51 protein-coding genes (1 of these 51 cut by a window edge) are annotated in these 57,671 nt (G+C 55.9%); 9 read left to right on the forward strand and 42 right to left on the reverse strand.

Features of this window, described 5'->3' with window-relative positions; all coding sequences use genetic code 11:
* Nucleotides 1–218 precede the first annotated feature (218 nt).
* The 6 genes from HRQ60_RS06635 to HRQ60_RS06660 form a co-directional block, all read right to left on the reverse strand.
* Nucleotides 219–1,571, reverse strand: coding sequence for an L-lactate MFS transporter (locus tag HRQ60_RS06635; protein WP_425501628.1), 1,353 nt, complete (start codon nucleotides 1,569–1,571; stop codon nucleotides 219–221).
* Nucleotides 1,572–1,704: 133 nt separating this feature from the next.
* Nucleotides 1,705–2,514 (reverse strand): LytR/AlgR family response regulator transcription factor, encoded by an 810-nt coding sequence (locus HRQ60_RS06640; RefSeq protein ID WP_172194924.1) that lies wholly within the window; start codon nucleotides 2,512–2,514, stop codon nucleotides 1,705–1,707.
* Nucleotides 2,515–2,516: 2 nt separating this feature from the next.
* A complete protein-coding gene (locus HRQ60_RS06645) occupies nucleotides 2,517–4,190 on the reverse strand; it encodes a sensor histidine kinase (RefSeq protein ID WP_172194856.1) in 1,674 nt (557 codons plus the stop codon).
* A 239-nt stretch (nucleotides 4,191–4,429) separates the two neighbouring features.
* Nucleotides 4,430–6,481 (reverse strand): ATP-dependent DNA helicase RecG, encoded by a 2,052-nt coding sequence (gene recG, locus HRQ60_RS06650; protein ID WP_172194857.1) that lies wholly within the window; start codon nucleotides 6,479–6,481, stop codon nucleotides 4,430–4,432.
* Nucleotides 6,482–6,492: 11 nt separating this feature from the next.
* The gene (locus HRQ60_RS06655) at nucleotides 6,493–7,356 is read right to left on the reverse strand and encodes a DegV family protein (protein WP_172194858.1); all 864 of its coding nucleotides are present in this window, start codon (nucleotides 7,354–7,356) and stop codon (nucleotides 6,493–6,495) included.
* Between the two features lie 66 nt (nucleotides 7,357–7,422).
* The gene (locus tag HRQ60_RS06660) at nucleotides 7,423–9,189 is read right to left on the reverse strand and encodes a DAK2 domain-containing protein (protein WP_172194859.1); all 1,767 of its coding nucleotides are present in this window, start codon (nucleotides 9,187–9,189) and stop codon (nucleotides 7,423–7,425) included.
* 428 nt (nucleotides 9,190–9,617) lie between these two features.
* Between HRQ60_RS06660 and rpmB the strand changes: the two genes are divergently transcribed.
* On the forward strand, nucleotides 9,618–9,806 hold the full coding sequence (gene rpmB / locus HRQ60_RS06665) for a 50S ribosomal protein L28 (protein WP_172194860.1): 189 nt from the start codon (nucleotides 9,618–9,620) through the stop codon (nucleotides 9,804–9,806).
* Between the two features lie 161 nt (nucleotides 9,807–9,967).
* On the opposite strand, the gene HRQ60_RS06670 is transcribed toward rpmB, so the two are convergent.
* From HRQ60_RS06670 to HRQ60_RS06740, 15 genes are all read right to left on the reverse strand, one after another.
* Nucleotides 9,968–10,219 (reverse strand): hypothetical protein, encoded by a 252-nt coding sequence (locus HRQ60_RS06670; RefSeq protein WP_172194861.1) that lies wholly within the window; start codon nucleotides 10,217–10,219, stop codon nucleotides 9,968–9,970.
* Entirely contained in the window at nucleotides 10,216–10,881 is a 666-nt protein-coding gene (gene rpe, locus HRQ60_RS06675; RefSeq protein ID WP_172194862.1) for a ribulose-phosphate 3-epimerase, read from the reverse strand. The genes HRQ60_RS06670 and rpe overlap by 4 nt, the downstream gene beginning before the upstream one ends.
* Nucleotides 10,882–10,884: 3 nt before the next feature.
* Complete coding sequence (rsgA, locus tag HRQ60_RS06680; RefSeq protein WP_172194863.1) at nucleotides 10,885–11,793, reverse strand: ribosome small subunit-dependent GTPase A; 909 nt, start codon at nucleotides 11,791–11,793, stop codon at nucleotides 10,885–10,887.
* A gap of 86 nt (nucleotides 11,794–11,879) precedes the next feature.
* A complete protein-coding gene (gene pknB, locus HRQ60_RS06685; protein ID WP_172194864.1) occupies nucleotides 11,880–14,174 on the reverse strand; it encodes a Stk1 family PASTA domain-containing Ser/Thr kinase in 2,295 nt (764 codons plus the stop codon).
* Entirely contained in the window at nucleotides 14,171–14,953 is a 783-nt protein-coding gene (locus tag HRQ60_RS06690; protein WP_425501629.1) for a Stp1/IreP family PP2C-type Ser/Thr phosphatase, read from the reverse strand. The genes pknB and HRQ60_RS06690 overlap by 4 nt, the downstream gene beginning before the upstream one ends.
* Nucleotides 14,954–14,959: 6 nt before the next feature.
* Nucleotides 14,960–16,018: a dual-specificity RNA methyltransferase RlmN gene (rlmN, locus tag HRQ60_RS06695; RefSeq protein ID WP_172194865.1), complete on the reverse strand. Its 1,059-nt coding sequence runs from the start codon at nucleotides 16,016–16,018 to the stop codon at nucleotides 14,960–14,962.
* A 275-nt stretch (nucleotides 16,019–16,293) separates the two neighbouring features.
* Nucleotides 16,294–17,631, reverse strand: coding sequence for a 16S rRNA (cytosine(967)-C(5))-methyltransferase RsmB (rsmB, locus tag HRQ60_RS06700; protein WP_246281196.1), 1,338 nt, complete (start codon nucleotides 17,629–17,631; stop codon nucleotides 16,294–16,296).
* Nucleotides 17,632–18,260: 629 nt separating this feature from the next.
* The gene (fmt, locus tag HRQ60_RS06705; RefSeq protein ID WP_172194866.1) at nucleotides 18,261–19,202 is read right to left on the reverse strand and encodes a methionyl-tRNA formyltransferase; all 942 of its coding nucleotides are present in this window, start codon (nucleotides 19,200–19,202) and stop codon (nucleotides 18,261–18,263) included.
* A 5-nt stretch (nucleotides 19,203–19,207) separates the two neighbouring features.
* Entirely contained in the window at nucleotides 19,208–19,690 is a 483-nt protein-coding gene (gene def / locus HRQ60_RS06710; protein ID WP_172194867.1) for a peptide deformylase, read from the reverse strand.
* Nucleotides 19,691–19,766: 76 nt separating this feature from the next.
* Entirely contained in the window at nucleotides 19,767–22,340 is a 2,574-nt protein-coding gene (gene priA, locus HRQ60_RS06715) for a primosomal protein N' (protein ID WP_172194868.1), read from the reverse strand.
* A complete protein-coding gene (gene coaBC, locus HRQ60_RS06720) occupies nucleotides 22,337–23,764 on the reverse strand; it encodes a bifunctional phosphopantothenoylcysteine decarboxylase/phosphopantothenate--cysteine ligase CoaBC (protein WP_172194869.1) in 1,428 nt (475 codons plus the stop codon). The genes priA and coaBC overlap by 4 nt, the downstream gene beginning before the upstream one ends.
* A gap of 118 nt (nucleotides 23,765–23,882) precedes the next feature.
* Nucleotides 23,883–24,122, reverse strand: coding sequence for a DNA-directed RNA polymerase subunit omega (rpoZ, locus tag HRQ60_RS06725; RefSeq protein WP_141446123.1), 240 nt, complete (start codon nucleotides 24,120–24,122; stop codon nucleotides 23,883–23,885).
* 93 nt (nucleotides 24,123–24,215) lie between these two features.
* Nucleotides 24,216–24,788 (reverse strand): guanylate kinase, encoded by a 573-nt coding sequence (gmk, locus tag HRQ60_RS06730; RefSeq protein ID WP_172194870.1) that lies wholly within the window; start codon nucleotides 24,786–24,788, stop codon nucleotides 24,216–24,218.
* A gap of 12 nt (nucleotides 24,789–24,800) precedes the next feature.
* Nucleotides 24,801–25,061 carry an extracellular matrix/biofilm regulator RemA gene (remA, locus tag HRQ60_RS06735; RefSeq protein ID WP_005548256.1) on the reverse strand — a complete coding sequence of 87 codons (261 nt, stop codon included), beginning with the start codon at nucleotides 25,059–25,061 and terminating at the stop codon, nucleotides 24,801–24,803.
* Between the two features lie 195 nt (nucleotides 25,062–25,256).
* The gene (locus tag HRQ60_RS06740; protein WP_172194871.1) at nucleotides 25,257–26,144 is read right to left on the reverse strand and encodes a YicC/YloC family endoribonuclease; all 888 of its coding nucleotides are present in this window, start codon (nucleotides 26,142–26,144) and stop codon (nucleotides 25,257–25,259) included.
* A 195-nt stretch (nucleotides 26,145–26,339) separates the two neighbouring features.
* Between HRQ60_RS06740 and HRQ60_RS06745 the strand changes: the two genes are divergently transcribed.
* Entirely contained in the window at nucleotides 26,340–27,305 is a 966-nt protein-coding gene (locus HRQ60_RS06745; protein ID WP_172194872.1) for a ring-cleaving dioxygenase, read from the forward strand.
* 210 nt (nucleotides 27,306–27,515) lie between these two features.
* On the opposite strand, the gene dapF is transcribed toward HRQ60_RS06745, so the two are convergent.
* The gene (gene dapF, locus HRQ60_RS06750) at nucleotides 27,516–28,352 is read right to left on the reverse strand and encodes a diaminopimelate epimerase (RefSeq protein ID WP_172194873.1); all 837 of its coding nucleotides are present in this window, start codon (nucleotides 28,350–28,352) and stop codon (nucleotides 27,516–27,518) included.
* Between the two features lie 246 nt (nucleotides 28,353–28,598).
* Between dapF and HRQ60_RS06755 the strand changes: the two genes are divergently transcribed.
* Entirely contained in the window at nucleotides 28,599–30,359 is a 1,761-nt protein-coding gene (locus HRQ60_RS06755) for an Rqc2 family fibronectin-binding protein (protein ID WP_172194874.1), read from the forward strand.
* A gap of 184 nt (nucleotides 30,360–30,543) precedes the next feature.
* Here the strand turns inward: HRQ60_RS06755 and HRQ60_RS06760 are convergent, their stop codons facing one another.
* From HRQ60_RS06760 to HRQ60_RS06785, 6 genes are all read right to left on the reverse strand, one after another.
* Nucleotides 30,544–31,419: a PHP domain-containing protein gene (locus tag HRQ60_RS06760; RefSeq protein ID WP_172194875.1), complete on the reverse strand. Its 876-nt coding sequence runs from the start codon at nucleotides 31,417–31,419 to the stop codon at nucleotides 30,544–30,546.
* Entirely contained in the window at nucleotides 31,406–32,347 is a 942-nt protein-coding gene (locus tag HRQ60_RS06765) for a selenium metabolism-associated LysR family transcriptional regulator (protein ID WP_172194876.1), read from the reverse strand. The genes HRQ60_RS06760 and HRQ60_RS06765 overlap by 14 nt, the downstream gene beginning before the upstream one ends.
* A gap of 103 nt (nucleotides 32,348–32,450) precedes the next feature.
* On the reverse strand, nucleotides 32,451–32,888 hold the full coding sequence (locus HRQ60_RS06770; RefSeq protein ID WP_172194877.1) for a hypothetical protein: 438 nt from the start codon (nucleotides 32,886–32,888) through the stop codon (nucleotides 32,451–32,453).
* 294 nt (nucleotides 32,889–33,182) lie between these two features.
* A complete protein-coding gene (locus HRQ60_RS06775; RefSeq protein WP_172194878.1) occupies nucleotides 33,183–33,467 on the reverse strand; it encodes a YlbG family protein in 285 nt (94 codons plus the stop codon).
* A gap of 39 nt (nucleotides 33,468–33,506) precedes the next feature.
* Nucleotides 33,507–33,944, reverse strand: a complete 438-nt coding sequence (locus tag HRQ60_RS06780; protein WP_172194879.1) for a YlbF/YmcA family competence regulator — start codon at nucleotides 33,942–33,944, stop codon at nucleotides 33,507–33,509.
* Nucleotides 33,945–34,097: 153 nt separating this feature from the next.
* The gene (locus tag HRQ60_RS06785) at nucleotides 34,098–35,267 is read right to left on the reverse strand and encodes a M20 family metallopeptidase (RefSeq protein WP_172194880.1); all 1,170 of its coding nucleotides are present in this window, start codon (nucleotides 35,265–35,267) and stop codon (nucleotides 34,098–34,100) included.
* A gap of 264 nt (nucleotides 35,268–35,531) precedes the next feature.
* Between HRQ60_RS06785 and ftsW the strand changes: the two genes are divergently transcribed.
* Nucleotides 35,532–36,815, forward strand: a complete 1,284-nt coding sequence (gene ftsW, locus HRQ60_RS06790) for a putative lipid II flippase FtsW (protein ID WP_172194881.1) — start codon at nucleotides 35,532–35,534, stop codon at nucleotides 36,813–36,815.
* 113 nt (nucleotides 36,816–36,928) lie between these two features.
* On the opposite strand, the gene HRQ60_RS06795 is transcribed toward ftsW, so the two are convergent.
* Nucleotides 36,929–37,315, reverse strand: coding sequence for an Asp23/Gls24 family envelope stress response protein (locus tag HRQ60_RS06795; RefSeq protein ID WP_172194882.1), 387 nt, complete (start codon nucleotides 37,313–37,315; stop codon nucleotides 36,929–36,931).
* Nucleotides 37,316–37,511: 196 nt separating this feature from the next.
* Between HRQ60_RS06795 and cax the strand changes: the two genes are divergently transcribed.
* A complete protein-coding gene (cax, locus tag HRQ60_RS06800) occupies nucleotides 37,512–38,663 on the forward strand; it encodes a calcium/proton exchanger (protein ID WP_172194883.1) in 1,152 nt (383 codons plus the stop codon).
* A gap of 92 nt (nucleotides 38,664–38,755) precedes the next feature.
* On the opposite strand, the gene HRQ60_RS06805 is transcribed toward cax, so the two are convergent.
* The 4 genes from HRQ60_RS06805 to HRQ60_RS06820 all read right to left on the reverse strand — a co-directional run bounded on the left by HRQ60_RS06805 (nucleotide 38,756) and on the right by HRQ60_RS06820 (nucleotide 42,847).
* Nucleotides 38,756–39,043 (reverse strand): Fpa/YlaN family protein, encoded by a 288-nt coding sequence (locus tag HRQ60_RS06805; RefSeq protein ID WP_037289645.1) that lies wholly within the window; start codon nucleotides 39,041–39,043, stop codon nucleotides 38,756–38,758.
* A gap of 163 nt (nucleotides 39,044–39,206) precedes the next feature.
* Entirely contained in the window at nucleotides 39,207–39,452 is a 246-nt protein-coding gene (locus HRQ60_RS06810) for an HPr family phosphocarrier protein (protein WP_172194884.1), read from the reverse strand.
* Between the two features lie 101 nt (nucleotides 39,453–39,553).
* On the reverse strand, nucleotides 39,554–40,669 hold the full coding sequence (locus tag HRQ60_RS06815; protein WP_172194885.1) for an aminopeptidase: 1,116 nt from the start codon (nucleotides 40,667–40,669) through the stop codon (nucleotides 39,554–39,556).
* Nucleotides 40,670–40,867: 198 nt separating this feature from the next.
* Nucleotides 40,868–42,847, reverse strand: a complete 1,980-nt coding sequence (locus HRQ60_RS06820; protein ID WP_172194886.1) for a sensor domain-containing diguanylate cyclase — start codon at nucleotides 42,845–42,847, stop codon at nucleotides 40,868–40,870.
* Nucleotides 42,848–43,339: 492 nt separating this feature from the next.
* Here HRQ60_RS06820 and rpsD point away from each other — a divergent pair, with 492 nt between their 5' ends.
* Together rpsD and HRQ60_RS06830 are read left to right on the forward strand one after the other, a co-directional pair.
* The gene (gene rpsD, locus HRQ60_RS06825) at nucleotides 43,340–43,939 is read left to right on the forward strand and encodes a 30S ribosomal protein S4 (RefSeq protein ID WP_172194887.1); all 600 of its coding nucleotides are present in this window, start codon (nucleotides 43,340–43,342) and stop codon (nucleotides 43,937–43,939) included.
* 193 nt (nucleotides 43,940–44,132) lie between these two features.
* Nucleotides 44,133–47,399, forward strand: a complete 3,267-nt coding sequence (locus HRQ60_RS06830) for a penicillin-binding protein 1A (RefSeq protein ID WP_172194888.1) — start codon at nucleotides 44,133–44,135, stop codon at nucleotides 47,397–47,399.
* 121 nt (nucleotides 47,400–47,520) lie between these two features.
* Here HRQ60_RS06830 and HRQ60_RS06835 read toward each other — a convergent pair whose 3' ends face one another.
* The 4 genes from HRQ60_RS06835 to HRQ60_RS06850 all read right to left on the reverse strand — a co-directional run bounded on the left by HRQ60_RS06835 (nucleotide 47,521) and on the right by HRQ60_RS06850 (nucleotide 50,304).
* Entirely contained in the window at nucleotides 47,521–48,225 is a 705-nt protein-coding gene (locus HRQ60_RS06835; RefSeq protein WP_172194889.1) for a 5'-methylthioadenosine/adenosylhomocysteine nucleosidase, read from the reverse strand.
* Nucleotides 48,226–48,241: 16 nt separating this feature from the next.
* Nucleotides 48,242–49,252: a catabolite control protein A gene (gene ccpA, locus HRQ60_RS06840; RefSeq protein ID WP_172194890.1), complete on the reverse strand. Its 1,011-nt coding sequence runs from the start codon at nucleotides 49,250–49,252 to the stop codon at nucleotides 48,242–48,244.
* A gap of 140 nt (nucleotides 49,253–49,392) precedes the next feature.
* Nucleotides 49,393–49,734: a bacillithiol system redox-active protein YtxJ gene (gene ytxJ / locus HRQ60_RS06845; RefSeq protein ID WP_172194891.1), complete on the reverse strand. Its 342-nt coding sequence runs from the start codon at nucleotides 49,732–49,734 to the stop codon at nucleotides 49,393–49,395.
* Between the two features lie 117 nt (nucleotides 49,735–49,851).
* Nucleotides 49,852–50,304: a hypothetical protein gene (locus HRQ60_RS06850; protein ID WP_172194892.1), complete on the reverse strand. Its 453-nt coding sequence runs from the start codon at nucleotides 50,302–50,304 to the stop codon at nucleotides 49,852–49,854.
* A gap of 271 nt (nucleotides 50,305–50,575) precedes the next feature.
* On the opposite strand from HRQ60_RS06850, the gene HRQ60_RS06855 reads away from it, so the two are divergent.
* Nucleotides 50,576–51,112 (forward strand): type 1 glutamine amidotransferase domain-containing protein, encoded by a 537-nt coding sequence (locus HRQ60_RS06855; protein WP_172194893.1) that lies wholly within the window; start codon nucleotides 50,576–50,578, stop codon nucleotides 51,110–51,112.
* 124 nt (nucleotides 51,113–51,236) lie between these two features.
* Here the strand turns inward: HRQ60_RS06855 and ptsP are convergent, their stop codons facing one another.
* From ptsP to aroA, 4 genes are all read right to left on the reverse strand, one after another.
* Nucleotides 51,237–52,967 (reverse strand): phosphoenolpyruvate--protein phosphotransferase, encoded by a 1,731-nt coding sequence (gene ptsP, locus HRQ60_RS06860; RefSeq protein WP_172194894.1) that lies wholly within the window; start codon nucleotides 52,965–52,967, stop codon nucleotides 51,237–51,239.
* Nucleotides 52,964–54,853, reverse strand: a complete 1,890-nt coding sequence (locus HRQ60_RS06865) for a glucose PTS transporter subunit IIA (protein ID WP_172194895.1) — start codon at nucleotides 54,851–54,853, stop codon at nucleotides 52,964–52,966. The genes ptsP and HRQ60_RS06865 overlap by 4 nt, the downstream gene beginning before the upstream one ends.
* 255 nt (nucleotides 54,854–55,108) lie before the next feature.
* Entirely contained in the window at nucleotides 55,109–55,543 is a 435-nt protein-coding gene (locus tag HRQ60_RS06870; RefSeq protein WP_172194896.1) for a CoA-binding protein, read from the reverse strand.
* A gap of 37 nt (nucleotides 55,544–55,580) precedes the next feature.
* Nucleotides 55,581–56,873, reverse strand: a complete 1,293-nt coding sequence (aroA, locus tag HRQ60_RS06875) for a 3-phosphoshikimate 1-carboxyvinyltransferase (RefSeq protein WP_172194897.1) — start codon at nucleotides 56,871–56,873, stop codon at nucleotides 55,581–55,583.
* A 93-nt stretch (nucleotides 56,874–56,966) separates the two neighbouring features.
* Here aroA and HRQ60_RS06880 point away from each other — a divergent pair, with 93 nt between their 5' ends.
* Nucleotides 56,967–57,269 carry a rhodanese-like domain-containing protein gene (locus HRQ60_RS06880; protein WP_172194898.1) on the forward strand — a complete coding sequence of 101 codons (303 nt, stop codon included), beginning with the start codon at nucleotides 56,967–56,969 and terminating at the stop codon, nucleotides 57,267–57,269.
* 280 nt (nucleotides 57,270–57,549) lie between these two features.
* Here the strand turns inward: HRQ60_RS06880 and gndA are convergent, their stop codons facing one another.
* Nucleotides 57,550–57,671: the 3' portion of an NADP-dependent phosphogluconate dehydrogenase gene (gene gndA, locus HRQ60_RS06885; RefSeq protein WP_172194899.1), read on the reverse strand. It continues 1,330 nt past the right edge of the window; the window shows 122 of its 1,452 coding nt (coding positions 1,331–1,452); the start codon falls outside the window, past its right edge; it ends in the stop codon at nucleotides 57,550–57,552.

A 57,671-nucleotide genomic window follows, 5' to 3' on the forward strand; every position in this document is an offset into this window, starting at 1 on the left:
CGCTTTCCCGTCTCTATTCGAATTTACGCTGTACCCGCCATTCTTCGCAATCATAGCCGAGCTTTCTTTATCAGTGGCGGATTCCTACGGAATTCTCGCTGATTCGTTTGCTCGAACATACCAAAAAGACTCCGACGAAAATACCGTCGAAGTCTTTTAATCCCAGAATTGAACGCCCTACGAACCCGTAGGTCCGGTGGCGGCCGCATGGCCCCGAATCAGATCCCTTTGGTCTGCGGATTGAGCCGCATGCCTTTGCCTTCTTTGCCAGGTGAACCTTTGCCCTGCGGACCTTCGGCCTGCGTTTCTTTGTCGGAAGAGGATGCTTCCGAAGCCGCTTCTTCCGCCGCACTCCGAACTTCTGCTTTCGGTGCTTTGACCAGTACCGCGATCAGGAACGAGATCACGCACAGGGCGCCGATCACGAGGAAAGTCGGTTTGAATCCGCCGAGCAGCGCCGCGATAAACGAAGCGGACAAAGCGCCGAGGCCGAAGCCCTGGTAGATCACGCCGTAATTCTTGCCCTGGTTCTTCAGGCCGAAGAAATCGCTGACGATCGCCGGGAACACGGTGATATTACCGCCGAAGCAGAAAGCAATCGCCGCTACGCTTGCGAAGAACAGCGGGTAGGTCAGCGTCGCGAAGCTGAGCACCATAACGGCCGCGAACGTAACCAGCAGCGCGCCGGAGACGACTCTCAGACGGCCGACCTTGTCGGACAGAGGACCGAGGATGAGGCGGCCCGCCGTGTTGAAGATCGCGATCATGGCGACGGCATTGGCTGCGGTGGCGACATCAAGACCGGCCAGGCGTACGCCGATATCCTTGACGCTGCCGATCAGGTACAGTCCGCTCATGCAGGCGGTGAAGAAGACGACGAACAGCAGATACGCCTGCTTGGTCTTGAGCATTTCCTTGACGGTGTAGTCTTTGGCACGCACGCCGGAAGCGGATACCGGCGATGCGGTGTTCGAAGCTTCGCGGACCAGCAGCGAGCCGAATACCACCATCACAAGTACGATGATTCCCCATATCAGGAAAGCCTGCGAGACGCCGCGCGATTCGATCATCGCCCCGTTGATATACTTGAAGATCAGGCTGCCTGTACCGTAAGCGCCGACCGAGACGCCGGACATGAGGCCTTTATGCTTCGGAAACCATTTGATCAGGTTGGACAGCGAGGTCATATAGGCCGTGCCGTCGGCGTAGCCGACGATAACGCCGGCCACCACATACAGCAGACCGAGCGACGTCACCTGCGAGGAGAGCATGAGCCCGATGCCGAGCAGGATACCGGAAGCGGCGATCAATCTGCGAATGCCGAACTTGTCCTGCAGTTTGCCGGAGAACAGCGTTGCGAACGCAAGCGCGAAGCTGGTGATCGAGAACGTCACCGCCGTGCTGCCCAGTTCCCAGCCAAATTTGTCGGCGAGCGGCTGATTGAACAAGCTCCATGTATAGATAGTACCGAGGCCCATCTGGACGATGATCGTACCGATCACGATCCACAGACGGTTCGCTTTCGGCAGGGTTTGATCGGATGCGCTTTTCATGTCGATTCCTTCTCTCATTCGTTTTCGTTTCCTTATGGCTTCAGTATAAGCATTTCAGCCTTTATGAAAGCGTTTTTGGAATGAGATGCCGCGAATACGGAATGAAATGCTCTTCTGGCTCCATGAGCGTTACGGATGCCGCAAAAATGTGCTAGATACGCATAAGCTGCCGGAATTCTTTCACTTTGCTGCGGCTGACCGGCACCTCGGCATCGATATCGCGCAGTCTGAGCAGATACGTATTATTGAACCAGGGCACAATCTCGCGGATCTTCGACAGATTGACCGTATACGAACGATGGCAGCGGAAAAACTGTTCCCCAGGAAGTCCCGCCTGAAAGTCGGAAATGCTCATCGGCATGGCGTACTCTTCTTTGCGCGTATAGACGAGCGTCGTTTTTTCCTGCGCCGAAGCGTAATAGATATCGTCCGCGTCGACCACAATAATCTTGTCGTCTTTGTGCAGATTGATTCGGCGGTTGACCGATCGGCCCTCCGGAGCAGCTCCCGGCGTTCCGCCGGATACCGCAGATGCGGATGCCCCCGGTGCATGTGGCGCTGCGGAATCTCCGGTGCCGCCGTTTTCCCGTTCTTTTTTGGCCGCAAACATGCTTTCGAGCTTGTTCAGCATCGCCGCGATCCGCGGTTCGTGATACGGCTTAAGGATATAATCGAACGCCTCGATCTCGAAAGCTTCCGCCGCATGCTCTTTGTACGCCGTCGTAAACACGATATACGGTTTGTTCGCGAATTTGCTGATACTTTTGGCGAGCAGCACCCCGTCGAGCGACGGAATATTGATATCGAGAAAAATAACATCCACATCGCTGCTCTGCAAAAATTTCAGCACATCGATCCCGTCCTCGAATTTGCCGACAATCTCGACGGAACTATTTTTACCGATCAAATAATCCAGTTCTTCCATCGCCAAAAACTCGTCTTCCACGATAATCCCTTTCATCTTCATGCCTGATCCTCCTTTCTGACCGTGAACGTAATCACCGTGCCTTTGGATGCCCTGCGAATATCGACGCCTTGTCCATAGATGAGCTTGAGCCGTTCATGCACATTCGACAGACCGATCTTGTTCGACGGCATAGCGCCGCTGCGGATGTTCTCGATGATCGATTCGTCGATGCCCGCTCCGGTATCGGCGATCTCGAACCGCACAAGGTCCCCTTCATTTTTGACGCGTATGCTTACGGTGCCTTTGCCTTTTTCCTTCAAAATACCGTGTACGATCGCATTCTCGACGAGCGGCTGGATAATCAGACTCGGAATCTTCACGTTGGTCTCGTCGTCGATATCGTATTCCACCTGCAGCCGGCTGCCGAAGCGCGCTTTCTCGATTTCGACGTAGTCTTTCACCTGCTGAAGTTCACGATGCACGTCGATCAGCTCGTCGTTGAGTTCCAGATTGTAGCGCAGATACCCGGACAGATTGATAATCAGCTCACGCGCTTTGTCGGGATTCAGGCGGATCGACGAAGCGATCGCGTTCAGCGCGTTGAACAGGAAATGCGGGCTGATCTTCGTCTGAAGCGCCTTGATCTCGGCTTTGTCCGCCATCGCCTTGATCTGTTCCACCCGCGACACTTCCATCAGCGTGGAGATAATCTGCGACAAGCCGACCGCCAGTTCCCGCAGCGAATACGTAATCTGGTGGGCGTGACGGTAGTAAATTTTGAGCGCGCCGGTGACGACTCCTTTTTCCTGCAGCGGAATAATAATCATCGATTTGATCCAGTCGTTGCGATGGTCGGCGTCGTTGTTGCGAATCGTAATATTTCCGCTGCGGATCGTTTCTTTCGTCTCCTCGGTCATGATCTCGTGCCCGATATTGTAACGCTCCTGTCCGAAGCCCGAATAGGCCAAAATATGGTTCGTATCCGTAATCGCCACCGCATCCGCCCCGATTTTCTTTTCGATAATCTCGCAGATGCGCAGCAGCGACACGCTGTCCACTTTGCGGAAATAAGGCAGCGTTTCGTTGGCGATGTCGAGCGCGAGCTTGGCCTGCTTGGCTGCAACGTTCTCTTTCTCGTCTTCGACGCTCTGCACCAGCATGACAATCAGACCGATCATCACCTGCGCGAGGATCATCGGCACGGCGATCTTGGAGACGATGTCCGCTCCCAGTGCATAAGGCTCCGCCAGCAGCAGAATCAGTCCCATCGTCAGCAGCTCGCACAGCATACCGGCCGCGATCCCGTAGAACCAGCGTTTGGTCTTGGGCACGCGCAGATGGATCATCCCCGAAACGATGCCCGCTACGATACTTGTAATCAGACACGGGATCGCCGTCACACCGCCGACATCGATCAGATACCGGTGAATCCCGGAGACCAATCCCGTCACGATGCCGACCCAGGGACCGAACAGCAGCCCGCCTGACATAATCGCCACGATTCTCACGTTCACGAGCGATCCTTCCACGCTGATGCCCATGTACGTACCGAAAATGGCGAACAGGCCGAAGATCACCGTAACGGTGACGAGATCCTGCGGCCGATATTCTTCTTTTTGAAATACGGTTTTGACACGCGGAATCCGGGTCAGCACGAACAGGCACATCAGCAGCAGCGAACCGCGTTCAAACAGCTGCAAAAAAATCGTCAGTGGATGTGAAGGGTTCATCGCTTCTTGTACTCCTTTCCCGTCATACGGTTACTTGTCAGGCTTATCCATTATCTGCAAAAAGAAAACCGCCGGCATAAGTGCCGACGGCCGGGCGATCTTCAAAGCCCGCTGTTCGTATCCAATCCGCGTACTAGTCCCTTGACCGATAATGATGTTAGGTTACGCCCCTTGAAAACCCGCTTGAACCATGCGTGTTTCCGATGAACGCAAGCCTTGGATTTAATTCGGTCAAGGGACTAGTCGATCAATTCGCCGCGGAACGTTTCTTCTTTTTCCAGGCCGCTGCGCAGACTCTCGTAGCTCGGCGAAGTCCAGAAGAACGGATCTTCGACCAGCTTCGCCGCGTCGTCGCGCGCCTGCTCCAGCACTTTGAAATCGGCGACCATATCCGCGACTTTGAACTCCGGCAGGCCGCTCTGCTTGGTACCGAAAAAGTCGCCCGGGCCCCGCAGCTCGAGATCCCGCCGGGACACTTCGAAGCCGTCGTTCGTATCGGTCATGACGCCCATGCGCTGACGGCCGAGCTCCGATTTGGGATCGGCGATCAGTACGCAGTACGAAGCATGTTCCCCCCGGCCGACGCGGCCGCGCAGCTGATGCAGCTGCGACAGACCGAAACGGTCCGCGTCCATAATCACCATGAGCGTGGCATTCGGCACATCGACGCCAACTTCGACGACGGTTGTCGATACGAGCAGATGCGTCTCGCCGGCATAGAACTGGCGCATCATCTCTTCTTTCTCCGCCGCAGTCATCCGTCCGTGCAGCAGCCCTACCTTATACTCAGGCAGCGCCTGGCTCATCTGCATATGCAGGTCGATCGCATTCTGCACGTCGAGCTTCTCGGATTCTTCGATCAGCGGACAGATCATGTAGGCCTGCCGGCCCTGACTCACCTCGCGGCGAATGAAGCCGAGCACTCGCTCCATCATCTCGTGCTTGACCCAATACGTTTCGATCGGCACGCGGCCTTTGGGGCGCTCGGCAATCGTCGATACATCCATATCGCCGAACGCCGTGATCGCAAGCGTACGCGGAATCGGCGTTGCGGTCATGGTCAGCACGTCCGGGTTATAGCCTTTGCGGCGCAGCACGCTGCGCTGATTGACGCCGAAGCGATGCTGCTCGTCGGTCACGACGAGGCCAAGCGAACGGAAATTGACTTCATCCTGGATAAGCGCGTGCGTGCCGACCAGAATGTCGATCAACCCCATCTGCAGGCCGGCCAGCAGGTCTTTGCGTTTGCGTCCGGTTACGCTGCTGGTCAGCAGCCCGACGGTAATGCCGAACGGCTCGAACATTTGGGTCAGCGAACGGGTATGCTGCTCTGCCAGAATTTCGGTCGGAACCATAAGCGCTCCCTGGAAGCCGGAACGTACGGTAGTAAACAGGGCAATCGCGGCGACGGCCGTTTTGCCCGAACCGACGTCGCCTTGAAGCAGACGGTTCATGCAGGCTTCCGAACGCATGTCTTTGAGAATCTCCAGTTCGACGTTCTTCTGCGCGTCGGTCAGCTCGAACGGCAGGCTGCGCACGAATTCCCGAATCACGGCGTTGGGCGTCGTATGCAGCACGCCGTCGCGCCGGTCGCGGTTCAGCGAACGGTAAGCCTGAAGCTTGAGCTGGAACAGGAACAGTTCTTCGTAGACCATGCGCTTGCGCGCTTCCTGACCCTCGGCCAGATCGCCGGGCTGGTGCAGCAGGCGGATCGCCTGCGGCCGGGGCATCAGGTCATACTTGGATACCAGGTCTTCCGGCAGCACTTCTTCCAGAGCGTCGCCGTATTGGTCGAGCGCGCTGGCGATCGCTTTGCGCAGCGAGTTCTGGGTCAGATCGCCGCCGACCGAGTAGACGGGCTGGAGCGATCCGCTGCGAATCGTGCCCCGATCCGGAAATTCGGACTGCGTGACATTCATCTGCAGACGGCGTCCGTCCCATTTGCCGGTCAGAATAATCTCGCGGTCCAGCTCCAACTGGTCTTTGAGGTAATTCCGATTGAACCACACGGCCGTAAACATCGAATAATCCGCCAGCACTTTGCAGCTCAGCTTCGTTTTCTTGCCGAACCGCTGCACGATAGGCATGCCGACGATCTTCGCCTGTACGGTCGCTTTGTCTCCGTCCTTGACGTCACCGAGCGGCTTCTGCCGGTAATCTTCATAGCGGAACGGGAAATATTCGATAAGATCCTTGACGGTAAAAACGCCAACGGCGTGAAGCTCCTCCACCTTGCGGGCGCCCACACCGTTGACTTCTTTTACCGGGATTTGATCCAGGCGGTTATTCATTGCGTTCTCCCTTATTTAACGGAAGGCCAGATATAAATCGCGTTGCAGCCGAGCCCGACATGCGTGCCGACCACGGAACCGATATGGGAGTAGACCACATCGACGACTTCGAAATGCTGGCGCAGCAGCGCCAGGATCTCGTCGGCCGATTCCGGTTGGACCGTATGTCCGATCGCCACATCGACCCGCCGCGTATCGCCCAGTTCCTGCTTAAACAGCTCCACGACGCGGGCCAGCGCTTTTTTGCGCCCTCTGGCCTTCTCTACGGCGTAAATGACGCCTTCCTTGTCAATGGACAGAATCGGCTTGATATTCAGCAGCGTGCCCAGCAGGGCTGCAGCACGGCCGATCCGGCCGCCTTTTTGCAAATACTCCAGCGTGTCGACGAGGAAATACAGCTTGCGTACCGATTTCAGCCTGTCCACTTCGGCTTCGATCTCGGCCGTCGAAGCGCCGGCCTGCGCCATCTCCGCGGCCCGTACGACCATAAAGCCGAAACCGTACGAAGCGGACAGCGAATCGATCAGCGTGATGTCCGCCGCTTCGTTCTCGAGCATGGACTTGCCGAGCGTCGCGGACTGGAACGTACCGCTCATGCCGGTCGAGATATGAATCGAAACGATCGGCGCTCCTGGATGTTCGTCTTGTATCCGCTGGTACTCGGCGGTAAAGTCCGCCGGTGAAGGCTGGGACGTAGTCGGCAGCTTGGCCGCACTGGACAGACGCCTGTAGAACTCCTGCGCCTTGATATCGACGCCGTCGAGCAGCGCTTCGCTGCCGAACATGACTTTAAGAGGAACCACGCGGATGCCGAGGCGTTCGGCCAATTCCTCGGGAATATCCGATGTGCTGTCGGTTACGATAATCGGGTTCATGCTGTCACCGTCCTTTGAGTTGGGAGAACCGGCCCTCTGCAGGCCGGCTTCGGGCAGGAAACAAGATCAGGCTTCGACTGAGAACAGATAATCGTAGACCGGCTGGCCGCCGGTGTGGAATTCCACTTCGGCATCCGGATACTCCGCAGCCAACCATTCGGCAAGTTCGGCGGTCTCCGTTTCCGAAGCGCCTTCCCCGGCGAGCAGCGTGATGATTTCGTCGCCGCTCTCGATCATGGCGGCCAGCAGATTGCGGCTGGTTGCCAACCGGTCTTCCGCCGTCGCTACGATCTTGGAATTGAAGATGCCGATATAATGGCCGGCCGTAATGTCCAGACCGTCGAAGTTCGTGTCGCGGACAGCATGGGTGACCTGACCGGTCTTGACTCTCTTGAGAGCTTCGTTCATCTGCGATTCGTTCGTTTCGGGACTCTCGTCTTCCTGGAAAGCGAGCGCGGCCGCGATTCCCTGCGGAATGCTCTTGCACGGAATGACCGTAACCCGGCGTTCGCCTTCGAGCAGATCGCGGGCTTGTTGCGCGGCGAGTACGATGTTCGAATTGTTCGGCAGCAAGAACACATGCTGGGCCGACAGCTGACCGATCGCATTGACGAAGTCTTCCGTGCTCGGATTCATCGTTTGTCCCCCGGACAATACGATATCCACGCCGAGGCTTTTGAAGATTTCTTCGATCCCCGAACCGCTGGCAATAGCGATGAATCCGTAAGGCGCCACTTCGTCGGCCGGAAGCGAAGCCAGTTCCTCCGGAACCGGAGCGGGAGTCGGAATATCGGCGAACAGCTCCGGAGGAGCGGTTCCGTCCATGCCGGCATGCAGCAGGTCGCGATGCTGCTCGCGCATATTCAGAATATGAATCTGCGTGATCTCTCCGTAGCGCAGCGCAAGCGTCATGACTTCGCCCGGCGTCTTGGAATGGACATGCACTTTTACAATATCCTCATCGGCAATGATGATAATCGAATCGCCGTTGACGGATAGCGCTTTCCGGAATGCTTCTTCGTTGAACGAATCTCTGCGGCCTTCGCCCAGTCCGAGATTGATGAAGAACTCCATATCGTACAGGAATTCGATATTTTCGGTTTCCAGCTGCGCCTGCGCGGAAGCTTGGATATTCGGTGCATGCACCGCTGCTGCCGGCTGCTTCTGCGGAGCGGGAGCGCCGATACGGAGCGAATTGCCGGCATCCGCGGCACTGCCGTTCTCCAGATAATCCAGGAAGCCTTCGTAAATATAGACAAGTCCCTGGCCGCCCGAATCGACGACTCCGACCTGTTTGAGGACGGGAAGCTGGTCCGGCGTGCGATCGAGCGCATACTGGGCTTTGGCGAGCACTTCACGCATCAGCTCGACGACATCCGTCGTCCGGCGCGAGTAGACGGCCGCATGTTTAGCCGCTTCCCGGGCCACGGTAAGAATCGTGCCTTCCACCGGTTTGACAACGGCTTTGTAGGCGGTCTCGACGCCGACCTGCAGAGCAGCCGCGAACTGGATCGCGTTCAGCTCGTCATGCGAAGCCGCATAACGGCCGAATCCCCGGAACAGCTGGGACAAAATAACGCCGGAGTTTCCGCGCGCGCCCATCAGCAGTCCTTTGGACAAGATTGTAGCCGTCTGGCCGAGCGAAACCGAACTGCGTTCCCGAAGCTCCGTCACTCCTGCCGTCATGGTCAAATTCATGTTCGTTCCCGTGTCGCCGTCCGGCACCGGGAATACGTTCAGCGCATTGACATGCTCCGCCTGAAGCGAAAGCCTCTCCGCTCCGGCCAATACCATGCCTGTAAAATCTGTTCCGTTAATCGAACGCCTGCTCAATGAAAATTCCCCTTCCTAACCTGCTGGATGCGCAAACGCCAACAATACGCGGCGTTCGCTCTATTCGATGTTGAGGCCCGTAAGTTCACTCGCTGTATGCTCGCTTGCCGCTTTGCCGATCATGCGCGCATCGGAAACCGGGTTCCCGTTCTCTGCGATAACGTACAGGCCGGTGGCGGCCGTCTCTGTCATCCGCTTCCCAATCTATACGGACGAACCGGCTTTTAGTCCCATACATCATGAGCCTCTTGCAAAATCCGGGCAAAGTTTCGAAGCAGATTTTGCAAAAGGCTCCATCTAATATTGTACTATAAGCGACCGTAGAAATAAATAAAGTTTTTAGAACCGTTGACGGAGCTTTTTTTGATGTGTTATGATGATCTGAGTGTTGCTTCTGTATGTTTTATCTAAGCAAGGAGGTGTCATTCATGGCTCGCAGATGTTTTGTAACGGGTAAAAAACCAAGCTCGGGTAACAACGTTTCCCATGCTAACAACCGCAACCGTCGTACTTGGGGAGTTAACGTCCAAAAGGTTCGCATCCTCGTAAACGGCAAACCGAAACGCGTATACGTCAGCACCCGGGCGCTCAAATCCGGTAAATTGACTCGCGTTTAATTCCGGATATACACGAGAAAACACCTTCTGTCGAAGGTGTTTTTTAGTTTTAAATGTTCATTCGGATCGCTGTACGCAAAAGCCGAAAGTCACTCCGGCAGGAGACGACTTTCGGCTTTTTTGACATGCTGGGCTTTGGGCGGCTCGGATTCGTCCCGGTCCTAGACCAGTCCCATCCGATAGCGGACGGCTGCAATAAGCACGGTAAAGAACAAGAAGTAGACGACCGTCCAGATGATGAACGCGATCCGGGCGCCCCGGCCTTCGATTTTGCGGAAGTACCAGATGACCAGTCCCGCCGTCAGCAGACCGACCAGCGCATTGAACGGAGTCGGCAGAAAAGCGAAAACGGCGACCAACAAACCGGTTACCGAAGAGACCAGCGCCAGCATTAAGGTCGATTTGAAATTCATACGCCGCGCTCCGCACTGTCGCGAATCGCGCGTATGGCCGCAGCACGGTCGCTCGCCCCGTAAACGGCGCTGCCGGCGACCAACACGTCGGCACCGGCCGCCGCGACTCTGCCCGCCGTATCGGCCGCGATACCGCCGTCGACTTCGATACGCAGATCGTTCATGCCAAGCGAATGGGCCAGCTCGCGCGTCTCGCGGATCTTGTGAAGGGTCCGTTCGATAAACGCCTGACCGCCGAAGCCCGGATTGACGGTCATAATCAGGACCAGATCCAGATCTTCCAGCACTTCGCGGATCGCGGACACCGGCGTCCCCGGGTTCAGGGCCACGCCCGCTTTTACGCCGTGTTCCTTGATCAAATGGACAACCCGGTGCAGATGCACGCAGGCTTCGGCATGCACCGTAATGACGGAAGCGCCCGCCTTGGCGAATTCCGGGATGTAATTCTCCGGATTCTCGATCATCAGATGCACATCGAGCGGGAGCTTCGTCAGCGGAGCGATCGAGCGCATGATCGGCGCACCAAAAGAAATATTCGGCACAAAATGCCCGTCCATCACATCAATATGCAGCCAATCCGCTCCGCCTTGTTCCACTTCGGCGACGTCGGCTCCAAGCTTCGAGAAATCCGCGGACAATATCGAAGGAGCAATCCATACCATAGTTCAGTACCTCCGTTTTTTATCTTTCATTTCCTGATAAAACGCTTTGTAATGCTTGTAGCGGCTCTCGGCGATCTCTCCGCGTTCCAGTGCTTCGCGCACTTTGCAGTGCGGCTCATGGAGATGGGTGCAGCCGCGGAATTTGCAGCCGTCGGCCAGCGCCGCGAATTCCCGGAAACAACCCGGCAGTTCTTCAATTTCCATTTCGATGAAGTCCAGCTGGCTGAATCCCGGCGTATCGGCAATATAACCGCCGCTGCCGAGATCGACCAGTTCCACGTGACGCGTCGTATGCCGTCCGCGGCCCAGGCGAAGACTGATCTCGCTCGTAAGCAGATCAAGATCGGAGAACATCGCGTTGAGCAGCGACGACTTGCCGACGCCCGATTGGCCGGAGAATACGCTGATTTCGCCCGCCAGGCGCTCGCGCAGCCGATCGGCTCCGAGCCCCTGCGGCGAACTCGTCTCCAGCACCTCGTATCCGATCGACGTATACAGCGCCCGCGCGTTTTCCACTTCTTCGCGGGTCTGTACATCGTCTTCTTTGATCAGATCCATCTTTGTCAAACAGATCAGCGCTTCGAGTCCTTCGTTCTCGATATGTACCAGGAACTTGTCCAGCAGATTCAGGCTCAAGTCGGGTTCTTTGACCGAGAACACCAGAACGGCCAAATTGACGTTGGCAACCTGCGGACGAATCAATTCGGACGTTCGCGGCTTGAGTTCGGTGACGGTGCCTTCTCCGTTTTCGGTGAGTTCATAGACGACGCGGTCTCCGACGAGCGGCGGTTTGCCTTTGAGGCGGAATATGCCCCGGGCCCGGCACTGGATCGCTGTGTCTCCGGGTGCGGCTTCGCTGTCCTTGACGTAATAATACCCGCTTAACGCTTTGACGATGAGTCCTTCTGGCATGCTTCACCTTCCTTTGTCCGTAACGGGAGAGGGCCGGACTTGCGTCCGGCCGCTTTTCTGCCCTTTATTTTTGATGCCGATTTTCTTTATCTTCCGTTTCCGTTCCCATTTCCTTTTCCATTGCCGTTATTGCCGCCGCCGTTTCCCTGGTTTCCGCGGCCCGCTTTTTCGAGAGATACTTCCTTGCCGGGCGGAACGAAAGCGGAAGGATCCCCTTCCGTTTCGGTGCCCGTGCCGCCTTCGGCCGGTTCTTCCTGGCCTTCTTCCGGCGCCTCTTCGGCTGCGTTCGGATCGGCAGGGTCCGTATTCTCGACGTCCGCGCCGTTATCCGCTTCGCCGTCCGCGGCTCCGTTATCGGCCGGAGGATCGGCCGACGGTTCTTCTGCCGGCACTTCCGGCTGCTCCGGTTCTTTCTTCGGAACTTCGGGCTGCTGGAACGTGCCCCGGCTGGCTTCGGTATAATCGACCGGATACGAAATGATCAGCTCATCGTCCCGGTAGACCATAACCGCTCCGTTGAGATTCGGAGCCAGCACCAGCGACACCGGGAAAATCCGGAGCGAAGAAATCGTGTCGCGTCCCCACTCGATCCGTTCGCCGCGTGCGTCGCTGTACAGGATGCGGACTTTGGTCGCTACCCCTTCCTGCGAAGGCTCTACCGGTACTTGAACGGTGAAGTCGAGCGCTTCGGGCGGTTTACCCGAGCTGACGACGAACTTGACGGTTTCGCCGGGCTTGAGTTCGGTATCGGCCTGTGGATCCTGACTGATGACTTTGCCCGCTTCGACCGTAAAGCTCGGCTCTTCCGCCGACGAAGGCGCAAGCGCCTGGCCGTTGATCGCGTCGAGCGCTTCCTGCCGCGTTTTGCCGACGATTTCCGGAACTTTCTTGTTTTCGACCCCTTTGCTGACGATGAGGGTAATGGAATCCTGATCCGGGTCGAAATCTTTGCCCGCCTGAGGCGTCTGATCGATGACCGTATCTACGGCAGCTTCGCTGAACTGTTCTTCCCGCTTGATCCGGTCTTCGGTGACTCCAAGCGCCGTCAGATCCCGGCTCGCTTCGTCATAACCCAACTCGGTCAGTACCGGCATCTCGGTCAGCGGTTTTTTGGAACCTACCGTCAGAATCAGGGAAGCCCCTTCTTTGACGCTGAGCCCTTCAAGTTTGCTCTGCCTGAAGACCCTTCCCGCTTCCGTGGCCGGATCGTACTCGTACTTGACGCCTTCGACTTCGAGTTTGCGGGCGGCAAGCGTAGTCCGGGCATCGTTTTCGGTCATCCCGATCACGTTCGGCACGGTGGTTTCCGGTACGACAAACTGCTTGCTCCACAGCATGACCGAGATAAAAGCGATCGTCAGCACAAGCAGGGTCGCACCGATAATAATCGCCGGCTTTTTCCAATTCTTTTTGCCCGAAGGACCGGTTTTGCTCTTGCCCGACGCGTCTCCGCGCTGCAAATCCGCCGCAGGCGAAACATACGAGGAGCGAATTGCTGGCACGACCAAGGTACGATCCGCGTCATCCATTTCGTCGAACAGCACTTTTTGTTCGTCCCGGCGCGAAGGCAGCAGACAGGTATCCAGATCGCTCTGCATATCGGCCGCCGACTTGTAACGCTCGGACGGATTTTTGCGCATGGCCCGTACGATGATATTCTCTACGCTCTGCGGAATTACCGGATTGAGTTTGCGCGGTTCTTCGAAATCGTCCTGAAGATGCTTGAGCGCGACGCTGATCGGACTTTCGCCTTCGAAAGGCAGTGCTCCGGTCAGCATCTGGTACATCACGATCCCAAGCGAATACAGGTCCGACTTCTCGCCGGCGTTGACGCCTTTGGCATGTTCGGGAGAAAAATAATGAACCGAACCCACGACCGAACCGGTTTGGGTGATCGTCGTGGACGTTACGGCCCGGGCAATTCCGAAGTCCGTTACTTTGACGCGGCCGTTACGGCCGATCAGAATATTGTGCGGTTTGATATCCCGGTGAATAATCTGATTGGTATGCGCATGATCGAGCGCTTCGCAGATCTGCGAAGCGATTCGGACCGCTTCGTCGACCGGAAGCGGCGCACGTTCTTTGATGAGCTCGTCCAGATCGCGGCCTTCGATATATTCCATGACGATGTACTGGACTTCGCCTTCCTGACCGACATCGTAAATACTGACGACGTTCGGATGGGACAGCGACGCCGCAGACTGGGCTTCCCTGCGGAAACGTCGGATGAACTCCTCGTCGTGCACGAACTGCTGGCGCAGCACTTTGACCGCAACAAAGCGGTTCAGCAGCAGATCAAGCGCTTTGTATACAAGCGCCATTCCGCCGCCGCCGACACGCTCCATGATTTCGTAGCGGCCGCTGAACACCTGACCGATCATTGTACCCACTCCTTCGTCGCCGCATCCTGGCCGGCGCGTCCGTTTTCGAACAAGGCGACGGTAATATTGTCGTCGCCCCCCGAACTCAGCGCCATTCGGACCAGCTTATGCGCCCGGTCGTCCAGAGCCGCACCCGGCTTGAGCACCGTGCGCAGCATCTCGGCTTCCGCCACAAAGTTGCTTAATCCGTCGCTGCACAGCACCAGTGCTTCGCCCGGATTAAGCCGAATACGCCGCAGATCGACTTTGACTTCCGCATCGGTTCCGAGCGCCCGAGTCAGCACATTGCGACGCGGGTGGGAACCGGCTTCTTTTGGAGTGATCTGACCGCTCTTGAGCAGCTCGTTAACGAGCGTATGGTCGTCGGTCAGACGTTCCAGACCGGAAGAAGTCACTTGGTATGCCCGGCTGTCGCCGATATGGCCGATCACTCCGTCCGTACCGCTGAGCAGCACGGCCACTACCGTGGTCCCCATATTGTGATACCGAATATCCGACTCGCCTTTGCGGTAGACCACTTCATTCGCGTGGAGAATCGCATCGCTGAGCGCCGCTTCGCAGGCTTCGATGGACAGACCCGGCTCCAGTCCCCCGAGATCGGCTACCATCGTCTCTACCGTCAGACGGCTTGCCGTATCTCCGGCCAGATGGCCGCCCATTCCGTCCGCTACGATGCCCAGCGTATAACCGCCCGGTTTGATCCGGCCGACCCACGACAGGTCTTCGTTGACACTGCGTACGTTTCCGATATGCGTTGCATGAACGGTATGAATCGCCACCCTAGCTCACCTCGCAGCCTTTTCCTGTCCTTTTTCCATATGCTTGGCACGCAGCTGGCCGCAGGCCGCGGCAATATCGTGCCCTTGTTCGCGGCGAATCGTCGCGTTGATGCCATTCTCGGTCAAAATGCGCTGGAAGTTGAAAATATCGCTGCGCGAGGTACGGACGTATTTGCGTTCCGGCACGTGGTTGACCGGAATCAAATTGACGTGCGCCATACGGGTCTTCAGCACATCCGCCAATTCCTGGGCGTGCTCGGCCTGGTCGTTTACCCCGCCGATGAGCGCGTACTCGAAAGTAAGACGACGGCCCGTTTTCTCGAAATAATAATCGAGCGAAGCAATGACGTCGTCGAACGGATAACGGCGGTTGACCGGCATCAGCTTGGAACGCAGTTTGTCGTTCGGCGCATGGATCGAAATCGCCAGGTTGATCTGCGTGTCTTCGTCGGCGAATTTGTAAATGTTCGGCACGATACCGCTTGTCGAAACGGTGATATGGCGCTGTCCGATGTTCAGTCCTTTTTCGTGAATCATGATGCGCAGGAATGTCATGGTCGCTTCATAGTTCTCGAACGGTTCGCCGGATCCCATGATCACGATGCTGCTGACGCGTTCGCCGTCTTTGTCGAGCATCTTCTGGGCTTCGACGACCTGTGCGACAATCTCGCCCGCCGTCAGGTTGCGTTTCAGTCCGCCCAGCGTGGATGCGCAGAACGTGCAGCCGATCCGGCAGCCGACCTGGGTCGTCACGCAGACGCTGTTGCCGTAGTTGTGCTTCATGATGACCGTCTCGATTGCATGTTCATCGTGCAGACCGAACAGGAATTTCACCGTTCCGTCTTTGGACTGGAACTTGGTGATTTCATTCAGTGTGACAAAAGCAAAATGGTCGTCCATTTTCTGACGAAGCGACTTCGACAGATTGGTCATTTCCTCAAAGCTCGATACACGTTTGACGTACAGCCAGTCGAAGATCTGATCGGCGCGGAAAGCCGCTTCTCCGCTCTCTTTGACCCACTCGCGCAGTTCATCGAGATTATAATCGTATATGAAAGGTTTCATGTTGTCGGTTATCCCCTGTTCGTTGATTTATAGATTTTGTTGACTTTATCGATTTCCATCTTATCTATATTAGCACAAAAGCCGTTCATGCTAAAGAGGAACCCCTTCCGGCCCGGTTCGGGCTTCGGCAGAGGTTCCTCTCTGTTATCGGAAAATGACAGCCGATTCGTGCGCAAATGAGATAAAAAACAAAAGGCCGGGACCGTTCGGAGAAGCGATATACGGTGGACGAACAGCTTTCCCCTTGTGTTCAGGTTATCCTTCTTCGCTTGAAATTATCCTCTGCGGCGCAGTCTGGCGATATAGAATCCGTCCGAGCCGAACTGGTTCGGCAGAATTTGTACACCCGCTCCGCCTGCCTGAGGCAAATCGTTCAGAGCAGCCGCTTCGAAAGGTTCGTCGACAAACTCCGCATGATCGCGCAGGAACTCCGCAACCGCACGCTGATTTTCTTCCCGCTCAATCGTACATGTACTGTATACGAGAATGCCTCCCGGCTTGACCAGTCCGGCCACAGCGGCCAACATCTGCCGCTGCAGTTTCGCGATGGAAGCCGTATCCTCCGGCGTCTTCGCCCAGCGCAGATCGGGCTTGCGCCGGATGACGCCGAAGCCCGAGCACGGTGCATCTAGCAGCACACGGTCAAAAGAGGCCGGCTCGAAGCGATCTTTGAGCGACATGGCATCGCCGACACTCGTCTCGATACAAGTCAGACCAAGCCGCTCCGCCTGCTCGGCGATCAAGCCCTGTTTGTGCTCGTGCAGATCGTTGGCGACAATACGGCCCCGGTTACCCATCTTCTCGGCGATATGGGCCGTCTTGCCGCCCGGTGCGGCGCAGCAGTCGAGCACACTCATGCCCGGCTCCGGCGCCAGCGCTTCGGCTACGAGCATAGAGCTTTCGTCCTGAATACTGAAGCGGCCGTCGCGGTACAGATGGTCGTTCGCCATGTTGCCTCCGCTTTCGACGATAACACCCTGCTCCGCAAGCTCGGAAGCGCGGACGCTTCGGCCTTCGGTTTCCAGTTCGCGCAGCAGTTCGTCGCGGTTCATTCTCAGCGTATTGACGCGTATACTCGTCTTCGGCGCTTCGTTGTTCGACGCGCAGATCGCTTCCGCCGTTTCTTCGCCGTATTGGACAATCCAGCGTTCGACGAGCCACTGCGGATGCGAATGCTGCAGCGCGATACGCTCGGCCGTAGGCAGATCATCCGGAATAGACAAAGTTTCGCCTTCGCGCAGCACGCTGCGCAGCACGCCGTTGATCATCGAAGAAATCCCGGCATGTCCTCTTTTCTTGGCAATCTCTACCGCTTCGTTCACCGCCGCATGGGCCGGAATCCGGTCCAGATAGCGGATTTGGTACAGCGACATTCGCACGAGGCTGCGCACCCAGGGATTCAGGCGTTTGACCCCGCTCTTGATGAAGAGATTCAGGAAGTAATCCAGCGTCGCCTGGCGGGCGATCGTTCCGTAGACCAGCTCCGTGGCAAGCCCCGCATCGGCCGGGCTTAGCTCCGCCTGCTGGAGCGAACGGTTCAGCAGCAGATTGCTGTAGGCATTATTCTCCTCGACACCGGTCAGTACATTAAGTGCAACTTCGCGCGCCGTCAACTGGACCTTGCGTCTGCGCGGCTGAAACCCTCCGCTTGGGGCTGAGCCCTTGGCCGGAGCGGGAGCACTACTCTTCCCGCGCTCTTGCGAAGCGGCAGGCGGCCGCTGCGCGGAAATCGGCTCTTTCTTGGCCGCAATCCGTTCGGATGCGCTTGTCGGCCGGCTGCGGTGCTCCGTCTTCGCCGGAGGGTTGGCGGAAGATGCGGATCGGCCGATTTCGGACGATCCTGCGGATTTCGAATCGGCGGCGGCTTTGAACGGCTTAGCCGCCGTCGGCGCATTCTGCGGCTTGGAAGCCGGTCGGCCTCCCGCTGTGCGGCCCGAAGGAGAGGTGGTTTTTGACGTACCGACGGGTTTTGACGTGCCGGAAGATTTGGCCGCTCCGCCGCTCTTGGAGACCCCTCCATTTTTGGCCGCGATCCGTTTGGTTGCTCCGCTTGCATTCCGGCCGAGTTCACTCGCTTTTTTGCGGTCTCCGCTTTTTTTGCGGTCCGTCGGCTTTTTGCTGTCGGACGCTTTTGGCCGTTCGGCCGGTTTGTTCGGATCGAAACCGCCCGAAGGTTTGGTTCCGCCTCCAAACATGCGGATCCCTTGGTTTTCCGTACGTTTCCCGTTCCCTTTTTCTTCGCTCATCCGAGCACCGTCCCCGCCTGCATCGCCGTACCGCGGACAAAGTCGGACACCGGCATCGCTTTTTTGCCGGCCGGCTGTACCTTCGTCAGGCGCACCGCGCCTCCTCCGCAAGCTACGACGATTGCTTTATGATTAATATCAAGCACCGTTCCCGGAGCGGCTCCCGCTTCGGGGCCGTTTTCTTCCGGACGTTCGATTTCCCAGACTTTGAATACTTCCTCGTTCCACAGCGTATACCCGCCGGAAAAAGGAGACAATCCCCGCACCTGGTTGAATATGTCGCGCGGCGAACGCGTCCAGTCGATTCGTTCGTCGTCGCGGGTCAGATTCGGCGCGTAAGAAGCCAGCTCTTCATTCTGCGGCTGTGCTTGAACGCGGCTTTCGAGCAGACGCGGCAGTTCTTTTTTCAACAACGCAGCTCCGGCTTCGCCCATTTTCTCGAACAAGGTACCGGAAGTATCTTCGTCCGTAATCTCGATTTCCGTTTTTGCGATCATATCGCCCGTATCCAGGCCTTCCGCCATATACATGAGCGTAATGCCGGTCTTGGGCTCGCCGTTGATGATCGCACGCTGAATCGGAGCTCCGCCCCGGTAAGCCGGAAGCAGCGAGCCGTGCACATTGACGCAGCCGAGTTCCGGAATTTCCAGCAGCGACTTCGGCAGAATCTGGCCGTAAGCCGCCGTCACGATCAGATCGGGATGGAACGAAGCCAATTCTTCGACCGCTTCCTTGCTGCGCATCCGTTCCGGCTGCAGAACCGGCAGGTGAAGCTTGAGCGCCGCTTCTTTGACGGGCGATGGAGTCAGCACCTTTTTCCGACCCTGAGGACGATCCGGCTGGGTGACGACCGCCACCACATTGCATTCGCTCTCCAGCAGCGCCTCCAGACACGATACCGCAAACTGCGGGGTTCCCATAAATACGATTCTTTTCATTTCATTCACTCCTTTGCCGCACTTTCCTGGCCCGGTTCATAAATATTTTCCGCCACATCCGTAAACAGCACCCCGTCCAGATGGTCGATCTCATGCTGGAACGCACGGGCCAGCAGCCCGCTTCCCGTTACGGTGAACTCTTCTCCGTCCCGGTTCAGGCCTTTGACCGTCACCGTCATGGACCGCCGAACATCGCCGTTCAGGCCAGGAATACTCAAGCAGCCTTCCGGGCCGAACTGTTCGCCTTCGCGCTCCACGATTTCGGGGTTGATCATGCCGATCAGGCCGTTTTCGTCCCCGATATCGATCACGATAATCCGCTTTAGAATGCCGACCTGCGGGGCCGCCAATCCGACGCCCTGCGCATCGTACATCGTGTCCGCCATATCTCCGACCAGCTTTTGCACGTTGGGCGTTATTTTCGTGACTTCTTTTGCTTTTTTGTGCAGAACCTCGTCGGGCTCCGTTACAATCAATCGAATAGCCATTGCCTAGCACCTTCCTCGAACCTGTATTAGCCGCTGCAGCTGCTGTCCGTCCATGAAAAAGACGCGGAGGACCGCGTCACATCATGACCTGGGGATCTACGTCGATGCTGATCAGCAGCTCCTGCTCTTTCGCCGTATCTTCCAGTTCATCCGCGATTTCCCGCGCCAACAGGGCAGCGTCCATTTCTCCACGCCATTTTATCATACATTGAAACCGGTATCTATTTTTGATCCGGGGGATCGGCGACGCGATAGGACCCAGCAGGTCCAGTACGTTCGGAGCCAATTTGTCCATTCGGGCCAACCATCCCCGGGCCTGCGCTTTCTCTTTGACCATCGCTGCATAATTCTCGGCCATACGGACGACGACCGGAAGCTGCTCATGCGAAAAAGTAACCAGGATCAACCGGCAGTACGGCGGATATCCGAGTTTTCTCCGGTGCCCCAGTTCTTCGCGCACAAAAGAATGGTAATCGTGCTTCGAAGCATGGATGATCGAATAATGCTCCGGATTGTAGGACTGGATAAACACTTCGCCCGGCAGATGATGCCGCCCGGCCCGGCCGGCTACCTGGGTCAGCAGCTGGAACGTTTTTTCGCCGGCGCGAAAGTCGGGCAGGTTCAGAGCCGAATCCGCGGCGATTACACCCACCAACGTCACATCCGGGAAATCCAGCCCTTTTGCGACCATCTGCGTACCGAGCAGCACATCCGCTTTTTTGTCGCGGAATTTCTGCAGCAGCTTCTCGTGGGAGCCTTTCTCGCTTGTCGTATCCACATCCATCCGCACGACACGGATCGCCGGGAAAAGCTTGGCCAGTTCTTCTTCGACCCGCTGGGTACCCGTCCCGAAATAGCGGATATGCTCGCTTCCGCATTCCGGACAAGTCTCGGGAACCGTCTCGGCGTGGCCGCAGTAATGGCAGCGCAGGTTGTTGGAACGTTGGTGATACGTCAGCGAGATATCGCAGTTCGGACATTCCGCCACATAACCGCATGTACGGCACATGACGAAGGTCGAATAGCCGCGCCGATTGAGCAGCAGAACCGTCTGCTCTCCGCGTTCAAGCCGCTGCTCGATCGCTTTGTGCAGATCCCGGCTGAACATGGAACGATTGCCTTCCTTCAATTCTTCCCGCATATCGATAATGTTGACGCCCGGCAGCGAACTGCCCAGCGCACGAAGCGAAATTTCGGTCAGGATCGGAGAGAAATGCGGATCGCTTTGCGAGCGGGCCGCATGATACGTCTCAAGCGACGGGGTCGCCGAACCGAGAATGACGACGGCATTATGCTGCTCGGCTCTTTTGACGGCTACATTTCGCGCATGATATTTGGGGCTTTCTTCCTGCTTGTATGAAGATTCGTGTTCTTCGTCCATCACGATCAGACCGATGTCTTTGAACGGGGCAAAAATAGCCGAACGCGCTCCGATCGCTACCTGTACCCGGCCTTCGCGAATCTTGCGCCATTCATCGTACCGTTCCCCGCCGGACAACCGGCTGTGCATCACGGCGACTTTGGAGCCGAATCGGCTCTTGAACCGCTCCACCATCTGGGGAGTCAGCGAGATTTCGGGTACCAGTACGATCGCCTGGCGCTGCTGCGCAATGCAGCGTTCGATCGACTGCAGATACACCTCCGTCTTGCCGCTGCCGGTGATGCCGTGCAGCAGGAAGACGCCTTCTCTGCGGGCATTCAGCCGCTGCATGACGGCATCGTAGACCACCTGCTGTTCGTCGGTCAGCTTGGGCGCGATACTTGGTTTGAAGTTGCGCCCTTCGTACGGATCGCGAAAGACCTCTACGTCTTCCACACGCACCAGCCCTTTGTCTTCCAGCGACTTGATCGCGCTCGCCGTGACGCCAAGCACGCTCAGCACTTCTTTTTGCGCCATCGGAATTCCGAGCTCTACCAGAAAAGCAAAAACTTCTTTTTGCTTTTTGGCGCGGGCCGGGAAATGCTCCAGCTCTTCGGCGGCCCGCTGCGCATCGACGTTCACCACAACGGTTTTGACCGTTTTGCGGCCCATTCGGTCGCGGATTTCCTGGCTTTCAAACAGCAGGCCGCCCTTGATGAGCGCCTGCACGGCTTTTTCACGTCCGGGGAAACTCTGCCGGAGCTGTTCGGCTTTGACCTGTCCCCGGTTTCTGACGTATTCTAGAATTTCCTGGGCCGAAGACACATCGACCGCAGAAGATCCGCCGAACAGCGACAATTCGCCGCCGTCTTCCGGCAGTTCTTCGATCAAACGCCCGATCTCCTGCTCTTCTTCTTCGCCTTCCGGCTTCCGGACCGCATGAATAAAACGCTCGGCTTTGCCTTTGAGCGCGGCGGGAATCATAAGCTGAAGCGCCGTCGATTTATGACAGGCGTATTTGTCCGCAATCCAGCTTCCAAGCTCGACCAGATCCTCCGGCAGCGGAGGCACCAAGTCAAGCAGTTCGCGGATCGCTTTGATACGTCCGTGTTTATATTCGCTCTCATCCGACAATCCCACCACAAACCCTTGTACGGTACGTCCGCCGAACGGCACGCCGACCCGGCTGCCGACTGCGATCCATTCCTGCATTTCCGGCGGAATCCGGTAGTCGAACGGTCGGCTGACCGCCCGCACCGGAACGTCCACAATCACCCGCGCGAAATTCATCGCACGGCTCCCTGCCCCATACGGCGCGAAGCCTCGAGCAGAATTTCTCGGGCCGCTTCGTATTTGGACAGTTTCGGCAGGTCGGCGATCAGGCCTTCGGGCCCGAACAAATGCACGATATTCGTATCTGAACCGAAACCTGCTCCCGAACGGGTCACATCGTTGGCAACCAGCATATCGCAATTTTTGCGCTGGAGCTTCTCCGCGGCATATGTCTTGAGATCGTGCGTTTCCGCGGCAAACCCGATCAGGAACTGATGCTCTTTTTGCGCACCCAGCGTTTGCAGCACATCGACGGTTTTGACCAGTTCAAGCGCCATTTTTTCTTCGCTTTTTTTGATTTTTTGCCGCGCGCTCGATTTCGGGCGATAATCGGCTACGGCCGCGGCCATAATCAGCATGTCGGTATCGGGCCACTCGCCCAGGCAGGCTTCGTACATATCTTCCGCCGACTCGATCCGGACGATATCCACGCCCGTCGGCAGCGGAATCTGCACTTTGCCCGCGATCAGCTTGACATCGGCTCCCAGATCGCGTGCGGCCTGAGCCAACGCGGCTCCCATTTTACCGGAGGAGTCGTTGGTGATATAGCGGACCGGATCGATGCGCTCGATCGTTCCTCCTGCCGTCACAACCACTTTCCGCCCTGCCAAAGGACCGTTGGGCTCGGCCGGTTTGGATGATGAAGCAGCAGTCGCTCCGCTGCCCGCAAGGCCAAGTTCCGAAGCGCCTCCCGCGGTTGCAAACAGCGTTTCTCCCCCAATCTCCCCTGCATCGGGCGCCGCGAAGAACGGTTCGGGACCGGGATCCGAAAAGGCAGGTTCCGAAGCCCCGGGAGAACCCGCAGCCGCTGTCGACGACGCCAGGCTGTCCGCTTCGCGCGACGCAAAAAACTGCCGCAGCACTTCTACGATCGTCTCCGGTTCTTCCAGGCGTCCTTTGCCGACATATCCGCAGGCGAGCATTCCGTCCCCCGGCTCGATCATCATGACGCCGCGGTCTGTCAGGGTCTGCATATTGCTTACAACGGCGGGATGCGTATACATATGCACGTTCATCGCCGGAGCGACCATCACCGGAGCCGTTACCGCAAGCAGCGTAGTGGACAGCATATCGTCGGCAAGTCCGTGTGCCAGCTTGGCGATACTGTTCGCCGTTGCCGGCGCAATCAGAACCAGGTCGGCCCAATCCGCCAGGTCGATATGATTCACGACTTTCGGATTGCGTTCTTCAAAAGTGTCCGTATGCACCGGACTGTGCGTCAATACCTGCAGCGTCAGCGCCGGAATAAACTCCTGCGCCGACTGCGTCATGATGACCTGAACTTCCGCTCCCGCTTTGACCAGCTGACTGCACAGCGTCGCGGCTTTGTAAGCCGCAATGCCACCGGTTACGCCGAGCAGAATTTTTTTTCCGTTTAACATGCCTTATTCCTCCTTCTGAAAAAAAATAACAACCTTATCGGTTGTTAAAGATGGAGCCTTGCGATTTATTTCAATCTGTAGGGTCGGCCGGAGCCGCCGGATCTCGCAGCAGGGAACCTTACAGGTTCCGCTTGCCTTTTTGTTCTTCGACCACTTCGTTTTCGTCGCGCGCTTCGATTTTGAGGTAGTCGTTATAGATTTCTTCGAGAGCTACGCCGACCTGTTTGTGCGATCTCGGGTTCGGCATATCCGATTCCGAGCCTTCGCGCAGCTGTCTGGCCCGTCTGCTCGCCGCGACTACCAGGGAATACTTACTGTCTACTTTGGTCATGATTTTATCGATGGAAGGATACAACATATTTATCGTCCTCTCTGTGCTCCTTCGGATCGCGCAAGCGCGGCTTCGAAGAAACGGTCCGGTTCTCCGGCAATCTGGTTGTAAAAAAGCAGCCTACTTGACGATCCGGCAGTGTTCCGCCACGATGATCGATTCGATCCGCATGCAGGCTTTGTCGACTTCGTCATTGACGACCGAATAATCGTAATGACGCATCAGAGCAATCTCTTCTTCGGCCACCGACAAGCGGTTATGAATCACCGATTCCGTCTCCGTTCCGCGGCCGACAATCCGGTCTTTCAGTTCTTCGATCGAAGGCGGCGTCAGGAAAATGAATACGCCGTCCGGGAACGTCTGCTTGACTTTGAGCGCTCCCTGCACTTCGATTTCCAAAATAATATCGTTCCCCGCTTCGATCGTCTGTTCGACGAAATCACGCGGGGTACCGTAGAAGTTGTCCACATACTGCGCATATTCGAGCAGTTGGTCGCCCGCGATCATGCTGCGGAATTCTTCCTGGCTTTTGAAAAAATAATTGACGCCGTGCTGCTCGCCCGCACGGGGCGAGCGGGTTGTCGCCGAAACCGAATACACGAGTCCCGGCAATCTTTTGCGAAGTGCGCTGCATACGGTACCTTTTCCGACTCCCGATGGTCCGGACAATACAATCAATAACCCTTTAGACATAGTTCTCTCCATTTATTCGTCGTTATCGTCATCTTTGGTCGACAGGCGGTGGGCAACCGTCTCCGGCTGTACGGCCGAAAGAATGACGTGGTCGCTGTCGGTAATGATGACGGCGCGCGTTCTGCGGCCATACGTTGCGTCGATGAGCATGTGCCTGTCCCGCGCCTCCTGAATGATCCGCTTGATCGGAGCGGATTCCGGGCTTACGATGGAAATGATTCGGTTGGCCGATACAATGTTCCCGAAGCCGATATTGATGAGCTTGATTGCCATGTCCAGGTTTTCCCCCTAATCTAAGTTCGGTTCTTTTTCTGTAAGTCGGACTAGTACCTTGTCAACACTAAAGGTACGGTTACGTTCCCCTGAGATTTCGTACTTGAAGCGTGTACGAAGTCTCCGACGGAATTGTGATTTCAGGAAAACGTAAACCTATAATTAAGAGTTGAAAGGGTACTAGGCGCCCGGCCGTTATTCGAGATTGGCGGCCTGCTCGCGCATTTTCTCGAGCTCCGCCTTCATCTCGACGACATGGCCTCCGAGCGCCAAATGATTCGCCTTCGAGCCGATCGTATTGACCTCTCTATTCATTTCCTGAATCAAGAAATCCAGTTTGCGTCCTTTGGGTTCGGTGCTGCCCAGCAGTTCCGAACATTGGACGAAATGACTGCCCAACCTCGCCAGTTCTTCATCGATACTGCAGCGGTCGGCAAAAAGGGCCACCTCCATACCGAGCCGCTGCTCGTCCAGTGCAAAACTTCCGTCCTGCAGCTCGGCGAGACGCTGACGCAGTTTGGTCCGGTAGTCTTCGACCACCAGAGGAGCCAGCCGGACAAGTTCTTGATGGGCGGCCTGCAAATTCTCAAGCCTCAGGCGGCAGTCGCGGGCCAGATACGTACCTTCCGACCCCCGCATCGCTACAATCTCCGCAAGCGCCAACCCGAGACCCTGCTGAAGCACCTGTTCCCAATCCGTACTATCGCTGGGTTCAAGCGGCGCGGCCGCGGGAATCATGACGTCCGGCAGCGACAGAATTTCCGCCGCGCCCAGACGTCCGTCAATGCCGTAAGCTTGTTCCAACTCGCGTGCGGCACGGATATAAGATTCCGCCGCCGCACGGTTGAGCGTCATCGCGTTCCCCTGCGATTCGCTTTCCCTCGTGATGTACACATCAATCCGTCCACGCCTCATATGCTGCTGTACGAGCCGCCGGAGACCTTCCTCAAAACCGTTCCATTCCCGGGGCATCCGCAGTACGACTTCGCAGTAGCGATGATTGACGGACTTGACCTCAAATTGAATTTTGTATCCGCTCTGCTGGATGGCGGATTGACCGTATCCGGTCATGCTGTAAGACATCGTCATCACATCCGTTACCTTATTTTAATGGATTATGCAAACCGAAACAAGGGGGATCGCACCGGTTTGCAAATTCCGATTTGAAGCTTGACTATCTTCAATTCAAGATATATACTGAAATTAATAAAGCAACTTTAATATAAATAGTAATTTGACGATTTTTATTGCGACTTATTTAATAAGGAGAGGTTCACTATGCAGCTGCTCGGACAGCACCATGTCTCGCTGATGACCGGCAAAGCCGAGAACAATTTCGATTTTTTCACACGGGTACTCGGAATGCGTCTGGTCAAAAAATCCGTCAATCAGGATAACACGACGTCTTATCATCTGTTCTACGGCGATGCCGCAGCCAATCCCGGTACGGAGATTACGTATTTCGATTATCCGGGAATCGGCCCCTCTTATCAGGGGGTATCGAGCATTTCGTCCACTTCGCTTCGCGTGCCCTCGTCCGCCTCGCTCGAATTCTGGGCCGCCCGTTTCGACTCGCTCGGCATTGCCCACGGGGAGATCGGCAGCCGGGCGAACCGCGCCGTTCTTCCTTTTGAAGATTTCGAAGGAACCCGCCTGATTCTGGTCGCGGACGACGGCGAAACCGGCGTCGCTCCGGGGCAGCCCTGGCATGCGGAAGGGATTCCGCTGGAACACGCGATCGTCGGCTTGGGGCCCGTTACGCTGACGGTCGCCGATCCCAAACCTACCGCCTTGGTCCTGACTCAATTGATGGGCTTCCGCAAAGTCGGTACCTATCCGTCTCCCGCAGGCGACTTTGCGGATCTTGAAGTCTTTGCGACCGGCGAAGGGGGTTCGGGGGCGGAAGTGCATCTGGAAGCCCGTCCGGACCTGCCGAAATTCCGGTTGGGCCGCGGAGGCGCCCACCATGTCGCGTTCCGGATCCCGAACGAAGACGAATATGCCAAATGGATCGATCGGATCGCGGCGAGCGGTCTGCCCAATTCCGGCCGGGTCGATCGCGACTATTTCCGCGCTTTGTATTTCCGCGAACCGAACGGGATTCTGTTCGAGCTTTCGACCGATACCCCGGGATTCGATATTGACGAACCGCTGGAATCGCTGGGCGAAAAGCTCGGTCTGCCTTCTTTCCTCGAACCCCGCCGCGCCGAAATCGAAGCGAAGCTCCGGCCGCTCAAACTTTGACGCTTCCGCTTTTACGCATAAACCGCGATACCAAGACGCTTTTCCTTGACCGGAAAAGCGTTTCTTTGCGTCCTCCATGGCACCGCAAACAAAGCAAAAAACCGCAGATCCGCGGCGCTTGGTCTTTGCTTTTCTCTCCTCACCTTGAAAAGCAAAGACGGCTGCTCCGCGTTTGTGCGGTCTGTGAATTGGGATTCGCCTATTTATCGGTTAGTCGGTCAGTTTGCCCGTGTAGACAAACGCCGCCGGGCCGGTCATGTAGACATGGTTGTCGGATTCGTTCCATTCGATGAACAGATCGCCGCCCTTGAGCGAGACCGTCGCTTCGCGTCCGCTGAGTCCGTTCAGAACGGAAGAAACGAGCGTCGCGCAGGCGCCGGTTCCGCAGGCCAGAGTGGGTCCCGCCCCGCGCTCCCAAACGCGCATGTCGATCTGCTCCGGACTGTTTACCGTCGCAAATTCGACGTTCACTTTCTTGGGAAACAGCGGATGCTTTTCCAGAACCGGTCCCCATTTGGCGAGGTCGAAGTTGACCGCGTCGTCCACATAGATGACGCAGTGCGGATTGCCCATGGATACGGCAGTAAAGCGGAAGTTCTCGCCCAACGCTTCGATCGGCTGGTCGACAATCGGTTCGCCGTCCACCGCAACCGGAATTTTGGCGCCTTCGAGAATCGGGGCTCCCATATCGACGCGTACCGTCTGCGCAGCGCCGTTCTCGGCCTGAATCGTCAGCGGCTGAACCCCCGCACCGATCGTTTCGATCGTAAGGCTCTCGCCTTCGGCGAGCTTATGGTCGTAGACATATTTGGCGACGCAGCGAATCGCGTTCCCGCACTGCTCGGCTTCCGATCCGTCCGAGTTCATGATCCGCATCATGAAGTCCGCTTTTTCCGAAGGCAGAATATAGACGAGACCGTCCGCTCCCACGCCGAAGAAACGGTCGCATACCCGGATAGCCTGCTCCGCCGCATTGGCCGGAAGTTCTTTTTCCCCGTATACGATCACAAAATCATTGCCCAGTCCGTGCATTTTTGTAAATTCCATTACGCATTTCCACTCCTTATCGGTTTCGAGACCGGTACTCTCGTCCGTTTCGCCCGCTGCGAAAAGTTGACGAAAGTGCCGGCTTCGCTCAATATAGATCTTGCCGCGCCCATTTGCGAAAGCTACATTAACTAAGATACGCGAACCCCCGCGCGATTGCTATTGATTTTATGCGTGAAACTTTGTATTTTTCCGCGCGGCGCACCGCTTCTACAATTGGATGTTACAGAAAGAAGGTCGTTATAGATGGCATTGGATGGAATCGTTACACGCGCAATCGCTGCCGAGCTGGCTTCGCTTCAAGGAGCCCGGATCAGCAAAGTACATCAACCTTCGGGCAGCGATATCATTTTCCAGATTCGTTCCCGCGAAGGCAACAAGAAACTGCTGCTGTCCGCCAGCCTGACTTATCCGCGGATTCAATTCACCGAACAATCGTACATGAATCCGCCCGAGGCGCCGATGTTCTGCATGCTGCTGCGCAAACACTGCGAAGGCGGTTTGATCGAAAAAATCGAACAGGTCGGCATGGAACGTATTCTCCACTTCTGGATCCGCCAGCGGGACGAAGTGGGTGACGTATCGCTCAAAAAGCTTGTCGTCGAGCTGATGGGCCGTCACAGCAATATCATTCTGCTTGATGCCGCGACGGAGACCATTCTGGACGGCATTCACCATGTCACCCCGGCGATCAGCAGCTATCGGATTGTGATGCCGGGCATCCAGTATCAGGAACCTCCGCAGCAGAACAAGCTCAATCCGCTGGAGACCGCCGAAGAAACGTTCAAGCAAAAATGGAACGGGAATATCGTGGATGCGCCCGTGAACCGGCTCGTCGAGACCTATACCGGCCTCAGTCCGCTGATTGCCCAGGAAGTAATGAACCGGGCGAGCGTGTCCGTGGATGCGGACAGTTCGGCAGTCGAACCCGACGTGTCCGCAATCTGGCAGGCGTTCGACGAACTGATGACCGGCGTGCGCGAAGGACGCTTCGCTCCGTGCACCGGACTCAACGCGCGCGGCAAACTGGTCTTCTCCGCCGTTCCGCTCACCCTGATCGAAGAAGAACGCCGCACGTTCGATTCGATCAGCCTCTGCATGGAACATTATTACGGAGACAAAGCCGACCGCGACACGGTCAAACAAAAAGTCGGCGACCTGATCAAATTCCTGCAGAACGAACGCGGCAAAAATGTCAAAAAGCTCGATCATCTGGACAAGGATCTGGAAGAAGCACAGGACGCCGAGCAGTACCGGATCAAAGGCGAGCTGCTCTTCGCGTCGCTGCATCTGCTGAAAAAAGGCATGAAAGAGATTGAAGTCATCAATTTCTACGACGATGAGCAGCGCGAGATCAAGATTACGCTCGATCCGCTGATCAACCCGTCCGACAACGCCCAGCGCTATTTCAAAAAGTACAACAAATACAAAAACAGTCTGGCCGTCATCGACGAACAGATCAAAAAAACGCACGAAGAAATCGCCTATATGGACAATCTGCTGCAGCAGCTGAACGACGCTTCGCTGCGCGATGTCGACGAGATCCGGGCGGAACTTGCGGAGCAGGGTTATGTGCGCAGCCGCGTTCCGCGCGGCGCCAAAAAGAAAAAGAAAAACGACAAGCCGACGCTGCATCTGTACACGTCCTCGGAAGGCATCGAGATTTACGTCGGCAAAAACAATCTGCAAAACGAGTTCATCACGAACCGTCTGGCGCATTCCAGCGACACCTGGCTGCACACCAAAGATATTCCGGGTTCGCACGTTCTGATCCGCAGCGCGGAGTACGGCGAAACCACGTTGAACGAAGCCGCACAGCTTGCTGCTTTCTTCAGCCAGGCCAAGCATTCCAGCAGCGTGCCGGTCGATACGACCCAGATCCGCCACGTACGCAAACCAAGCGGTTCCAAGCCCGGTTTCGTTATTTACGATCACCAGAAAACGCTGTTTGTCACACCCGACGAAGATCTGGTCAAAGCTCTGCCAAGCACGGTTAAAAACGCCTGAAACGGACTTGACCCGGCGGCTTGAACCTCACCTTCCGCATACTTTCAAAAAAGGCCGGATTCCGCATCGCGGAATCCGGCCTTTTTTCATTTGTTCCCTATTGGCTATAGATGAATCTGCGCAGGCGGGCGGTCAAACCCGCCGGATATGGTCCCGTCCGAAGACGCTGACAAGCCCGCCGGCTTCAGCTTTCCGGAGCAAGCCGCGCGGAGCGAAGAGCGAGAACCGACTCTTCCCCCACCGTATAGGCGCCGAGCTCTCCGTGGAAGACTTTCCCTTGACGGACGCCGTGATAATCCGATCCCGCCGTGATCCGCAGACCGTATTCCCGAGCCAGCTTCCGATAGCGCTCCTCGGCTGCCGGGTCGTGATCGGGATGCCGAACCTCGATTCCCGCAGGCTTCGCTTCCTGCAGCACCTCGCGGACCAGCCCGTCATCGCCGTAAAGACCCGGATGGGCCAATACCGGCACGCCTCCCGCTTCCCGAATCCACTGCGCCGCATCCGAAGGCGTGATGCGCGGCGGCGAGACGTAAGCGGCCGCGCCTTCGGCCAGGTACTTGTCGAACGCGTCGCGCAGATCGACGGCATATCCTTTTCGAACCAGCACATCCGCCATATGCGGACGGCCCACACTCTCGCCCGGCTTCAGCGGACGGCCGCCGCGTTCCCGAACTTCCTCAAGCGTAATCTCGGCGCCGAGCTCCCGCAGCCGTTCCAGGATCAAGTCATTGCGCCGATCGCGCACGCCGCGGAGTTCAGCCAGGCGTTCTTCGAACTTCGGGTCCTTCGGATCGAAATAGTAGCCCAGCATATGAATATCCTTGCCGCCGGCCCGCGTGCTGATCTCCACACCCGGAATAAAATCCAGTCCCGCGATCAACGCCGCTTCCGCCGCCTCGGTGATCCCCGCCGTCGTATCGTGATCCGTCAGAGCCAGACCTACAAGTCCGCGCTCCGCGGCCAGTCTCACGAGTTCGGTCGGCGTACTCATTCCGTCCGAAGAGGTGCTGTGCATATGCAGATCGTACAATCTTGCGTTCTTGTCAGGGTTCGTCATGGGTACGCTCTCCTTTCACGGCCGCTTCTCCAAACTGGTGCTTCCGCAGAAAATCCAAAAAAGCCACGGCGGCTATAGGCAGCAGCGTCGACTTCAATCGAACCGAATAGAAGCGGCGCTTGAAAGACGCATCTTCAACCGAAACCGCATGCAGCAGGCCGAGTGCAAGCTCATGCTTGACCGAGGAAGGAGACAGCATGGTGATCCCCAGACCCGCTTCCACCGCGGATTTAACGGCTCCCGTACTGCCCAGTTCCATCACCGTCCGCAAACTGCGCGGGTCGATGCCTTTGGCCCGCCATTCGTCTTCCATCACCTGCCGGGTGCCCGATCCTTCTTCGCGCAGAACAAAAGGATACGCCGAAGCTTCGGCAAGCGTTACCGTCGTCCTTGACGCAAGCGGATGACCGGCCGGTACGATCAGGCGAAGTTCGTCGTGCATCACCGACTCGCTGATGATGTCGGGATGTACGACAGGCGCTTCGACAAGACCGAAGTTCAGCGTATGCCGGGCAATTTCATCTAGAATCTGCGTAGTGTTCATGACCTTCAGCGAAATCGCGATATCCGGATGCTGACGGCCGAACGGAACAAGCAGCGGAGGCAGCACATATTCGCCAATCGTATTGCTTGCCCCCAACTGCAGCCTGCCTTCGAGTTTGTGCGTGAAGCGGGCCATCTCCGTTTCCGTTTCGCGCATCAGCTCGATACTGCGCCTCGCGAAAGGCAGCAGGATCCGGCCGGACTCCGTCAGCTCGATTTTTTTGGTCGAACGGTTCAGCAGTTTCGTGCCGAAATATTCTTCAAGCGTCTGCATCTGCATCGTGACCGCAGGCTGGGTCATATGCATGGCCGCAGCCGCCGCGGAAAAACTGCCTTTTTCCGCCACGGTATGAAAAATATGAAGCTGGTGAAAGTTAAGCGCCATCGTTATCCTCCTCGCAAAAAAAGCGTGAAAATAAAATTTCCACGCCAGTCTTTCGTATTCGGTTGTTCGGCTTCGGTCGACTGCCGATTCCGGTATCTCTGTGTTACTTTCTTTTGCGTCCGTTCTTCATCAAAGTCATTCTCCGGGAATGCCGAAGCCACGAATAATACGATTTCAAATCGCGCAGCTCGATGGTTTCCGACATTTTCCCCAGAAACGTGACAATGATCATCTTGTGCAGCGGGCCGCCTTCGACCGGATAAGGCCCGGCCAATTCACCGAATTCCGCTACCACGACGATATCGTCATCGATCAGATACACATCTTCTTCTTTGCGGTAATACGAAACGATCCGCTTGGTCTGCAGACATTCCCACAACCAGGCGGCTATCTCCTCCGCGCTTTTCTCTCCGCTTTCGATCCGATCATCGTAGCGGCTTTTGGCATGATTCGTAATGACGATGTCTGCCACCTTTTTGTCGCCGAGAGCGATAAAAAAAGGTTCGTAAGTGCTCCATCGTTCCGTCGCCTTATCCCGCACCGTTTATCACTCTCCAGAGACTCGACTTGGTCTGTTTTTGACACATAGGCACCCTCGAACACGTTCGCTCCGCGGCGGAGTCGAACTTCTGCGCATATCTCTTCTCCGCGAGATGCCGGCTGTAGATCATGCTGCAGCTTGTGCATAGGTCTTTATGTCTATGTATATGTACCCAGTATATTACATCATGCCTCTAATTTATACAACCCATTCAAGAAAAGCTGATTTTCCGTCAAAAAGGTACAGAAGAAGCGGCCCGGTTCGGGCCGCTTCTTCCATAGGCGTCGGCTGATATCAGCTCGACAAGGCTTCGGAATCCGGAAGCTCCAGCGGAGCTTCTTCCGGAAACTTGCTGCCGTAATCCGTTTTGAGATCCGTTCGATGCGATCTTTCGATCTTACGAACATAAGAGAGCCTGCGCATATGCTTGGCCGTCTCTTCCGCCCGATCGGCATTGAGGTAGACGACGGCATAATGCATGCGGCGCGATACGTAATGAAGCGTACCGTATTTTTCCAAATTCCGCGCCGCTTTCAGGTCGTTGACCCATACAATATAACCTATACGTTCAGGAACCATGATGCTCGCACCTTCTTTCTGTAGTAACCCGCGGGCATCTTAGCCGCAGCCGCATGAGCCGCCGCTTCCGCAGCCTGATTTCGGCAGGGGATCGTTCCCCGGCACCTTGATACTCGAAGAAACCGAATAGGCGATCGTCTCCGACATTTCAAAGAGCAGATCGTCGAGAGCTTTCTCCGCCGACCTGAAACGCGATACCGCTTCGATCTGTTCCATTTCCCGCTCGACAAGTTCGACTTCTTCCCTTGCCGCATGATAATTCGGATGAAAATGTCCGAAGCGCTGCGTTTCTTCAAACAGCTCTTTTTTGGCGTCCAGTTTGCCGATCAAACGCCGCACTTCCGGATGCTCCTGCATCCGTTCGCGCCAATATAAGTAATCCGCAACTTCGACAGAACCGTTGATCATATCTCCCAATTCGTAGGCGCTCATCAGCACCTGGGCCATGTCGACTGTTTCAATCTCCGATACGCTCATTGTGTCATCCCGCTTCTGTCTTGAAACTCTACCCATCCCACCCGGGATGGGCAGGTACCGTTATCATAGCATAACCCTGTTCAGGATGTAAGCCTTTAACAGATAGAGGAGGAGATAGAAAGCCCCCGTGTCAGGTTCGCGTAAAACCCCGGTTCATACCCCGTTTTCAAGGGCGGATTCCGCCATGGCGATCAGCAGCGCTGCCGAAGCTTTCATAGCCGACTCATCAAAATCGAACTTCGGATGATGATGCGGGTAGACGAACCCTTTTTTGGAATTACCCGCTCCCACGAGCATGAAGCAGCCTGGACGTTCCTCAAGGTAATACGCGAAATCTTCGGCAGGCATCAGCGGGACCGCTTTTTCGACCGCAAAACCGGGCAGCGCCGCCGGGGCGACCCGGAAAAACCGCTCCGCTTCGGAAGCATGGTTGACGAGAGCCGGATAGCCGACAAGATAGTCGACCTCGGCCGACGCGCCGTAAGCTTCGGCAATCTGCCGGCTCATCTCTTCGATCCGTCTGCGGATCAGGGCGCGCGTTCCTTCGTCGAAAGTCCGGACCGTCCCCGTAATGCGGGTCTTCTCGGCTACGACGTTCTGCGCGAACCCTCCATTAATCGTTCCGATACTGAGCACCGCTGGGCGCAGCGGATCCACCGACCGGCTGACTACCGTTTGGAGCTGCATGACGAGCGCCGAAGCGGCGACGATACTGTCCACCGTTTCGTGCGGCATCCCGCCGTGTCCGCCGCGCCCCGTAATATCGATAAAAAATTCGTCCGTCGAAGCCATCATCGGTCCGGCGGTCGAAGCAACCGTACCGATAGGAAGCGGCGTCCACAAGTGTACCCCGTATACCGCATCGACGCCTTCGAGCGCTCCATGTTCGATCAGCGGCCGGGCACCGCCCGGGCACACTTCTTCGGAGGCCTGGAACAGCAGCCGCACTTCTCCGCGCAGAGTCGGTCTGTGTTCGGCAAAATACCGGGCAACCGCGAGCAGAGCGGCCGTGTGTCCGTCGTGGCCGCAGGCATGCATGATCCCGTCGCGCTGCGAGACATACTCCGCACGGCTTTCTTCCCAGATCGGCAGGGCATCCATATCGGCGCGAAGCGCAATTGTCCGGCCCGGCAGAGAGCCCCGCACCGTTCCGATCAACCCGTGGCCGCCGATATTCCGACGGACTTCGATTCCGAAGCTTTCCAATTTATCCGCTACAAAAGCGGCCGTTTCTTTTTCTCCATAGGACAATTCCGGATTGCGATGCAGATATCTGCGCCATTCCACCATCTCCGCAAATCCGCGTTCCACTGTTTCGTTCATCGTTTCAGGTCCTTTCGGTTTGGCTTCGCATCTGTCTGTAAATCCGGGCAAACGCCTGCTTGCAGCGCCTTTCCGTCATTGTAGCAAAAAACAAAAGCGCCGCCCACCGTTGTGACAGGTCTTGCACCCATCTTTCAAAGCGACTATGATGAAAGATGAAGTTTTAGCGTCTTTGTACAAGCCAGAAGTCGTCTTATCGGATATTCCGGTCATTTACACCCATAAACGGCGCTTCCGCAGCGTCCGCCGAAGGATTGAACTTACATGAGCACTATACGGACAGACCGAACAAATCAGACGGGCAAAGCGGGCTCCAAAACAAAAACCAGGCCGCCCAAAGCGCCGCCCGATTTCCAACTGCTGATTTTGACGCTGATTCTGACGGGCTTCGGCCTGCTGATGGTATTCAGCGCAAGCTCAAGCTTTACGCTGTTGAGCAAAAAATTCAGTTACAATCCTTTATTCTTTACGCTGTCCCAATTCCAGTATGCTTTAATAGGTATCGTGGTCATGCTGGTTACGATGAATATTCCCTACAAACGTTTCAAGAAGCTGTTTGTTCCCATGTTCCTGTTGACATTCGCCCTGCTGATCCTCGTTTTGTTCATGCCCGCCGTTAACGGAGCGCACAGCTGGATCGAATTGGGGCCGATCTCGGTCCAACCGACGGAATTGGCGAAGATCAGTACCATTCTGTATCTGGCCGCGCTGATCTCCAAAAAAGGCGAGCGTTTCCGCGATCTGCGTTCGGGCTTCATGCCGATTATCGTGATCGTCTCGGTAATTGCCGGCTTGGTCATGCTTCAGCCCGATCTCGGTTCCTGCGTGATTCTGGTATCGGCCTGCTTCCTCGTCATCTATGCGGGCGGAGCCAGTATCAAGCATATTTTGGGATCGGTTATGATTCTGGGTCTGATTCTTGCCTTGTTCCTCGGCGGCAAAGAACTGCTGACCCAAAAGACCGCGGACGAAGCGCAGGCTACTTCCAACTATCAGGTCGGCCGAATTCAGGCTTATCTGGATCCGTTTGCGGATCCGCAGGGTTCAACGCAGAATCTGCTCAACTCGCTGATCGCGATCGGCGAAGGCGGTGTGACCGGCGCAGGGTACGGACAAAGTATTCAAAAGCTCTCCTACCTATCCAATCCGCATAACGACTTTATCTTTGCGATCATCGGCGAAGAATTCGGCTTTATCGGAACGGCCGTATTCCTGCTGCTGTACTTGTATTTCCTGTGGAGAGGCCTGCTGGTCTCGCTGCGCTGCACGGATATTTTCGGTACATTGACGGGTGTCGGCATTGTCGGGCTGATCGGGATCCAGGCGTTCATCAATATCGGCGGCGTCACTAACACGATTCCGCTGACCGGCGTCACGCTTCCGTTTATCAGCCACGGCGGCACCTCTCTGCTGATTACGCTGTTCAGTATGGGAATTCTGCTCAGCATCTCCCGCGATTCCAAGAAAGCCGCGCCGGCCGTCAAAGAACAGACGACCGAGACGATAAGCGCGTCCGAACGCCGCCCGGCCCTGTACCGTTCCCGCTAACATACGGAGACGATACTTCCGAACGGCAGCAAAAAAAAGGTTCTCCCGGATCATTCCGGGGGAACCTTTTTGCGTGCGGCGCATCCGACTGACAGGTACGCCGTATCGCGAGTTTAGCGGATACGCGACGGCTCTTCGATCGAAATGTCATCCTTGAAAGCAACGCCTTCGACTTTGACATTGACTTCGATCACTTTCAGACCGGTCATATTCTCCACCGCTTCGCGAACATTTTGCTGCAGCATGCGGCAGACTTCATGAATCGGCGTCTCGTACAGGACAATAATGCGCAGGTCGATCGCCGTCTCCAGCTGGCCGACTTCGACGGTCACGCCTTTTTGCACGTTTTTCCCGCTCAGACGCTTGGCCCAGCCTTCCGACAAACCGCCGGACATCGCAGCGATCCCCGGTGTCTCGAGCGCGGACATTCCCGCAATTTTGGCTACGACATCGTTGGCGATTCGTACATTTCCATTGTCCAACTGCATTTGTTCGGACATGACCATCCCTCCTTACTTCATAGTTCTAGTTTAAAGGCTAACCCCCTTGCAGTGCAAATGCCGATTTTGACATTTTTCGCTCTGAACTCTGCAAATTGTTTCATCAGGTAGGGAAATGGCGTATATTTGGAATGGACTTGTTATCTTCATGTTTACATAACGAGAAAAACCGAATCGGTTACGGAGGTCTGAGATTATGAAAAAAATGCTTTCCCCCATTCTGCTGATTGTTACTTTCGCGCTGAGCGCGGCGGGACATCTGCTGCATTGGAATTCGACGCTTGAATTCGCGCTGTCGGCCCTTTCGGTCATCTTTGTTGCCGGATTCCTCGGGCGAGCCACGGAGAGCGTCGCGCATTATGCCGGACAGCGTCTGGGCGGTTTCCTGAACGCCACTTTCGGCAACGCGGCCGAGCTGATCATCGCGATCCTGCTTGTCAAAGAAGGGCTGTTCGATATGGTCAAAGCCAGTTTGACCGGCTCGATCATAGGCAACCTGCTGCTGGTTCTCGGTTTGAGCTTATTCGCCGGCGGCCTGAAATTCAAAGTGCAGCGCTTCAACGTGCCCCTGGCCGGCATGAACGGCTCGCTGATGATCGTGGCGGTCATCGCCTTGTTCGTACCCGCCGTCTTCTTGAACACCCATTCGATCGAAGGACAGCAGATCAACACGCTGAGCCTGATCGTAGCCGGCATTCTGATCGTGGCTTACCTGTTCTGGCTGGTGTTCTCGATGATCACCCACAAGAACTATCTGTCCGATCCTTCGGAATCGCCTGCAGCTGCCGCGGCTTTGACCGGCAGCGGCCTTCCGGCCGGCAGCGCCGATCAAGGCGTGCCTGCATCCGATACGCATGCTTCTGACGAACATGCGCCGGCCTGGTCCAAAAAGCGTTCGATCGCCTACCTGGTCATCGCAACCGTCATGGTCGCGTTTGTCAGCGAATGGCTGGTCGGTACGCTTGAGACGTTCACGACCCAATTCGGACTCAGCGAGCTGTTTGTCGGTGCATTCGTCGTCGCGATCGTCGGCAACGCGGCCGAGCACAGTGCGGCCATCATGCTGGCTATGAAAAACAAAATCGGCGCTTCTGTCGAGATTGCGGTCGGAAGCAGCCTGCAGATCTCCCTGTTCGTCGCTCCGGTCCTGATCTTTATCAGTTTCTTCATGGGCGGTCTGAGCGGCACCATGAATATCGTCTTCTCCACGATCGAGATCGTAGCGATCGCCGTATCGGTATTCGTGGCCAAATCCATCATCCAGGACGGCGAAACGAACTGGTACGAAGGGCTGCTGCTTCTTGCGGTATACATCATTTTGGGCGTCTCTTTCTTCATGGTCCATTAAAAAAAGGCGAAACGGCAAAAAAAAGCGCGTTCGGAGCGAAAACTCCGTACGCGCTTTTGTTATGTCGAAGCCCGGAAGAAACGGACGTACCGTTACTCTTTGTTGTTCAAGGCTTCGTAGAGAACCGCCAAATTGCGCTCAAGCTTGCTCACAATCTGTTTGCCTTCCGACTCGCCTACGAGACCTGCCCGGATCGCAAAATCGACTTGTCTGGAGAAACCGTACATTTGCGTATCCAGCACTTCCTCATAGAGAGGACAGTAGCGGGTCGCCAGATTCTCCATCTGTACTTCAATCAATTTCTCGATTTTATCTGCATCTTCTTGAAGAAGATTGGCTGCCTTGATTTGAAACTGTTCCTGCACATCAGATGAAGTCATATTTTCTCCCCCCTATGCCCGAAAGTGTGGCCGGCGTTTCTACTCTAATATTAGACGAATTTAAAAGGTAATACAAGAACCAGCTAACAAAATGTAAACGTCCACGAGCAAAAGCACCGTCCCTTTGGAAAAGGGCGGTGCTTGGCCTGACAAATTCCGTCGCTTATTCCGGTGCGATTACGACGTTGAGACCGTGCTTCTCGAAAACTTCGATCATTCCGGCTTTGGCTTCTTCGGCGTCCGGGCCGATGACATGAAGCTCATACTGCTGGTTGCTTACGAGTGTCGTAAACAAACCCAGGATGCTCTTGACGTCAATGTACTTGTTCTCCGCCTGCAGGACGATCGAAGAAGAGAAGCGGGATGCGGTTTGTGCGATTTCGACAACCGCTGCGTTGTTTTTAGCCATTAGTATCCCTCCGTCTAAATCTGAATGAATAACCGGTACTCACATGTTCCATGATAACTTGTATCCGCTTTCTTATCAACCGTTTTCCGCGTTTTTGAAACTTAATTTAAATTTTCAGGATTAAGGCATTCCAGTTCCGGCACAACGAAGATCCCGTCTTTGCGGATCAAACGGTCGTCGAAATAAATTTCGCCGCCGCCATATTCCGGACGCTGGATCAGCACCAGATCCCAGTGAATGGAAGAACGGTTGCCGTTGTCGGCGACCTCGTAAGCTTGTCCCGGAGTGAAATGTAGGCTGCCGGCGATTTTTTCGTCGAACAGCGTGTCTTTCATTGGGGTCAGAATGTACGGGTTGAACCCGATTGCGAATTCGCCGATATGCCGTGCGCCTTCGTCCGAATCCAGAACCTTGTTCAGCTTGTCCGTGTCGTTGGCCGTCGCTTCGACAATCCGGCCCTGCTCGAACCGGAAGGTAACATTCTCGAACGTAATGCCGTTGTAGACACTGGCTGCATTGTAGGCGATTGTTCCGTTAACGGAATCGCGCACCGGCGCCGTGTACACTTCGCCGTCCGGAATATTGGCGGTGCCCGAACACTTGATAGCCGGAATGTTCTCGATCGAGAACGACAGATCGGTGCCCGGTCCGACGATCCGCACCCGGGAAGTGTCGTTCATGAGCTTCTGCAGGGAATCCTGCGCACGGTCCATCTTGGCGTAATCGAGATTGCATACGTCGAAGTAGAAATCTTCGAACGCCTGCGTGCTCATATTGGCCAGCTGCGCCATGCTCGAACTCGGATAACGGAGCACGACCCACTTCGTACGCTTGACGCGCTGCTCGCTGTGCACCGGATGGTTGTAGAGCGCATTGTACATCTTCATCTTCTCTTCCGGAACGTCGGCAAGTTCATTGACGTTCTCGCCCGAACGGATGCCGATATAGCCCTGCATCTGCTTCATCTGGTTCAAGTCGACTTCCGCCCATGTCCGGATCATCTCTTCGGTCGCGTTCATCAGCAGGGTGCGCTGCACTCTTTTGTCCGTCAACTGCACAAAAGGATTCCCGCCCAAAGCGCTGATTTCTTCCACGACCGCCTGAAGCAGATCGCGTTCGGGGCCGATCATTTCGACGAGGATGTTCTCGCCCGGCTGGACATTGACGGAATAACCCGCCAGCGTCTTCGCCAATTTCTGTACTCTTGGATCACGCATGCTGTCAGTTCCTCCCGCAGTATGGGTTCGGCAGATACCGAAAACCCGCTTAAAATGAACGACGGTCCACAGACAAAGCCGCCGATAGCCTTACTATTGTAGCACTTCCGCCGCTTGAAGTCATCGCATGAACCTTTTCCGGCGTGCAAAAAAGTCCCGAACGGCCTCGGCCGTACGGAGCTTCCCCAAATTTTGCGTTCAATCGCCGACCGCGGCCCGAATCCGGTTGCGACCGCTGTTCTTGGCTTGGTAAAGAGCCATATCCGCGCGATAAAAAAGCGATTCGACACTGATCGTCATATCTTTTTGCGCCCATTCGGCGACTCCGCAGGATACCGTAACCGTCGGATGAGTCTCTTCTTCGACGAAACTGCGGATCCGTTCGGCTACGATCAACGCTTCCTGAAGCGCCGTTTCCGGGAAATACACCGCGAGTTCTTCGCCTCCCCAGCGGGCCGAGACATCCGTGTCGCGGATCGACTGCACAATCATCCCGCTCACCTGCTGCAAAATGGAGTCTCCGATCTGGTGACCGTACGTATCATTGACCTGCTTGAACCGGTCGATATCGATAACAAGCAGCGAGCCTTTGGAGCCCTGCAGTTGATGGGCGTGGATCCGCTCGTCGAGATAACGTCTCACGTACAGTCCCGTCAGCGTATCGCGGTTGGCCATGCGTTCAAGTTCCGCATGCAGGGTCGCATTGCTGACGGCCAGTCCGATATGCGTCGACAGCATCTGCAGCAGTTTGAAGTTTTCGTAAGAAAAATAATGGTGTTCGCGCTGAGCGAGCAGTACCGCGCCCATTGCTTTGCCGTTCGAGATCAGCGGAGCCGCAATCATCGAACGGGCTTCGGCCAGTTCCATAAAGCGCGACGGGATCGAAGACTCCAGATAATCCGATACGATCAGCGGTTCCTGCGTACGCAGCACGGTTCCCGCAAATCCGTAATCCCGGCTGAAGGAAGACCCTTGAAGTTCGGGAAGACTACAGGCCATCACATCGAAGCGCTGCTGCGCCGGATTGTCTTTGACAATGCAGCAGTAGTCCGCACGGAAAATGCCCACCAGCTCCTGAATGGCAAAAGCAAAAACGTCGCTGAGCTGCAGATTCTGGTTCAGACGCTTGGTCAGCTCGTTGATCAGCAGTAGTTCGCGAATCAGCAGATTGGACTGCTCGTATAACTTGGCATTCTCAAAAGCTTTGCCCGCCGTATCCGCGATCATGCCAAGCAGGCGCGTATCGAGACGGTCCGGCGGCAGATCCAGCGTAAAGTGGAACACGCCGTAGATGCCTTGATGCCCCGCCAGGGGAAGCGCCGCTTCGATCCGCTTCGGATAGGTCGGTGACGGAACCGCTTCGACTTCCACGCTTCCTTTCATAAAAGCCTCCATACTGATATCCTGCTTGCGCTGATCCAGCATGAAGGATTGAAGCTGCGGATTCGAGCTCTGGTAATCCTGCGTCATCAGAAGCTGACAGCGAGCCGACGGATACAGAACCAATACGATGCGCAGCAGTTCTTCCAAGACCCCGTCCACGTTGAACTTGTCATACAGTCTTCGGACCATACGAAATAGCGCCGAATCTCCATTTAACGCGGAGGCGCCGGCTTGCCGGGTGTACAGCGTATCGTAAACGAAGGAATACTCCAGCCTCTGGTAGAAACAGGTCCGGAAATGCGCGGCGGCCATCTCTACCAATCGCAGCATGCCGGCGGCTTCCTCTTCGGGAACCACGCAGCCAAGGACCGCAAAAACTTCGCCTCCGCTTCGGGTGAAGACCGGAACGGCAAAAGCCGTTCGCGTGCGCATATATTCGCCTTCGTGACGCACGGCCGGAACGAATACCGGCTCCCTTGTCGCCAGAGACATCCAGCCAGCATGTTCGGGCTGAGCTTTCAAATGGCCGATCAGTTCCGGATCGCCGGAAGCGGCTTCTCCTTCATGGCTGAACAAAAACCATTCCGCTTTCGATACGGGTGCGGCGTTTTGCTCGCGCCAGTCGGCAAAGCTTTCTTTTAGCAAAGGTTCTATATAAGGGAAATCGGCCGTGCCGATATCCACCAACTGAATCCAGAAAGACTGATCGCCGCGGGATACAACGGGAAACAGCGCTTGGCCGACTTCATCGCGCCGAATTTCCTCCACCCGGTTCTTCCCTGCGTGCTCGGACATAACTTCTCTCCTTTGCCGAAAACAATGCCTGTCGCTGCCGTATTGCAAAGCCCGGGTTTCGCAAAATGGAAGCTGTGCAAAAGCCGGGCTTGTATGCGTGTTCCTTATACCTTTTTCTTATATTACTCTTTTTGCACCACTTTTGCACCTTATTTTTCGGTATTTCTCCTTTTCATTGGGTCTTTCGGCTCAATCGATTTTTGCGTTTAAAAATTAAGTTTTTCATTTCCTTTTTTAGGCTTGACGAACAAAGGTTTATCCTATAAAATTTAGTGATGTATGAACGCCGGATACTTACGTATCTGGGTGTAACGGTGCGTCACCCTCACGCGTTTTGTTGCTATCGGGACAGCGGCTGAACTCTCCCGATATGAGTACGTTGATTCGTTTCCTCTCTATATAGAGAAGAGCGTCTCCGGCCTGCGTACGCGAAACAAAATACGGCGCACACGGTTCCCCGGCCATTACACATGACAAAGGAGTTTTTCCAATATGGCACGTTATACAGGCCCTAAATTCAAGCTCAGCCGCCGCCTCGGTATTTCCCTGAGCGGTAACGGCAAAGATCTCAAGCGCAACTTCCCTCCGGGTCAGCATGGCGCTAACCAACGCAGAAAACAAAGCAACTACGGCATGCAGCTCCAAGAAAAGCAAAAGCTGCGCCACATGTACGGTCTGGGCGAGAAGCAGTTCCGCACACTGTTTGCAAAAGCACAAAAAATGCAAGGCATCGCCGGCGAGAACTTCATGTTCCTGCTGGAAAGCCGCCTGGACAACCTGGTGTATCGTATGGGCTTCGCCAACTCCCGCGCAGGTGCGCGTCAGCTGGTCGCTCACGGTCACGTAACGGTTAACGGCAAAAAAGTCGACATCGCTTCTTACGCAGTAAGCCTTGGCGACGTAATCGGCCTTCGTGAGAAAAGCCGCGGCATGGCTTCCATCAAGGAAGCTATCGAAAACCGTGCACACATTGTCGGTTACATCGAGTACAACGAGACGGCTATGGAAGCCAAGTACCTCCGTCTGCCTGAACGCGGCGAACTTTCGCAAGAAATCGATGAAAAGCAAATCGTCGAATTCTACAACCGTTAATTCGGGAAGCCTCATCGAAATACCCGCAAGCTTTGCAGCTTGCGGGTATTTTTTTATGGATAACCTTCCTGCCCCTCTATTTTTCCCGGCTTGGAGTCTTCGCCTCCTCCTTCAGCCCCCCTCCCCATTCCTTATGCTGTTTTTCTTGATTTTGTGCTATAATAAGCCCTGTTCAAAGGAGGAAGATACGCCAATGGCAGATGAGAAAAAAAAGCCCGAAACGAAACCTTCCGTCAAAAAAAGATCGCCGCTTCGCAAAATGCTGACCTTCTTTAAGTGGGTCGTCATTTTGGGTTTTGCCGCTGTTCTTTTTGGGGGAGGCGCAGCAGCGGGGTATGTGACCTCCATCCTCAAGGATGAGCCTGTTCGCTCTAGAGCTTCGATTGAACAGGCAATCGACCAGAATTCGATTACGGGCTTTGCTTATTTCAGGGATAATTCCCCGATCGGCCAGCTTCGTACCGATGAAGACCGCAGACCTGTCGTGTACGACCAGATTCCGCGGAGCGTCATCGATGCACTGGTATCGATCGAAGACAAAAGTTTCTACGAACACCCGGGTATCGATACAAAAGGCACCCTGCGGGCTGTCAAACAAAAAGTGCTGAACGAACCTGTACAAACGGGCGGCAGCACATTGACGCAGCAGTTGGCACGCCGTGTATTTTTGAGCCTGGACAAAACAAACGACCGCAAGATCAAGGAAATCCTCCTGTCTCTGCGGATGGAACGCTTCCTGTCCAAGGAAGAAATCATGACCGCTTACCTGAACAAAATGCCGTTCGGCAAAGGTGCCGCCGGCTACAATCTGTTCGGGGTCAAAGCGGCGGCCAAAGGTATTTTCGGTATCAGCGATCCTGCGCAGCTGAATTTGGCCCAAGCCGCCTATCTGTCGGGGCTTCCCCAGCTTCCGACCACGTATTCCGCTTTTGACAGCCAAGGGGAATTCAACAAAAAAGGCTTCGACAATGCCGTCAGCCGTCAGCACCGGGTATTATCCAATATGCGGGCAGACGGCAAAATCACACAGGCCGAGTATGACGAAGCGCTCGAATTCGATCTGCAAAGTTCGCTGGCCGGCAAAATGCCGAAAGCTTACGCCACCTATCCGTATCTGATGGCGGAGGTCGAACGCGAAGCGACCAAAATCGTCATGACTCTGCAGAACCCGGGTGGAGATGCCGCTTCGGGCGAGAACGGTTCCTCTTATGAAGCGGCCAATCAGCTGCTGCTGACCGGAGGCTACCGCGTCTACACGACCATCGACAAAGACATTTACAAAACGATGCGCGCGGTCGCGGAAAATCCGGCAAACTTCGGTCCTGCGGATCCCGGCGGGCTTCCGCAGCAGCTGGCCGCAAGTCTGATCGACCAGAAGACGGGTGCCGTACTCGGCATGATCGAAGGTCGCAGTTTCGGTACGCTGGAGATGAACCTTTCCACGCAGATGGAACGGCAGCCGGGTTCGACCATGAAGCCGATTGCAGCCTACCTGCCTGCGCTCGATGCCGGACTTATCCAGCCGGCCGGCGTGATCGACGATGCGCCGATCATTCTGCCTTCGGGTTCATCCTACCACATTCCGAAAAATGCCAACGGCCGCTATCAGGGTCTGGTGACGGCGCGTTATGCGCTCAACCAGTCGCTCAATATTCCGGCGCTTAAGCTCTTCAACGAGAAAGTCGGCGTCAAGAACGCTTGGACCTTCTCCAAAAAGCTGGGCATTACCACGATCACCGACGACGACTACAAAAACACGACGGGCGTTCTCGGCGGTATGCGCGAAGGAGTTACCGTTCAGGAACTCGCGGGTGCCTACGGTTCGATCGGCAACGGCGGCGAGTTCAACAAAACGTATACGATCGAGAAGATCGTCGATTCCAAAGGCAATATCGTGTACAAGCACCAGGTCAATCCGAGCCGGGTCTTCTCCGAGCAGACCGCCTATCTCATGACCGACATGCTGAAGACGGTAGTCAGCGAAGGAACGGGCAACGCACGGGTAAGCGGCATACCGGGTCTGTTCAAGCAGTACGGCAATATCTCGATTGCCGGCAAGACCGGATCCACGCAAAATTACGGCGACGTTTGGTTTATGGGCTATACGCCGGACCTGACGCTCGGCGTATGGGCGGGCTACAACGAACCGGTCAACACGATGAACGATGACAAAGGACGCGCCCGCTTCCTGTGGGCAACGATCATGAATGAAGTGACCGCACTCAAACCCGAATTGTTCCCGACCAAGACGTTTGCGGAACCGAAAGGCATCGTGTCGAAAACCGTCTCGGGCTTCAGCGGCAAACTGCCAACCGAATTGACGGTGCAATCGGGCAAGTTGGTCACGGACATTTTCAATGAAAAATATGTACCGACCGATTATGACGATGGCCTCGTCAACGCGAAATATATCGTCTATAACGGAGTCAATTACGTGCCTCACCCGGAAACGCCGGACGATATGGTGCTGAAGAAAGTTACCGTCAACCGGGAGAAGCCGATCAATCAGCTGATTCTCGAACTCAAAAACGCATTGTCCAAAATGAACGACGGCCAGCCGCTCGAGTATTACATTCCTGCGGATGCGGGCGTCGACATGCCGAAGGAAGTCGATCCGCGTACGGACGATGGCAGCGTACCTTCCGCTCCGGTCAATGTGTGGATGGATAATTCGGGCAGCGCAATCGCCTTTACGGGCAATCCGGAGAACGATGTTGTCGGTTATCGCCTGTACAGCTCTTGGGACGGCGGAAGCTCGTTCCAATATGCCGGAACGGTTCAGACCGGGAACTTCCTGCAGTTCCAGATTTCTCCGAGTTCTGCCACCCACTACGTGACAGCTGTCGACGTAGCCGGCAGAGAATCGGCGCCTAGCCGCAGCGTAGGCGCGTCTTCATCGCCGCAGCCTCCTTCCGAACCGACGGCGCCGGCAGCGGAACCTACCGTACCGGAAGAAGGCGTAACGGTCGAAGGTATTGTGGTTCCCAACGATGCTATCGAGCAGCCAGCCGTGGAGACTCCGGAAGAAACGAAGCCGGAAGAAGAACAGCAGCTTGGCGAAATAGGCGAAGGCACCAAGCCCGAAACCGAGCAGCCCGAAGAAGAGCAGCCCGAAGAAGAGCAGCCGGAAGTCTCTGCCGAGGTCGTGACTCCGCCGCCTGCGGAAGAAGAACCTCCTCCGCCTGCTGCGGTTACGGCTCCTGCCGAACCGAAACAGCTTCAGGGTATGGCTTCGGCAAGCGGCGTTCAGCTCACGTGGAAGCCGACTGAAGGCGCCACCTCCTATACCGTCTATCACAGTACGGCAGCGGATGGCCCTTACAGCGCGATCGGCAGTACAGGCTCCGCTTCATTCAGTTATTCGGCCCAGGCTCCGTTCAAGGCTTGGTTCAGAGTCTCGGCTTCCAACGAAGCCGGGGAATCTCCTCCATCCAAGACGCTGCATATGGATAGTCCGTAACCGCTTCGCCAAGCGGTTGTATACAAAAAGCCCGTGATTACCGAAGTTTCGGTAATCACGGGCTTTTTATTTACGTTGGGAACCGCTTGGGCAGCGCGACCCAGATTAGAGTCAGCTCGTCTTATAGACCGGTCCAATGTTCAACCATTCCGGCTACAACGGCAAAAGACCGGGCTGAGGCTTCTTTGGTAAATTCGGCAAAGCTGCCCGGCGCTTCTCCGTTCGCTTTGTCGGACATGGAGCGGATGACCATATGCGGCACTCCGTTCATCCGGCAGACCTGAGCCACCGCCGCTCCTTCCATTTCCGTACACAGTCCTTCGAATTCACGGCTCAGCCGTGCGACTTCAAGGCGGTCGGCCACAAAGCGATCGCCCGACAAAATGCGTCCTGTGCGAAAAGAAATCTTCTCCGCCCGGCAAGACTGCTCGGCCAAAGCGACCAGTCGCCGATCCGAAGGAAACACGGATTCTTCCTGAAAAGGAATCACGCCCGGAGCAAAACCAAGCGGCGACGCATCCATATCGTGCTGCAGACTTTCGGAAGCAAGGACCAGATCGCCGATCGCAAGATCGGGATGCAGCGCTCCGGCTACACCGGTAAATACCAAAGCCCGAACGCCAAATTCGCTGATCAGAACCTGCGCAGCCGCAGCAGCGTTGACCTTGCCGACGCCGCATCGGCAGATCACCACATCCTGTCCGCGGAACATGCCTTCGGTAAACGTAATGCCCGCAGCTTTGCGGCTGCGGGCATGTTCCGTCTCGCCAAGCAGAAGCTTGACTTCTTCATCCATCGCGCCCATCAGGGCAATCGGATTTTTCATCGGATTATACGCGGGTTCAGTCGTTCAGACGAGCGACGGACAACCGGAGAATCGTTTCGTGCGGCAGAATAACCTGCGAATTTTCGACGTTCTCTTTTTTCATCAGCTTGGTCAGCAGACGCATCGCCACCGCACCGATATCGTACATCGGTTGAGCGACAGTCGTCAGCTGCGGACGTACCATGGAAGCCATACGAATATTGTCCACACTGATAATCGAGAAGTCGTCCGGCACTTTATAGCCTTCGTCCTGTACGCTGTGGATGGCTCCGATCGCCATTTCATCCGTTGCGGCGAAGATCGCGCTCGGCTTGCGTTTGAGGCCGAGGAAATACTTCATCGCTTCCACACCGGACTCATAGCGATAATTGCCGATACGGACCAGATCTTCCTGATACTCGATTCCCGCCGTTTCAAGCGCACGCTTGTAACCTTGGAAACGCGAGTAACCGTTTGCCGGATCCTGCAGCGTACCGCTGATCATCGCGATCTCGCGGTGACCGTGACGAACCAGAGTGCTGACCGCATCGAAAGCAGCCGCTTCATGATCGATATCGACGGCCGGAATCGTACCGTTTTCATCTTTGGTTGCGCAAAGAACGATCGGCACGGATGCCGTCTGGAACGCCTGGACGTGATCTTCGGTAATCGTGCCGCCCATGAACAGCAGACCGTCGACCTGTTTCTCCAGCAGGGTATTGATGACACGGATTTCTTTGTCTTTTTTCTTATCGGCGTTGCACAAAATAATATTGTAATGATACATATTGGCGATGTCTTCGATGCCGCGGGCAATCTCTGCGAAAATCGAGTTCGAAATATCGGGAATCACTACACCGACCGTCGTTGTTTTCTTGCTGGCCAGACCGCGTGCTACAGCGTTCGGACGATAGCCTAGACGCTCAATCGCCTCATATACTTTCTTGCGGGTTTGCGGCTTCACGTTGGGGTTGTTGTTAACGACCCGGGAAACGGTGGCCATCGAAACGCCAGCTTCGCGCGCCACATCATAAATAGTTACCGTCACATCTGTTCTCTCCATTGCCAGTAAATTTTTCAATCATGTTTCAATGAATTACATTCAAGCTTTCATTAGTACCATGATACGATAAATTTGTTTGGTGTGCAATGTTAACGCTTCACTTTTTTCCAAAAAAGGCGCCTGTCTTAAGACAGGGCCTCCTGAAGCGCGGAAGAAGTAATCCGGGCATGCGACGTGTTCCAGACCGCCTGTCCGTCTTTGAGCAGGATTGCCTGGGGCGACGCATGCTCGACACCCAGACGATCGGCCGCTTCGAGCGAGACCGGACGGTCTTCGACAACATGAATCAACGCATAGGCGGCATCCGGATTCGGCGAACCTTCCAAATAACGCTTGGCTTCCAAATAAGCTCTCGAACTGATCGGGCAGCGGGTGCTGTGCTTGAAGATCAGGACCGGCTTTTCACCGGATTCTTGAATAAGGGCTTCCAGCTGCTCACTGGTTGTAATCTGATTAAAAGTGGCCATAAGTCGTTCCTCCCGTTCTGCGATACATCCAAATTATTCGATAATACTGCACACAGATGTTCGCTTTCAGTTTAACAACACGGCAAATCGAAGTCAAAAAGAGCGTTTTCGATACCGTCACACGGAAGAATAACGGACTTCCTGCCCATTGACGAAGACTTTCTCGCTCAACTGGGCCAGCTGCGCCTCGACTTCGTCCATCCAAGCACGATCCCCCACTTCGCAGGCGCAGCGGTACAAATCCAGCAGCGTATTGATGCGGGTCGCGCAGCTGAGCCGAATCTCGGCTTTGAACGCTTCTTTGGTGTCCGCTTCGCTGCAGGTGAAAATGTGGTACACAATATGGGCCAGCTCGTTGAAATCCGTAAAATCGATCCCGTAGGGCTTTCCTTCGAGCGGCAGGCTGTTGAGCAGCGCAGTCAAATCTCCTTTGACCCAGTGCAGGACTTCTTCGTGTTCGCATTGCGGGCAGGCCAGAACAGGCACGTTTTCGATGCTGACCTGCTTTTTGAAATCGACGAGCCGAAAATCCAGATCGTATCTTTGTCCGCATTTGCAATGTTCCAGCATCCCAACAATCCCCTCCAATGTTGATAGTCAGAATCAGCGCGCTTGAACATCCAAAGCCCGCCAATAGGCACCTGATCCACAAGCAGCAGCACTTCATGCAATAGATTCGCTGTGTCTTGCGCAAATTCCTGCTTCTTTTACAAATTAATTAAGCGCTTTCAAAAAAACATTTTTGGTTTTTTGCTTTTTTGCGGTGCTTCTTTCATCCTGTTACAATAAAAGAGGTGAAACATTCGTAGCCCCTACAAACAAAGGAAAGGATCGGTGACTTATGCGTCTTGACGGAAAAAAAGTCATTGCATTGGTAGATGAGGAATTTGAAGATCTTGAGCTGTGGGTTCCCGTCTATCGCGTGCGCGAAGAAGGAGCCGAGGTCCATCTGGCCGGAGCGGAAAAAGGCAAAACTTATACAGGAAAATACGGCGTTCCCGCCGAAGCTGAATACGGATTCGACGAGCTGAGCAGCGCCGACTACGACGGTATTCTCGTACCGGGCGGATGGGCGCCGGACAAACTGCGCCGCTATCCGAAAGTCCTTCAGTTGGTGCGCGAGATGCATGAAGCCCAAAAGCCGATCGGACAAATCTGTCATGCCGGCTGGGTGTTGATCTCGGCCAAGATTCTGGACGGCGTTACGGTAACCTCCACGCCGGGCATCCGCGACGATATGGAAAACGCCGGCGCGATCTGGAAAGATGAAGCCGTCGTTGTCGACGGCCATATCGTGTCCGCCCGCAGACCGCCCGACCTGCCGCCTTACGGCAAAGCTTTCTGCGACGCGCTGGCCAATTCCAAAGCCGCCCAATAAAAACGTCTCTCTCGTTTTATGAACAGCCCGGAATCACGTGTCAAAACACATGCAAAAAACCGCTCCCGATCAAGTCGAGGGCGGTTTTTTGCTGTCCTGTAGGGTGCTGTAGATTAACAAGCCTTTATCTCTCCGCGACCGGGATCACGAATTCGGACAGCAGCCGTTCGATCTCGCCCGAGCGGCCCAGTCCGAAGCACTGGCGGCCCGTTTCCCGGGCCTCGGCCGCCGACGTGTTCAGCACGCGGTGCTTGACGCGCAGCAGCGACTGCGGCGACATACTGAGCTTGCTGATGCCGAGTTCCAGCCAGATCGGGATCGCCCGTTCGTCGCCGGCCAGCTCGCCGCAGACGCTCACTTCGATTCCCCGCTCGCGTGCCGCATTTACGGTCATGCGCAGCATCCGCAGTACGGCGGGATGATACGGATGATACATATGCGCAATCTGCTCGTTCATCCGGTCGACCGCGAGTACGTACTGCACCAGATCGTTTGTGCCAATACTGAAAAAGTCGACTTCTTCCGCCAGCAGATCCGCAATCGCGGCCGCCGCCGGCACTTCAATCATGATGCCGACCGGAATATCCGCGTTGTAGGCTTCTCCCCGGTCGTCCAACTGCTCCATGGCCCGTTTCAACAAAGCTTTGGCCTGCAGCACTTCATCCACCGAAGAGATCATCGGATACAGCACGCGCACCTCGCCGAACGCGCTGGCGCGCAGAATGGCCCGAAGCTGTGTCAGGAACAGGTCCGGCCGGTCCAGACTGATCCGGATTGCCCGGTAGCCGAGAAACGGATTGTCTTCTTCCGGAAGCGCGAAATAATCGAGCTGTTTGTCGCCGCCGATATCCAGGGTCCGGATCACGACCGGCTGCCCGGCCGCCCCCTGCGCAATACGGCGGTAGACGTCGAACTGTTCGTCTTCGCTCGGGAATTCCGAACGGTCCATATACAGGAACTCGGTTCGGAACAGACCCACTCCCTGGGCGCCGTGCTTGAGCGACGTTTCCAGTTCCCGCAGCGAGCTGATGTTCGCCGCAAGCGTCAAGTGCTCTCCGTCGCGGGTGACCGCATCGACTTGGGCCAACAGCTGCAGCTGTTCTTTTTTGCGCTGAAGCTTTCTTTGTTTCTCTTCGTATACGCGCTGCGTCTCTTCGTCGGGATCAATGAACACCACGCCTTCTTCGCCGTCGATGACCAGCAGCTCGCCGGTCTGGAACGGCTCTTCGCGCCTGCCTTCGAGGCCCGCTACCAGCGGGATCCCGATCGCGCGCGACATAATTGCCGAATGCGACGTCTTGCCGCCGATCAGCGTGACAATACCGAGCACATGCTTCGGATTGAGATGCACCAGCTGGGAAGGCGACAGTTCTTTGGCGACCAGAATATACGGCTGCGTGTCGGAAGGAAGTTTGATCTCGGGTGCTCCGAGCAGATGCTTGAGCAGGCGGTTGCCCACATCCTTGATGTCGGTCGCGCGTTCCTTCATATATTCGTCGTCGAGCAGGTCGAACATGGTGACGAAGTGATCGATCGCTTCCTTGACCGCCACTTCCGCCGCCTTGTACTGCCGCTCGATAATCCCTTTGATTTCGCTCATGAATACCGGATCTTCCAGGATCGCCAGATGGGCATCGAAGATACTCGATTCCTCCGGTCCGACCATTTCCTTGACCTCTTTTTTCATGTCCTCGATCTCGCAGCGGGATGTGCGGATGCCTTCGGTCAAACGTTCGAATTCGCGCGTCAGATCGACAACATCCATCTTCTGATCCGGCACATCCCATTCCCATGTCGGCAGAACGAAAGCTCTGCCGATCGCTACGCCGGGTGCGGCTCCGATACCGATTATCATCTTCCTCCCCCTCCCGTTTCTCTATCTTTATCGTACAGCACGACCGACATGACCGAGGCCTGTCCTTTTTTGACCGTTTTGAACGGCGCGAAACTCCAGGACCGTACGCGATCCGGATTCGTGATCAGCATGGGCGTGGCGAGCGATTTGGCTTTTTCCCGCAGCAGCGGCAGATCGAAACGGATCAGCAGCTGTCCGGGTTCCACGATATCGCCTACTTCGACAAAAGCCTTGAACGCGCCTTCGATATGCGAAGTATCGATTCCGATATGCAGCAGCACATCGACATCTTCGTTCGTCCGGATCCCAAGCGCGTGCTGCGTCGGATAAATATGCAGCACCGTGCCGGCTACCGGCGATACCAGCTCGTCTTTTTCAGGAATAAAAGCGACTCCGTCGCCGACCAGTTTCTTGGCAAAAATCTGATCCGGCACTTCGTCGAGCGGCATCATCCGGCCCTGCACCGGCGAAGCGAACAGCACGTGATCCAGCTCGCGGTCGATCAGCTTGTTGATCTCTTCGCGGATCAGCTCCGAGTACGTGCCGAAGACGACCTGCACATTACCGCCGCCAAGCCGGATCAAACCCGCGGAACCCAGCGATTTGAGCGCGTGTCCGTCGATCTTCCGATCGCTTTTGACGGTAAGTCTCAGACGGGTGATACAGGCCTGGACCTGAACGATGTTGTCTCTTCCGCCCAGCGCCTGCAAAATCAGCGGAGCGCGGTAAGGAATATTACCGGCCCAATCTTCAAGCGTCGAGCCTTCTTCGCGTCCCGGCGTCGGAATCTGAAATTTGCGGATCGCCCAGCGGAACAGCATATAATAGCCCAGTCCGTATACGATCCCGATCGGAATCAGCAGCCAGCCGTTTGTCGATAGATGGAAATTGAGCACGAAATCGATCAGCCCCGCCGAATACGAGAATCCGTGGTGAATATCCAGCGCGTAGGTCAGCCACATGGCAAATCCTGCGAGTACGGCGTGCAGGGCGAACAGGAACGGAGAAGCGAACAGGAACGCGAATTCGATCTGCTCCGACACGCCGGTCAGCAAACAGACCAGTGCGGCGCGAACGAACGTTTTGCGCACTTTCGGTTTCAAATCCTCGCGCGCTTCGTGAATTACCGCCATCGCCGTTGCGGGCAGCGCAAACATCATGATCGGGAACAAGCCCGCCATGAAGAACCCTGCGGTCGGATCTCCGGCGAAGAAGCGCGGCAGGTCGCCCTGCACGATCATGCCCGATGCGGTCTCGTAAGAACCGAATTGGAACCAGACCACGTTATTCAGCAGATGATGCAGCCCAAAAGCCGACAGCACCCGGTACAAAATACCGTATACGAACAATCCGAAGCCGCCTGTGGCCTGCACTTCGAGATGCATGAGATTGATCAGCGCCTGAAGCAGCGGACCGATCGCAAGCATGGCAAAAGCGAACAGCGCCGACAGCAGCCCCATAAACAGCAGCACGAAACGCGATCCGCCAAAAAACTGGATCGTTTCGGGAAGTTTGAGATCTTTGAAGCGATTGTACAGTGCGCCCGCGATTACGCCGAGCAGAATACCGATCAGCGTCGTCGGCTGAATCTGTCCGTTTGCAAAATGATCGATGACCCGCTCGTAGATGGTCATGCCCAGCAGTGCCGCCAAACCGGCATAACCCGCCTGATTGGCAAGGCCGAGAGCCACCCCTACGGCAAACAGATAAGGCAGATAGAGCAGAACGCCCGATCCGGCCACGTTTAACGCTTCGGACACGCTCGGAAGCCCCCAGACCTCCCAGGGAAGACTGCCCACACTGAGCAGAATGGCTGCCGCAGGCAGAACCATTGTCGGGATCATCACGGCCCGGCCAAGCTGTTGAAGCGAACCTAACCAATTCAAAGATGCCCCTCTCCTCTCTTCCTACAAATGTTAAGCTTTGAAGGATTGTTTGTCAAAGCATTTACGGCGTTTTTTCGCGCGGGAATAAGGTTCCTGCCCCAGAGCTGCAGCGCCTGTTCCCGAAGCGGGAAAACAAAAACGGCACCTCGCGATCGGGGATCGCTTGGCACCGTTTGAATCAAGCATTTGCAGAAGGCTGGTGTCAAAAAGTCGGGCTCGCCCAAACGCTGCGAAGTTCTCAGCGAAAAAGCAGGTTCAGCGCCGGGAACCGGCGCCGGTAACAGCGTCTTCGACTTTGATGCAGCGGTCCATGATGACGGTGAGACCGGCATCGCCCGCAATCTGCGCGGCTTCTTCGCTGAAGACGCCGGACTGGAGCCACAGCGTCTTCGCGCCGACTTCCACGGATTCGCGGGCGACGTCGGCGCAGAACTCGCTGCGGCGGAACACGTCGACGATGTCGATCGGCTCGGGCACATCGGCAAGCGAAGCATAGCAGGTCTCGCCGAGAATGGTGTCTCCGGCTGCCGTCGGGTTCACCGGAATGATCCGGTAACCCCGCGACTGCATCGCTTGGGCTACCATATAAGATGTCCGATCCGTCTTGTCGGACAGTCCGACAACCGCAATATTCCCGGCTGCCTCGAGCAGTTCGCCGATCCGTTCACGGCTTGGATTTTGAAAAGGCATGGCTGTTTCCTCCTTGGGTCCTGGGATAAGCTTTCGCTTATTCTTTTACCCATTCGACGTTGGCGCCAAGCGCAATCATGTCGTCAAAAAAGCCCGGGTACGATTTGGCAACGTGATGCGCATCCGTAATCGTAATCGGCTGCTCGGCGCGCAGACCCACGATCGTCAGCGCCATAATCACGCGATGGTCGTAATGCGAATCGATGCGGACGCCGCCCGCCACGCCCTGCGGACGCCCGTGCACGATAATCTCGCTCTGCGTTTCTTCCACATCCGCGCCGGCTTTGCGCAGTTCGGCCAGGTAATCGGTAATCCGGTCGCACTCTTTGTAGCGCAGGTTCTCCACATTGTAGAAACGCGAAGTCCCTTCCGCGAACACGGCCGCCGCCACCATGGCAAGCACGGCATCGGTCGCCGCGTCACCGTCGAACTCGACCGCTTTGAGTGCGCCGGTTCCCCGGACGACCACAATATCGTGCTCATGACTCAGCGGCGCTTCCATCATGCGCAGCACGTCGACGACGGCGCGCTCGCCTTGGCGGCTGTGTACGGCCAGGCGGCGAACCGTGACATCGGAAGGCAGCACAGCGGCTGCGGACAGAATCGCCGCCGATCCCGGGTAATCCCCCTGCACCGCGTATTCGCCGGCCCGGTAAGTTTGTCCACCGGGTACTCGGAAGCAGGAATAGTCTCCGTCGGCTTCGACTTGGATCCCGGACTGCTCCAGGACTTCAAGCGTCTGGCCGACCACGACTTTCGACTTCAAATCTCCCGTGACCGTAATTACGCTGTCTTCTTCAAGCAGCGGAGTCAGGAACAGCAGGGCACTGAGATACTGGGAGCTGACCTCGCCGGATACCGTGATCGCTCCGCCTTTGACAGGGCCTTTGACCGTAATCGGCAGTCTGCCGCCGTTATGGTCGATCTGCGCGCCCATCTGCTGCAGCGCTTCGATCAGATCGTCGTGCGGACGTTTGCCAAGCGAATCGGGATACGTATTGACGAAATGGACGTCTTCCGACAGCGCCGACACAGCCAGCAGAAAACGCAGGACCGCACCCGCGTTGCCGACATTCAGCTCGGCGACCCGCTTGGGGTTCCGCCCGAACCCCTTGATGACGATCTTCTCGTCGTCTTCTTCCAGTTCCGCTCCGAGCTCCGCAATGCAGCGGCGCATGGCGTCGCTGTCTTCGCTGTGCGCGGGAAAGCGTACAATACTTGTTCCTTCCGCCAAAGCGGCGGCAAGCAGATAACGGGTCGTATAGTTTTTGGACGATAAAGCTTCAATGGCGCCTTCCAGTCTCTCTGTACGTCTGACAATCACATCCATGACGATTCTCCTCCGGGCTTGTGGGTTTGGATTTGACACAAGTTTTTGATATTGGCTATCATGAACATATCCCAACCGAAAGGCAGGAAAGCCATGAATCCCATTGCACAGATTGAACCTTCGGAGCTGCGCGAGCGGATCGAACGGGGCGATGCCCCGCTGATGATCGACGTACGCGAGCCCGAAGAAGTTGCCCAGGGCATGATCCCCGGTGCCGTTCATATCCCTCTCGGCCAACTGGCCGGACGATTGGACGAACTCGATCCCGACCGCGAAACGGTATTTATCTGCCGCAGCGGTTACCGCAGCGAACGCGCCTGCGAATATCTGGAGCAGTCCGGCTTCGACAAAGTGGTCAATATGACCGGCGGCATGCTCGAATGGAACGAAGAATAAGCACAGTGATGCAAAAAGAGCCTTCGGGCTCTTTTTTGTGCCTGCTGCGGCCAATCCGTCCCAATCGCATCGAATTTCCTTTTTCCACTATACACGTTTCCGCATGTCCATTCAATCATTAGACGCTGTAAAGCGCTAAATCAACCTTGGATACCGAAGCTTTCGCTGCCCTAGGTATGAAAAAGCAAAAGAAAAAGCGGCCGAGGGCAGTCCCGAAAGACGGCCCCCGCCGCTTTTTGTCGTTTGAAAAGTTCCCTTTCGGGCGCTTAACGAACGATGATTATTGGTTTTTGGTGCCCGGCAGATCAAGCGTACCGTTGTCCAGGTCGAGCCACTCGTGGTGGAAGACGCCTTCTTTGTCCACGCGCTTGAACGTGTGGGCGCCGAAGTAATCGCGCTGCG

This window comes from Saccharibacillus qingshengii (genome assembly GCF_013185195.1).
Taxonomy (GTDB): domain Bacteria; phylum Bacillota; class Bacilli; order Paenibacillales; family Paenibacillaceae; genus Saccharibacillus; species Saccharibacillus qingshengii.

Bases quoted from the DNA above. Each gene is read 5' to 3' on its own strand.
- HRQ60_RS06775 (WP_172194878.1), bottom strand. From the start codon at position 33,467: ATGGTTCCTGAACGTATAGGTTATATTGTATGGGTCAACGACCTGAAA.
- HRQ60_RS06760 (WP_172194875.1), bottom strand. From the start codon at position 31,419: ATGACGAACCCTGACAAGAACGCAAGATTGTACGATCTGCATATGCAC.
- HRQ60_RS06835 (WP_172194889.1), bottom strand. From the start codon at position 48,225: ATGAAAAATCCGATTGCCCTGATGGGCGCGATGGATGAAGAAGTCAAG.
- coaBC (WP_172194869.1), bottom strand. From the start codon at position 23,764: ATGTTAAACGGAAAAAAAATTCTGCTCGGCGTAACCGGTGGCATTGCG.
- HRQ60_RS06795 (WP_172194882.1), bottom strand. From the start codon at position 37,315: ATGTCCGAACAAATGCAGTTGGACAATGGAAATGTACGAATCGCCAAC.
- ftsW (WP_172194881.1), top strand. From the start codon at position 35,532: ATGAGCACTATACGGACAGACCGAACAAATCAGACGGGCAAAGCGGGC.
- HRQ60_RS06880 (WP_172194898.1), top strand. From the start codon at position 56,967: ATGAATCCCATTGCACAGATTGAACCTTCGGAGCTGCGCGAGCGGATC.
- pknB (WP_172194864.1), bottom strand. From the start codon at position 14,174: ATGATCGGTCAGGTGTTCAGCGGCCGCTACGAAATCATGGAGCGTGTC.
- ytxJ (WP_172194891.1), bottom strand. From the start codon at position 49,734: ATGGCCACTTTTAATCAGATTACAACCAGTGAGCAGCTGGAAGCCCTT.
- HRQ60_RS06645 (WP_172194856.1), bottom strand. From the start codon at position 4,190: ATGAACCCTTCACATCCACTGACGATTTTTTTGCAGCTGTTTGAACGC.
- def (WP_172194867.1), bottom strand. From the start codon at position 19,690: ATGGCTATTCGATTGATTGTAACGGAGCCCGACGAGGTTCTGCACAAA.
- remA (WP_005548256.1), bottom strand. From the start codon at position 25,061: ATGGCAATCAAGCTCATCAATATCGGCTTCGGGAACATTGTATCGGCC.
- HRQ60_RS06745 (WP_172194872.1), top strand. From the start codon at position 26,340: ATGCAGCTGCTCGGACAGCACCATGTCTCGCTGATGACCGGCAAAGCC.
- priA (WP_172194868.1), bottom strand. From the start codon at position 22,340: ATGAATTTCGCGCGGGTGATTGTGGACGTTCCGGTGCGGGCGGTCAGC.
- rpsD (WP_172194887.1), top strand. From the start codon at position 43,340: ATGGCACGTTATACAGGCCCTAAATTCAAGCTCAGCCGCCGCCTCGGT.
- HRQ60_RS06765 (WP_172194876.1), bottom strand. From the start codon at position 32,347: ATGGCGCTTAACTTTCACCAGCTTCATATTTTTCATACCGTGGCGGAA.
- HRQ60_RS06805 (WP_037289645.1), bottom strand. From the start codon at position 39,043: ATGACTTCATCTGATGTGCAGGAACAGTTTCAAATCAAGGCAGCCAAT.
- dapF (WP_172194873.1), bottom strand. From the start codon at position 28,352: ATGGAATTTACAAAAATGCACGGACTGGGCAATGATTTTGTGATCGTA.
- HRQ60_RS06635 (WP_425501628.1), bottom strand. From the start codon at position 1,571: ATGAGAGAAGGAATCGACATGAAAAGCGCATCCGATCAAACCCTGCCG.
- ptsP (WP_172194894.1), bottom strand. From the start codon at position 52,967: ATGATAATCGGTATCGGAGCCGCACCCGGCGTAGCGATCGGCAGAGCT.
- cax (WP_172194883.1), top strand. From the start codon at position 37,512: ATGAAAAAAATGCTTTCCCCCATTCTGCTGATTGTTACTTTCGCGCTG.
- HRQ60_RS06785 (WP_172194880.1), bottom strand. From the start codon at position 35,267: ATGAACGAAACAGTGGAACGCGGATTTGCGGAGATGGTGGAATGGCGC.
- HRQ60_RS06820 (WP_172194886.1), bottom strand. From the start codon at position 42,847: ATGTCCGAGCACGCAGGGAAGAACCGGGTGGAGGAAATTCGGCGCGAT.
- rpoZ (WP_141446123.1), bottom strand. From the start codon at position 24,122: ATGTTGTATCCTTCCATCGATAAAATCATGACCAAAGTAGACAGTAAG.
- aroA (WP_172194897.1), bottom strand. From the start codon at position 56,873: ATGGATGTGATTGTCAGACGTACAGAGAGACTGGAAGGCGCCATTGAA.
- rpmB (WP_172194860.1), top strand. From the start codon at position 9,618: ATGGCTCGCAGATGTTTTGTAACGGGTAAAAAACCAAGCTCGGGTAAC.
- HRQ60_RS06810 (WP_172194884.1), bottom strand. From the start codon at position 39,452: ATGGCTAAAAACAACGCAGCGGTTGTCGAAATCGCACAAACCGCATCC.
- HRQ60_RS06815 (WP_172194885.1), bottom strand. From the start codon at position 40,669: ATGCGTGATCCAAGAGTACAGAAATTGGCGAAGACGCTGGCGGGTTAT.
- HRQ60_RS06850 (WP_172194892.1), bottom strand. From the start codon at position 50,304: ATGCTGGAACATTGCAAATGCGGACAAAGATACGATCTGGATTTTCGG.
- rsgA (WP_172194863.1), bottom strand. From the start codon at position 11,793: ATGCCAGAAGGACTCATCGTCAAAGCGTTAAGCGGGTATTATTACGTC.
- rlmN (WP_172194865.1), bottom strand. From the start codon at position 16,018: ATGAAACCTTTCATATACGATTATAATCTCGATGAACTGCGCGAGTGG.
- recG (WP_172194857.1), bottom strand. From the start codon at position 6,481: ATGAATAACCGCCTGGATCAAATCCCGGTAAAAGAAGTCAACGGTGTG.
- gmk (WP_172194870.1), bottom strand. From the start codon at position 24,788: ATGTCTAAAGGGTTATTGATTGTATTGTCCGGACCATCGGGAGTCGGA.
- HRQ60_RS06655 (WP_172194858.1), bottom strand. From the start codon at position 7,356: ATGAACCCGATTATCGTAACCGACAGCACATCGGATATTCCCGAGGAA.
- HRQ60_RS06780 (WP_172194879.1), bottom strand. From the start codon at position 33,944: ATGAGCGTATCGGAGATTGAAACAGTCGACATGGCCCAGGTGCTGATG.
- HRQ60_RS06755 (WP_172194874.1), top strand. From the start codon at position 28,599: ATGGCATTGGATGGAATCGTTACACGCGCAATCGCTGCCGAGCTGGCT.
- HRQ60_RS06640 (WP_172194924.1), bottom strand. From the start codon at position 2,514: ATGAAAGGGATTATCGTGGAAGACGAGTTTTTGGCGATGGAAGAACTG.
- HRQ60_RS06870 (WP_172194896.1), bottom strand. From the start codon at position 55,543: ATGCCTTTTCAAAATCCAAGCCGTGAACGGATCGGCGAACTGCTCGAG.
- HRQ60_RS06855 (WP_172194893.1), top strand. From the start codon at position 50,576: ATGCGTCTTGACGGAAAAAAAGTCATTGCATTGGTAGATGAGGAATTT.
- HRQ60_RS06830 (WP_172194888.1), top strand. From the start codon at position 44,133: ATGGCAGATGAGAAAAAAAAGCCCGAAACGAAACCTTCCGTCAAAAAA.
- HRQ60_RS06670 (WP_172194861.1), bottom strand. From the start codon at position 10,219: ATGAATTTCAAATCGACCTTAATGCTGGCGCTGGTCTCTTCGGTAACC.
- fmt (WP_172194866.1), bottom strand. From the start codon at position 19,202: ATGAAAAGAATCGTATTTATGGGAACCCCGCAGTTTGCGGTATCGTGT.
- HRQ60_RS06740 (WP_172194871.1), bottom strand. From the start codon at position 26,144: ATGTCTTACAGCATGACCGGATACGGTCAATCCGCCATCCAGCAGAGC.
- rpe (WP_172194862.1), bottom strand. From the start codon at position 10,881: ATGGTATGGATTGCTCCTTCGATATTGTCCGCGGATTTCTCGAAGCTT.